Here is a 57,671-nt window from a genome sequence, read left to right as displayed (position 1 = left end):
TGGGGTATGAACCGGACGAACTGGCCGGAATGAGTTTATTCGATATCGTTCCCGAAGTTCATCAGGCCGCAATGACCGCTTATCTAAAAACTATCGGCAAAATAGGCCGGGCCAGCGGACTGATGCATACACTTACCAAAGAGGGCTCGCTGCTGATCTGGCTATTCAATAACATCCTGGAAAAAGAACTGAACGGCAACACGTATGTGATCGGCAATGCGATCGATATTACCCGGCGACATCAGCTGGAAGCCGATCTGAGTCGGACCAAAGAGATGCTGGAACAGACCAACGAGGTTGCCCGAATTGGAACCTGGGAAGTTAATTTCAGCCAGAAAACCGTACACTGGTCATCCGTAACCAAAGCGATTCATGAAGTAGCACAAGACTTTGTACCGGATTTTGATTCTGCCGTATCCTTTTTCAAGGGAAAGAACTATGATCAAATCATGGAGGCTGTCGATCGTTCGACGCGGGAAGGGATACCCTATGATATTGAATTGCAGATCGTTACGGCAAAAGGGCGAACGGTGTGGGTTCGGGCACTGGGAACCCCCGAATATGAGGATGGCAAATGCTGGCGCTTGTATGGTACGTTTCAGGATATCGACGAAAAAAAGAAAGCGGAGCAGGCGCTGATCAATGAAAAATTAAGGCTGGCCGCTTTTGTCGAAAATGCTCCGGCGGCCGTTGCCATGTTTGACCGGGACATCAAATACATCGCCGTTAGCAACCGCTGGATGGAAGAATACCAGCTATCGGGGAGCGTTCTGGGTGTGTCGCATTATGACATATTTCCCAACATCTCCGATAACTGGAAAGCCATTCATGCCCGCTGCGTTCAGGGAGCGGTGGAAAAGAACAATGAGGACATCTGGCGGCCAGCGGGCTGGGACCGGGATCAGTATCTGCGGTGGGAGGTAAGGCCCTGGTATCAGTTTGATGGCTCTATTGGCGGTATCATGATGTTTACGCAGGATATTACCGAAATCTGTTTGCAACGGGATGAACTGAAAAAAGCCAAGTTGCTGGCCGAGCAGGCCAGCCGGGCCAAATCGGAATTCCTGGCCAACATGAGCCACGAAATCAGAACCCCGCTGAATGGGGTAATCGGTTTTACGGATCTGGTACTGAAAACGTCACTTAATCCCACTCAGCAACAGTATTTATCCATTGTCAATCAATCGGCCAATGCCTTGTTGAGCATCATCAACGATATTCTGGATTTTTCCAAAATTGAAGCCGGTAAGCTGGAATTGTCCATTGAAAAAGTGGATCTCTACGAGATGAGTAGCCAGGTTGCGGATATCGTCACTTATCAGGCTCAGAACAAGGGACTTGAAGTGCTGTTGAACTTGTCCGTAAATTTGCCCCGGTTTGTCTTTATCGACTCGGTGCGCTTAAAACAGGTGCTGGTCAACCTGTTGGGTAATGCGGTGAAATTTACGGAAAAGGGAGAAATTGAACTGAAAATCACGGCCCTGAACGAGCCTGATCATGGCTATGCCGACTTTCGGTTTGAGGTGCGGGATACGGGTATTGGTATCAAACCCGAAATGCAGGAACGGATATTTGATGCGTTCTCTCAGGAAGACCCATCCACCACGAAAAAATACGGAGGAACCGGGCTTGGTCTTACCATTTCCAACAAGTTGCTGGGGTTGATGGGATGCCAGCTTCAACTGACGAGCAAACCCGGTGAAGGCAGTTGTTTCTTCTTCGAAATCAGGCTCAAAGCCGAACCGGGCAATGCCATCGTCTGGCGTGACCTGAACCTGATCAAAAATGTGCTGATTGTGGATGATAACGCCCATAACCGTCTTATTCTGCGCCAGATGTTTCAGTTTGAACAAATTGGTGTAGAGGAAGCCAGCAATGGGTTTGAGGCTCTGCAGTTGCTGGGTCAGCCTAAAAAATATGATGTGATTTTAATGGATTACCACATGCCGTATATGGATGGACTGGAAACCATTGAAAAAATCCGGACCAACTTTTTTCCTTCATCAATTGGCCAGCCTATTGTTCTCTTGCACAGCTCTTCGGATGACGAAAAAATCATCAGCGCCTGTGAGACACTGAAGGTGAATCAGCGTCTGGTAAAACCCGTCAAAGTACACGAATTGTATCAGGCTTTGGGCCGTCTGGTGCAGCATGAAGATAACCCCCTGCTCACCGTATCGGACCCGCAGACTCCCGTTGAAAATAAGCCGGTAAAAGTACTGATCGTTGAGGATAACAAGATTAATCAGTTGCTGGCTAAAGCCATCGTTAGCAGAATCGCACCAAATTCCCGGATTATTGAGGCTGTCAACGGCCTCGAAGCCGTCCAGTATTACATCCGCGAGCAACCGGATCTCATCCTGATGGATGTGCAGATGCCCCTGATGAATGGCTATGAGGCCACGCAACGGATTCGGGAAATAGAGCCGGGCAGGCGTGTTCCGGTCATTGCCCTAACGGCGGGTACCGTAAAAGGAGAACGGGAAAAGTGCCTGGAAGCCGGAATGGATGATTTTCTGACCAAGCCTATTGTGGAAGAGTCAATCAGATCCTTGTTCAACAAGTGGCTGACTGGCCCTTCGAAAACTCCCGAAACCGCCGATTCGCACTTTGATCTGGAGGTTGTTAAAGAAATGGCAGGCCATGATCCGGGATTGGTTAAAGAACTGGTGGAACTGGCTGCCGATGAACTGAAAAGATCCGAAGCCGTTCTGCTATTCCTGGCCAAAAACGCAGATTTGGCGGGATTAAATGCCACGGGCCACAAACTATACGGAACCGCCGTGAGTGCCGGCATGAAAATTCTGGCTACGAGGGCCCGGCAACTGGAGCATTTGGAACGGTTCGATCATCAAAAAGTGACCGAATTGCTGAACGGTATTCAGTCGGAAATTGAACATGTTCTGGCGTTACTGGCTGATTTGTCCTTTACCAAATCCTAAGATCTGCCGTTCCGAAAGCTGGATTTTTCAACGGGCCGTCAGCCCGCTGTGGTTGCGGTATTTTTAGTTCGAACCGCCGGAGGGGACCCGGCGGTCACTGATGGACTGGCAACGACGGTTTAAAATTTTATTACCGCAGGTCCACTACTTCGACACCGGGATATTTCATTTTGTCGAAAACAAAGTAATTGTCAGCCACCGCAACATTCGGCGTAAACTTGTCGATCGTATAGCTGGTTACCTTGCCGGTTTTGTCGGTCAGTTTCCAGCCTTTCACCTGGTTGTCTTTTTTGGTAACGGCAATTTGCACTTTAACAATTTGCGTATTTTTTTTCTCCGGCGTCAGTTCCACCACATCGACCGGCTGACCACCCTGCTTTTGCTCACCGATGTATTTGTAATTATACCCTTGCTTGTAGATGGAGTAGATCTTCGTCGGATTGAAATCACCCGCGGCTCCACCATCATAATCCTGTACGTTTACTTCGTTGGTTTCCTTGATATACGTAGACATCGTTTTGCCGTCGGTGAAGACTTCCTGACCGGCCAATTTCAGACGAAAGGCATTTTTTTTCACCGTTAAATCGCCTTTGTAATTACTGCCGTCGCCCGTATAGGTAAAAGCGGCTTTATAGGAATTCAACGCTTTGTATTTCGCACTCATGGCGTCGAGAACATCCGACGCTTTTTTATCTTTTTGCGCAACCGATGGCAGCGACAAGCCAACAATCAATGCCCCTAATAAGGCTAATTTTTTCATGTGTTTCTTCTTTTACGTAATTCCAGGTTCAATGCTAAAACAGCCCGCAAAGTTGCTGACCGTTTTGTAGGTAGACAAGAATTATGGGAAAAAGTTTAAGTTAAAAAGCAGAAAGGTGCGAAAGCAAAAAAGGAGAGAGGAAAAAGAGACTGCTTGTTGCCTTCCCGTTTTTCCTCTCTCCCTTTTGGCCCTCCGTTCAATTCATATTTTTCAGTATTTCCTCCAGCGTGCTGATGTCGTGGATGAGCACTTCGCGGGCTTTGCTGCCTTCAAAGGCGCCAACAATACCGGCGGCTTCCAACTGGTCGATGAGCCGACCGGCCCGGTTGTAGCCTAATTTCAACCGACGCTGAATGAGCGAGGTGCTTCCCTGCTGGTGGTTGACAACCAGACGGGCGGCTTCATCGAACATCGGATCCCGGTTTTCGAGGTCAACTTCGCGCTCTTCGACACTCCCGCCATCGTCACCGGCAAATTCGGGCAGATTATACGCCGAATCGTACCCGCGCTGACTGCCAACAAATTCGCAGATGTCCTCAATTTCGTTCGTGTCGACAAACGGACATTGCAACCGCACAATATCGGAGTTGGACGAAAACAGCATATCACCCATGCCAACCAGTTGTTCGGCACCGCCCGTATCCAGAATGGTCCGGGAGTCAATTTTGGACGTCACCTTGAACGACAATCGCGCCGGGAAGTTGGCTTTGATCAAACCCGTAATGACGTTCACCGAAGGGCGTTGCGTGGCCACCACCAGGTGAATCCCAATGGCTCGTGCCAGCTGGGCCAGCCGGGCAATGGGTTGCTCGACTTCCTTGCCCGCCGTCATCATCAAATCCGCCAGCTCATCGATCACCAGCACGATATACGGTAAAAATTTATGTCCTTTTTCCGGGTTTAACCGGCGCTGAATAAACTTGGCATTATACTCTTTCAGGTTCCGGCATTGCGCGTCCTTGAGCAAATTATACCGGTTGTCCATCTCAATACAGAGCGAATTCAGCGTGTTGACTACCTTCTTCGTATCGGTGATAATGGGCTCGTCGCTGTCGGGCAACTGGGCCAGGAAATGCCGCTCAAGTTTATTAAACAGCGTTAATTCCACCTTTTTGGGATCGACCAGAATAAGCTTGAGTTGCGACGGATGTTTTTTATAAATCAGCGACGTCAGCAGCACATTCAGGCCAACGGATTTCCCTTGTCCCGTCGCACCCGCCATGAGCAAGTGGGGCATTTTGGCCAGATCGGCCACGTAAATCTCGTTGGAAATGGTTTTTCCCATCACCACGGGCAACTCAAAATTGCTCTTGGTAAACTTGTCGGTAGACATGACCGAGCGCATCGCCACCATCTCCCGGTTTTTGTTCGGAACCTCGATACCGATGGTTCCCTGGCCGGGCATGGGCGCAATAATCCGAATACCGAGTGCGGCCAGACTCAACGCAATATCGTCTTCCAGACTCTTGATTTTGGAAATCCGAACCCCGGCGGCCGGAATAATCTCGTACAGCGTAACGGTCGGCCCAATGGTCGCTTTAATGCTGTCGATGGTAATGCCGTAGTTCTGGAGCGTCTCAACGATCCGGTCTTTGTTGGCCTCCAGTTCTTCCGCCGAAACCTGTGCTTTTTTGTTTTCCGGGTATTCCGTCAGCAGGTCGATCGTCGGAAACTGATACCGGGGCAAATCGAGCGTTGGATCATACAGACCGTGCAGCTTTAAGGCGTCCTCGTCCACCTCGTCGGTCGGTCCGGCGTAGGCTTCGGCAACCGGTTGAGATGGCTCTGAAGCCGGCTCGATCGGCGTCGTATCGGCAATCGTGAACGTAAGCGGTTTTTTAGCGGGAGGGCCGGAACCGTTCACCTTTTCAGGCTTCGTCTCCGTTTCGTGGCCGTTCAGCGGTTCGGGTGTGTCGACTGTTGGAGTTGGAGCCGGCACCGGTTTTTGAACCCCGTTCGTGGCCGGTTTCACGTCGATAAAGTCTTTTACATCGTCTTCATCGTCCTCTTCCAGGTCTTCCTCCTCGTTATCGTAGGAAGGTTTGGAAGCAGAAACCGGTCTTTGGGGCAACGAAAGCGACGGTAGTTTCGTGATTCCGTAGAAAAAAACCAGAAAGACAAACAACGCAAAGCCGATGATGGCAATGCCACCCCAGCCGATGAGATTATACAGCCAGACATTGACTTCGTAGCCAATACCGCCACACCAGACGCTACCCTGCCCGATGGAATCGGTTGCCAGAACAACGTAACCCGCCAGCGCACTGATCCAGGTCATGTAGAACAACACGGCTTTGGTCGTTCGGCTTAACGGCAAAAATTCGTAATTGAAGACCAGCTTGCAGCCGGATAAAAATAAAATAACCGGTATTCCCAGGGCGGCAATTCCGAACCACCGGAAAATAAATACGTGAGCAATGTAGGCACCCAGAATGCCAAGGAAGTTCCGCATTTCGGTTCCGGACTCGCGCAGGGGCGCACCCGTCACGTTGCTCAGAACGCTCTGATCCGCCTGACCCGTAAGCAGATAGGAGCAAAAAGCAACGGTTAAACCGATTGCCAGCAGGATAAGCAACCCACCTAAGGCCAACTGCGACCGCCGGTCGGCTTGCCAGGTTGGCCATTTCATCGAAACCGGCGAAGTCCGTGCTTTCGTCCGGTCGTTCCGAATTGAGTTTTGACGGTTGATGGGTTGAGTCATTTTGGTTAAACTGCTTTAAACTACCTCTTCTGCTACTACTTTGCAAATCTGTTTAGCTAACGTAGGGCCTTCGTAAATAAAACCCGTGTATACCTGTACCAAACTGGCACCGGCCCGCAGTTTTTCGAGCGCATCTTCGGCTGTCGAGATGCCTCCTACACCAATAACCGGGAACGCATGACCCGATTGTTGACAAAGATAACGAATCACTTCCGTCGAACGTTGTTTTAATGGAGCTCCGCTGACCCCACCGGCACCAATTTTTTCAACGGTTTGGGGGGCGGTTTGTAAACCGTCGCGGCTGATGGTGGTGTTGGTGGCAATAATCCCGGCGATCCGGGTTGTATGAACAATTTCGATAATGTCGTCTAACTGGCTGTTGGTCAGATCGGGCGCAATTTTAAGTAAAATAGGTTTGGAAACCGGCTTGCGGTGATTTTCATCCTGCAAACGTTGCAGTAAAGCGGTGAGAGGTTCTTTTTCTTGCAAAGCCCGCAGGCCGGGGGTGTTCGGCGAACTGACGTTGACCACAAAATAGTCGACCGTGTCGAACAGGTCATGAAAACAGGCCAGATAATCGTCCAGTGCGTTTTCGTTCGGCGTCGTTTTATTTTTGCCGATGTTGCCACCGATAATCAAGTGCTGGCCCGACTTTCGTTTCCGCAATCGGCTGGCGGCTGCTTTGGCCCCTTCATTATTGAACCCCATCCGATTGATCAGCCCCTGGTCGGCCTTCAGCCGGAAAAGCCGGGGGCGGTCGTTCCCCGATTGGGGGCGGGGCGTTACGGTACCGATTTCAATGAATCCAAAACCCAGGCACCCCAGTTCATCGACCCATTCCGCATTTTTGTCAAAACCGGCCGCCATGCCAACGGGATTTGCGAACTGAATGCCAAAAACTTCCCGTTTCAGACGTGGATCGTCAAGCGTGAAAAACTGCCGTGCGAGCCAGCGAAAACCGGGGAGGGCCAGTGAAATTTTTAAGAAAGAAGTAACGAAATGGTGAATTTGTTCAGCATCAAAACGAAAGAGGAGAGGCAGGACGACGCGCTTGTACATAGCACAAATGTACAGAACTGCGGGGATGCCTTGCAAGCCGCCAGGTGGATAATTGGCTGCCAAAAAAAATTATTTTCCGGCAGCCATCACCCCGCTGACGATCTTCCTGCGTCTGTTCAGTTAACTGCCAAATAAGTCGGACGATAAATACCGGTCGCCCCGGTCGCAAATGATGCAGACGACAACCCCTTCTTTCAACTCTTTGATGACCTCAAGGGCGGCAAAAACGGACCCTCCGCTACTCATACCGGCAAAGACGCCTTCTTCCCGGGCCAGCCGGCGGGTCATTTGGGTGGCGTCGTCCTGCGACATTTCAATGATGCGATCGACGCGACTGGGTTCAAAAATTTTGGGCAGGTATTCCTGCGGCCATTTCCGGATGCCCGGTATCTGTGAGCCTTCCAGCGGCTGACAGCCTATAATCTGAATCGAGGGGTTCTGCTCCTTCAAATACCGTGACGTTCCCATGATCGTACCGGTTGTTCCCATGGCGGAAACGAAATGAGTAATTTTACTCTGAGTATTTTCCCAGATTTCGGGCCCAGTGGTGCGATAATGGGCTAAATAGTTGTCTGGGTTGGCAAATTGATTGAGCAGAAAATAGCCCCCTTTCGAGGCCTGTTCTTCGGCATAATCGCGGGCACTTTCCATCGTTTCCATCAGAATCACTTTGGCACCGAAAGCCTGCATGGTCAGAATACGTTCGCGCGTCGAATTTTGGGGGAGAACCAGTTCAATGTCAACATTATACAACCGGGCAATCATCGCCAGTGCGATACCGGTATTGCCGCTGGTTGCTTCAATCAGTTTGATACCCGGTTTAAGATCACCCCGATCGATAGCTCCTTTGATCATACTGTAGGCGGGCCGATCCTTAACGCTTCCGCCGGGGTTGTGCCCCTCCATTTTACCATACAATTTGACTGCAGGATTTGGGTTAATGTGCTGTAATTCAATCAGTGGAGTGTTTCCAACAAAATCTAATAAGGTAGCCATGAAGATTTTAAGAAGAATAGGGTAAGTTTTGAAACTAACACGCAGGCTCTTTTCAAAGTTGCAAATGGCTCAAATGTTACTGAAACCGCCTTATGGGGCATTTCGGCGCCTGAGAAACAAATAAGATGAAAATATTTTTGCTGTTTTGATTAAATTCTTAAAAAAACATTGCTTTTATCGAATAATATGCGCCATTTTTGTAAATATCCAATATACAACGGCTACGTATATGAAATTACAAATCCATTCCACTCCCCGAAACAGTTATTCCGAGCACCAGCTACAATCCGTCACCAGACACCTGAACTTATCAGACATCGTTCTGCCTTTTTGGGGACATCGCCGGAAAATTCCGGCGTATCGAATTACGTGGCTCGAAGGGAAAGGGAATTATACGGTAGTGCATTTTAGCGACGGGTCCGAGATGATCGTGTCCTTGACGCTAAAGAAACTTGAAGGACGCCTGCCGGTGGAAATTTTTGTAAGACCCCACAAAAAGAGCGTCATCAACCTGCTGTACCTGCAGGAAATCCGGCCGGGGAAAAATATGACTCTCTGTCTGACAAATGGGTGTGAAATTGAAGTGTCGCGTCGGAAAAGCACCCATTTCATGCGACTCGTTGTTGCTTTTCAGCAGGAGTTTCTGCCATTGACGGCCAATTATGCTATTGCTTAACGTGAAAAAAGCGGTTTTGCAACCGCCTGTCTTTACTTCTTGTTTAATTTCGCGAGTTCTTCATCGCGCAGGGGACGTCGGAGAATTTTGCCCACGTTGCTTTTCGGTAACTCCGCCCGAAATTCAATGTGACGCGGTCGTTTGTAGTTGGTCAACTGCTCTTTACTATACGTAAGAATGTCGTCTGCCGTAAGATCGGGATTTTTCTTTACCACAAAAATTTTGACAGCCTCCGTCGATTTTTCGTCCGGGACGCCAATACACGCCACCTCCAGCACGCCCGGACATTGGGCAATGACATCTTCGATTTCATTGGGATAAACATTGAATCCCGATACCAGAATCATGTCTTTCTTCCGGTCCACAATCCGGAAAAAACCGTCTTCGTCCATCACCCCGATATCGCCGGTTTTGAACCATTCGCCCTCCATGACGCGCGCCGTTTCGTCGGGCCGGTTGTAATAACCCGGAAAAACCTGCGGCCCTTTCGCCCAGACTTCCCCCGGCATGCCCATCGGAGCTTCAATTCCGTCTTCCTGCATGATTTTCAGTTCCGTACTCGGCAGCGGCAGGCCGATGGTTCCGAGCCGGGCCGTACCGTCGCACGGATTTGACGAGAGAATCGGCGACGTTTCCGAAAGTCCGTAGCCTTCCGCGATGGTGTTGCCGCTCAACTTTTTCCAGCGTTCGGCCACCGCAGTTTGCAGCGCCATTCCACCCGCCGACGAAATCCGGAGGTGGCTGAAATCGACTTCCGTAATCCGCGGGTGATTTACCAAACCGTTATAAAGCGTATTTAACCCCACAAACATGTTGAATTTGTATTTCTTCATCTCGTCGATGAACGCATTCATGTCGCGCGGATTGGTAATGAGCACGTTCAGACAGCCGCTCTTGAGCGCCAGCATTGCGTTGACCGTCAGGGCATAAATGTGATACAGGGGCAGCGGAGTGATCATGATACACTGGGATACCTTCATGCGGTCGATTTGCATCCAGTAGCTGCCAGCTTCCGTGTTGGCAATAATATTCCGGTGGGTCAATACGGCCCCTTTCGATACGCCGGTTGTGCCCCCGGTATACTGCACAAACGCCATGTCCGAACCGACAACGCCCACTTTCTGCAACGGCTGGCGGCTTCCGCGACGTAAGGCTTCACTGAGCGAGACGGCTTGCGGCAGGTGATAGGCCGGAATCAGCTTTTTAACGTATTTCACTACGGCATTGACAATCAGCTTTTTTGGAAAGCCCAGTAAGTCGCCAACCTGCGTAATGATGACGTGTTTTAGATCGGTTTGATCGATGATCTTCTCCAGATTGGCGGCAAAATTGGCCAGAATAATAATGGCTTTGGCACCAGAATCCTTGAACTGGTGCTGCATTTCCCGGGGCGTATACAACGGATTTGTATTGACAACCACCAGACCCGCCCGAAGAATACCGAAAATAGCGACCGGATATTGCAATAGATTCGGCATTTGAATCACAACGCGATCGCCTTTCTGCAACTTGAGCACGTTTTGCAGGTACGAAGCAAAATGACCGGAAAGCGTATAAATCTCCTGAAACGTCAGCTGCTTATCCATGTTGGCATAAGCCGGTGAGCTGGCAAATCGCTGACAACCTTCATCGATCAGGTCGATCAGGGATGAATAGGCATCGGGATTTATTTCAGCAGGAACCCCTTCGGGATAATGTTTCAGCCAGGGGTACGATTTCGCTGTTAACGGATTCTCCATGGGTTTAGAATGTTTTTTGTAAAAATAAGACAAAACTTGGAACCGCCTATGTACCCACGGACTTTAGTCCGTGTTTCGTATTTTCAGGAACGATGGAAGTGGCACTTTGTTGGGTTTGCCCGGTGACGGATCAAGAGCGCGCGACAAAGATAGAAGCCCCGAAGGTGATCGGCCAGCCGGAGTGGATAACTGGCGGTATGGAGTAGATAACTACCAATAAAAGGCAGGTAGAAGGGGTCACGGGCTCAAGCTTGCGCGGCTTGAGCCCGTGACCAGGGGAAGTTTAAAACGCCACGGCTTTTAGTCGCAAACCCGCATCTTCCGGCAAACCAAACAGCAAATTCATATTCTGAACGGCGTGGCCCGATGCTCCTTTGGTCAGGTTATCGATCACACTGCTAATCAGCAGTTGCCCGTCGTGTTTTTCCAGATGAATGAGACATTTATTGGTATTGACAACCTGCTTTACATCCACCGGCATGTCGCTGATGTGTGTGAACGGGTGACTTTGGTAGTAGTGGTCGAAAAGCTGGCGGGCATCGTCCAGGCTCCCGGCATAGGGCATGTACACATTCGCCATAATGCCGCGGGTAAAGTCGCCCCGGTATGGCACAAAATGGATGGGCTGATCGAAACCGGGTTGTAAAGCGTTCAGACTCTGGCGGATCTCGGTCAGGTGTTGATGCGTGAAGGCTTTATAAATCGAAACGTTGTTGTTCCGCCAGGTAAAATGCGTCGTCGGACTTAACGATTGCCCCGCGCCGGTCGAACCGGTAATGGCGCTAACCTGCACCGCATCGGTGAGCAATCCGGCCTGAGCCAGTGGCAGCAGTGCCAGTTGAATGCTGGAGGCAAAACAACCGGGATTGGCAATTTTAGAAGCTGTTTTAATCCGGTCGCGTTGCAGTTCGGGCAAACCGTATACAAACCCGTTCGACTCGTCGCGGAAATCGGTGCTGAGGTCGATCACTTTCAACGTGTCCGGTATTGGGTTTTCCGCCAGAAACTTCGCCGATTCGCCGTGGCCGGAGCAGAGAAAAATCACCGAAAGCCCGGTCTGGCTGACCAGCTCGCGGCTATCTTCGCCGGAAAATTTCAAATCCGTATCGCCCAGTAAATCCGTATGCGTGTTATAAACCGGTTTTCCGGCCTGGCTTTTGCTGTGAACAAAGGCGATTTCTGCGTGGGGATGATTGATGAGAATACGCAGCAATTCGCCACCCGTGTAGCCCGCTCCGCCGATAATCCCGATTCTGATTTTAGTCATAATTTCTGATAGAGCCTGATATGCTCACTGGTGAAACGTTCCCACGAGAACAATTGTGCCCGCTGGAGCGCCTTGGTTGCTAATTCTTTCCGTAAACCGGCCGACCGAACCACCGTCAGCATGGCCTGAGCCAGCGCATCGGTGTCAGTTGGCGAAACCTGAATAGCCGCATCGCCGACCACTTCCGGCAACGAGGATACGTTGGATGTAATGACCGGCAAACCGCACTGCATGGCTTCCAAAGGCGGTAGGCCAAACCCCTCGAACAAGGACGGGTAAATAAAGGCCAGCGCGCCGGAATAAACAGCCGCCAGATCGTCGTCGGGCACAAAACCGGTGAAAATCAACCGCGATCGAATGCTTTCCTTTTTCGCGATTTCATTCAGCACCTGATCCATTTTCCAGCCTTTCGTGCCGACCAGAACCAGCTTTACGTCCGGCGGCAACGACCCGCTTTCGGCCAGCTGGACAAAACAGCGGATGAGGTGATCGAGGTTTTTGCGCGGTTCGAGCGTTGCCAGACTGAGCAGATACGGCTCGTCGCCCAGACCGAAGCGTTGCTGAGTTGCCCTGATTTGCGCCGGATCGGTTACGGGATAAAACAAAGCCGGTGAAGCCGCCAGATGAATGGGCGTTACGCGGGCGGGATCAAAACCGGTAAACTGGCAAAAATCCACTTTCGTCGCTTCCGAAACCGTAACGACATGGGCGTCTTTGGGCAGCGTCTGGATCGCATCTTTGACTGCCCGCTCACCCGCCGGAAACCACTCGGGGTGGTGAATCGGAATCAAATCGTGCACCGTCAGCACCTTACGAATGTGCGGCATCCGTCCAATGTCGTCCGGAATGGCAAAGAAAGGCGAATGATAAATGGCTCCATTCGGGATCAAGTCGGCCGAAAACCGGGCCTGTTCCTTATTTAACGCTTTTTGGGTTCGGTAAAAAACCTGCCGAATGATCTTCGACGGCAAACTCTGGGGCGCAAACGGGTCGAGCAAGGCATTTTCGAATTTCGCCCGGCGCTGTTCGCCCGGGCGATTGATCAGGGGCGGAGCCTGTGCGCCAAAGGTTTCCCGCGCATACCGCATCGTTTCGGCCTGATGCGTTGGCGCGGCCAGTGAAAGCCGTACCTTGTCCGACTCAAAAAGTCCTTTTACCAATTGCTCGGCTACGCGACTCACCCCGGTTTTGGCCTGGTGATGGTAAAAGCCAATACCCGGAAGGCTGGCGTCGATGATTACGTTCAATCGCTTTGAATGATGAACGATGAACGATGAATGATGAACGATGAAATTAAGGAGTTATGCTCGCGTGCAGAGCCATTTAATTCATCGTTCATCATTCATCATTCATCATTTATTGACACTTTCCTTCACTTTTCCATAAATCATTAACTGATTCGACATCACTTTCGAGAAGCCGCGGACATCGTCGCCGGTCCAGGCATTGTTCATCTCGCCGTAGCTGCCGAAGGTGGACGACATCAGGTCGAACGGCGATTCGATGCCCAGCACCTGGAAGCGATACGGAGCCAGCAGAACGTGCACTTTGCCCGTAACGTGGGTTTGCGTATCGGTCAGGAACGTCTCGATGTTCCGCATAACCGGGTCCAGAAACTGGCCTTCGTGGAGCATCGTACCGTACCAGTTGGCCAGTTGATCTTTCCAGTACTGTTGCCATTTGGTCAGCACGTGCTTCTCGATGGCGTGGTGGGCTTTCAGAATGATCAACGGAGCGGGTGCTTCAAAACCAACCCGGCCCTTGATCCCGATGATGGTATCGCCCACGTGAATATCGCGGCCAATGCCGAACGGCCCGGCCAGCGCCGTCAGTTGCTGAATGGCCTGAACCGGATCGCCAACAGGTTCGGCGCCGATTCCCTGTAGTTCACCGGCTTCAAAATGCAGCGTAATTTGCTCCGGTTCGGTTTTGGTCACCTGCGTTGGCCAGGCCGATTCGGGTAGAAAACCGTTGGACGTCAGCGTTTCGCGGCCACCGACCGACGTTCCCCACAACCCTTTGTTGATGGAATAGGCGGCTTTGTGCCATTCCTGTTCCACGCCTTTCGCTTTCAGATAGTCGATTTCGGCTTCGCGCGAAAGCCGCAAATCGCGGATGGGCGTGATGATTTCGGCATCCGGTGCAATGATCCGAAACGCCATATCAAACCGTACCTGATCGTTGCCCGCGCCCGTACTCCCGTGCGCAATGGCGTTGGCACCAATCGATTTGGCGTATTCGGCAACGGCGATGGCCTGAAAGATCCGCTCGGCGCTTACGCTCAGGGGATACGTATTGTTTTTCAGGACATTCCCATACACCAGGTATTTCAAACATTGCTGGTAGTAATCGTCGGTTTTGGCGATGGCAATATGGTGCTTCACGCCCAGCGAATACGCCCGGTCCTCGATGGTTTTCAAATCGGCCTCCGAAAAGCCGCCGGTATCGACCAGCACGGAGTAGATTTCATACCCCAGATCTTCGGCAAGGTATTTAACACAAAACGAGGTGTCGAGACCTCCACTAAACGCAAGAACTACTTTTTTCTGTTGTGACATCACGATGGACTGTGGGACGTATAGAAATAAAAATGATGATCTGACGGAATCTGAGTCCGTTTGGATTCCTGCGAATCGGAACCAGGGCACAAAACTAAAAAATCCCTTCCAGCCAACCGCCGAAAGGGACTTAAAATCACTTGAATACCTTTACAATGACTTTATTACCCGACGGTTTCCAGCTCACGTTCGGGTTTCCTCGTCCGGGGACGATCCTGAAAACGCATCAGAATGCGCTGCTTGATGCGCATCCAGCGTTCATACAGCTTCGATTCTTTCAGAAAATTCCACCCTTCGGTCTTTTCTTCCGTTTTTTTGTGCTGCTCAGGATTATACAGCATGCCCGTACAAAGGCAGTGTTTCCGGTTGGTCCGGGTCAGAATATCGTAATTGACACAGCTCGAACACCCTTTCCAGAACGCATCATCGGCCGGTAGCTCGCTGAACGTCACGGGTTCGTAGCCCAGGTCCGAATTTATTTTCATTACCGCCAGGCTCGTCGTCAATCCGATGATTTTGGCGTCGGGGTATTTCGTGCGCGAAAGCTTGAAGGCTTCGTTTTTGATGCGCGTGGCGATCCCGCTCTTGCGGTAATCGGAATGCACAATCAGGCCCGAATTGGCAACAAACTTCCCGTGTTGCCAGGTTTCGATGTAGCAGAAACCCACCCATTCCCCGGTTTTGGTGGTGGCCACGATCGCTTTACCTTCGAGCATTTTTTCCATCAGGTACAAAGGGGAGCGTTTGGCAATCCCTGTTCCCCGTGCCTTGGCGCTCTCCTCCATTTCTTTGCAGATCGTCTCGGCCAGTTGAAGGTGGTTTTCATCGGCCACCTGAACTATATAAGTATCGTTGTTTACTTCTGAAATCATCGTCGTTTGATCGAATGAATGCACCCTTGTCCGGCGAAAAACCGGTTGGATCTTGTGATCAAAAAGTTTGTTGATAAATAAAAACTAGAAAGGGCTGAACCGCAGGAGCGGATGCTCACCGCATAGGCAAGCAATTAGGTCGGGTCCTTTCGGACCTGAACCGAAATGGCGTTGTGTGGTAGAAAGTCGGTATATAGACGAGTGTTGCCATTTAGTGTGATTGCCAAAAGCGGGACAATGATAAAAGAATTGTTCCGATTGTGCAATAAAATAACGATAATTTTGCAGAAACGTTCAGTAATCGGTTCATTTTTTACAAACCAATATTTTTATATATTTGTTGGAGAACCTTCGCGAATCTCCATGTATCGTCTGTCTTCTGATGACCTGATTTATGGCTACATCAATGGTATCTTTCCGATGGCCGACACGGACAATACACTGTATTGGTATTCCCCGGATCCGCGCGCGATCATCCCCTTAGACACCTATCAACCGGCAAAATCACTGCGGCCTATCCTGAATAAGAAATTATTCGAGATTCGTATTAATGCTGATTTTGAGCAGGTTATGCGCATGTGCGCCCTGCCCCGTTCCGAAAATGACGGCACCTGGATTTCCGAAGAAATTATCGCAGCCTATGTGGATTTGCACCAGATGGGCATGGCCCACAGCGTCGAAACGTATATCGATAATCAGTTGGTGGGCGGCCTGTACGGCGTTGCACTGGGGGCGGTTTTTTTTGGCGAATCCATGTTTTATCAGGTGCCCAATGCCTCAAAAGTGGCGTTCCATTACCTGATCGAAATCTTGCGAAAACAACAATTTGAACTACTGGATACCCAGTTTATCAACGATAATGTCCGGCGTTTTGGGGCCATTGAAATTCCCCGACCGGAATACATGAAATTATTGAAGCAGACGCTTCAGAAAAAAGCCAGTTTTGCCGGGCCAGCGCAGCCCCACCCCTTCATCAATCAGCCCGATTAAGTCATTCCGTTTTCTTTATGTATTTTCGCACCTTCTTTCACTTCATCGCGAAAAAGGCTTTCATGTTATTTTTTTAATCACCGTTCAAGCGTGTCTGTTTTAGTTATTAAATTCGGTACAGCGTCGATCACCCAGCCGGATGGGTCGCTGAATGAAGCCGTTATTGCCGACATTGCCCGGCAGGTGGCCGAATTGCGCCAGTCGTACCGCATCGTGCTGGTGTCGTCGGGAGCCGTGGGAGCCGGAAAAGGGCTGATCGAAGGCTATCGGGGCGAAATGGCCCAGCGAAAAGCCGCGGCCGCCGTGGGTAATCTGCTCCTACTGAATGTCTACAACCGGTTTTTTTCCGAATACAACATTCCCATTGCGCAGACCCTTTGCGAACGGCATCATTTTGCCGACCGCCAGCAATTTCTGCAACTGAAAGAAACCGTGCAGGAATTGTGGAAAAATGGTATTATTCCCATCGCCAACGAAAATGATGTGGTGAGCGACCGCGAGCTGAAGTTTTCGGATAACGACGAACTGGCCACGCTGATGGCCGTTGGTTTCGGCGCTTCGACGCTGATGCTTTGCACGTCGGTAGGCGGTTTGCTAGACAGCGAAGGGCACATCATTCCAACGGTTGACCGGGTCGATGAATCCATCTTTGGGACGGTTCGGGACGAAAAATCGGCTTTGGGCCTGGGCGGCATGGCTTCCAAACTGACCTTCGCCAAACTGGCAACCCGCATGGGCATCCGGGTGAACATTTTCGGGCTGAAACAACCCGACGGGATTTTGCGGGCGTTGCGGGGCGAAACCGGCACGGCTTTTAAACCGCAGGTCAGTACGCCCTCGTCGCGGCAGCGCTGGCTGGGGAGCGGAAGTCTGACGGCGGGCATTTTACGCGTCGATGCCGGAGCGGTGGCGGCTCTGGGCCGGCGGAACAGTTTGCTGGCCGTCGGTGTTCGAACGGTAGAAGGCGAATTTGCGGCTGGCGAGGTTGTCGAGATTTGTGATGAAACCGGCTCGACGGTGGCCGTCGCCCGCGCCCGCCTGTCGTCGGCACAGTTGTTGACACAGCTCAATCAGCAAAATGTTGAAGTGGCAAATGCCAATGATATTGTACTTTTGTGAAAATACCGGATGCTATGAATACAGTAACTCCTCTTCTTCAGGAAACGAAGTTTGCTTCCGCTGCGGTTCGGCGCTTGTCCGACGGGCAGAAAACCGCTTTGCTCAATCGGTTGGCGGATGTGGTTTTTGAAAACAAAGAAACCATATTGGCTGAAAATCAGAAAGATCTGGATGCCATGCCGGATACGGATCCGAAAAAAGACCGGCTGTTGCTGAACGAAAAACGGATTTGTGAGCTGGCGGAAAGCCTGCGCGTGGTGGCCGAATTGCCCGATCCGAGCGGCAAGGTTTTACTGGAAAGAACCATCGAACAGGGGCTGCAACTCCGCAAGCTTGCCGTTCCGCTGGGCGTCGTGGGTGTTATCTACGAGTCGCGGCCTAACGTCACGCTGGATGTGGCTTCATTGTGTCTGCGGTCGGGCAATGCCTGTGTGTTGAAAGGAGGGAAGGAAGCGCATCATTCCAATCTGGCCATTGTGGGTCTGATTCATCAGGTGCTGGCTGAATTTGGTGTGCCGGAAGCCGCCGTTTCGCTGATGCCACCCGATCGGGCCGTGGTTAACGAATTGCTGACGGCCACGCGGTATGTCGATATCATTATTCCGCGCGGGTCGGATTCGCTGATTCAGTATGTCCGGCAAAATTCGCTGGTACCCACGATCGAAACCGGTGCAGGCGTTTGTCATACGTACGTTGAACGGACGGCTGATCTGGAAAAAGCGCGGGAGATTGTCATTAACGCCAAAGTGTCGCGTCCGTCGGTTTGTAACTCGCTGGATGGCGTGCTGGTCGACCAGGCCATTGCCGACGCGTTTCTGCCCATGCTGGTCGAGGGTTTCACGAAATGGAACGTGGAAGTTTTTGCGGACGAAGATGCGTATCGTATCCTGGAATCAGCGGGTTATCCGGATCTTCAGCCCGCCCAGCTGAGTGATTTTGGCCGGGAGTTTCTGGATTACAAGTGTGCTGTCAAAGTAGTTGGCGGTTTGGAAGATGCCTTGTCGCACATCCAAACGTATTCGTCGCGCCATTCCGAAGCGATTCTTTCCCAGGATCCGGCGGCAATCGACCGGTTTCTGAATGAAGTCGATGCCGCTGCCGTTTACGCCAATGCCTCGACCCGCTTCACCGATGGTGGCGTGTTTGGCCTGGGGGCCGAAATCGGCATTTCAACCCAGAAACTTCACGCGCGGGGGCCGTTTGCGCTCGAAAAATTAGTAACTGAAAAGTGGGTGGTCGTGGGTGATGGCCAGGTGCGCTGGTAAGCTGAAACTGTTTTTCAACCGAAAAGGGATTGGATTCATTTTTAATGAATTTCTAATCAAAGTACAATATAATCAGTGAATCAATGCCGTAACTTGCAACGTAGTCATCGTAACGTAAAAAATGATCGGATTTAGGGAGTCTTTGCTGTTGATGCTCTCGACACCTCTGTATGTGCTCATCATCGGCGCAGAGATGTTACTGAGTTATTATCAACACCGGTCTTACTATTCAGTAAAAGGGATTCTTCAGAATTGCTACCTGACCGTGCTCAATATGGGCCTTGATTTGCTGGTTCGGGGCTTTTATGTAGGGGTCCTGGTTTGGGTGTATCAATACCGCCTTACGGAAATAACGACGCCGTGGCTCTATTGGCTGACGCTCCTGATTCTGGAGGATTTTGCCTTCTACTGGCTGCACCGCGTCGATCATTTCTGCCGTTTATTCTGGGCCGTTCACGTCACGCACCATTCCTCGGAGGAATTTAACCTGACCGTTGGCTTCCGCTCCTCCGTTCTGCAACCTCTCTACCGGTTTGTGTATTTCGTACCGATTGCGCTGCTGGGCTTTCGGGCTGAGGACATTGTCTTTATGTATTCTGCGACGCAGATTTACGGGATTATCGTTCATACGCAATACGTTGGCCGTCTTGGCTTTCTGGAATGGTTTCTGGTCACGCCCTCGCACCACCGGGTTCACCACGCTTCCAATGTCCGTTACCTCGACCGCAACATGGGCATGATGCTCATTATCTGGGATCGTTTGTTTGGCACTTTCGCCGAAGAAGCCCCCGAAGACCCCGTCCGCTACGGCCTGACCACTAACATTACGGATCACTCGCCGGGGAATCTGGTTTTCCACGAATGGAAAAAGCTGGTCGCGGATCTTCGTATACCGGGTCCGTTCGGCCAGAAGATCAAATACCTGCTGGCTCCTCCCGGCTGGAGCCACGACGGCCGAAGCCAGACCGCCGACGAGATGCGCCAGGAATTAGGAATTGGCGTAGAAACTGATTCAGAAATAGAACTACAGATGGTCGGTGAATTGCAAAATTTACCGGAAATACCAGGTGCGGGAAACCGCCAGCCGATTCCTGCCGAATCGTCCTTAAAGTGACAAAATAGAACCGCTGTCGTCTACTAATCGAACGATAGCTCCTGTTCTTAATGTCACACTCCAAAACCAAGATTTGGATTCATGCGGTTTTCTCTACGAAAAACCGTCAGCCACTGATTCGAAAATCCGTTCGGGATCTGCTTTACCAACACATTCGTCAGCAAATAGTCGACTGCGGTTGTTTTACCGATTGTATCAATGGGGTGGAAGATCATGTCCATATCCTGTTTCTTTTGAATCCGCAAGTGGCGGTTTCGGATGTGGTCAAGCAGATCAAAGGCAGCAGTTCCCACGAAATCAACCGCTTGAATCTGATTCCGGAAAAATTCGCGTGGCAAACCGGATACGGTGCCTTTTCCGTCAGTGAATCACAAGTTGAGCGCGTACGGCAATACATTGTCAATCAGCAACAGCATCACCAGAAAATGACGTTTACCGAGGAATACCGGCGGTTTATGAAACAATACGGTTTTTTGGTGGACGACGAGGGCGAGGTTGGAAACCGTTTTAACGGTTTTGGCCGGTGGGAGAGACCCGGACACGAAACCCACGGTTCAAACCGTGGGCTGGTATTAACCTGTCGTTATCACCAGCCCACGGTTTAATATTTTTTATCGGCGAGAATTGTAATGGATTTGAGCCGGTATTGTCATCAGCCCACGGTTTAAACCGTGGGGCTCGGCGAATGAATTTTCCACCGGCCAAAACCGTTTCAACGGTTTCCCGATCCGGCCAGCTCTGCGGCCAAAAACTTCCCGGTATAGCTCCCTTTCACCTTGGCAACCTTCTCCGGCGTTCCTTCGGCGATGACATAACCGCCTTTGTTACCACCCTCCGGGCCCATGTCGATGATGTGGTCAGAAACTTTGATAACGTCCAGGTTGTGTTCGATGATCAGAACCGTATTTCCCTTGTCCGCCAGCTTGTTCAGCACGTCCAGTAAATGAGCAATGTCCTGAAAATGAAGCCCGGTGGTAGGTTCATCGAGAATATACATGGTTTTGCCGGTATCTTTCTTCGACAGTTCTTCCGCTAGTTTTACCCGTTGCGCTTCCCCGCCCGAGAGCGTCGTTGCGTGTTGCCCAAGCGTGATATATCCCAAACCGACATCGTTCAGCGTTTGCACTTTTCGCAGAATTTTCGGCTGGCTGGCAAAGAAGTCCAGCGACTGTTCGACGGTCATATCCAGCACGTCGGCAATGGATTTCCCTTTGAAGCGCACTTCCAGCGTTTCGCGGTTGAAGCGTTTGCCTTTGCAGGTTTCGCACATGACGTGAACGTCGGGCAAAAACTCCATTTCAATTTTCTTCATCCCCGCACCTTCGCACTCTTCACAGCGTCCGCCTTTGACGTTGAACGAAAACCGCCCCGGTTTGTACCCCCGGATTTTGGCTTCGGGCAGTTCGGCAAACAAACTGCGAATGTCGGAAAACATACCGGTATACGTCGCCGGGTTCGAACGGGGTGTTCGGCCAATCGGCGACTGGTCCACCTCGATCACTTTATCCAGCTGTTCCAGCCCTTCGACGGATTTGAATGGCAACGCTTCGCGTTTCGACTTATAGAAATGCTTGTTCAAGACAGGAAACAGCGTCTCGTGGATCAGCGACGACTTGCCGCTGCCCGATACCCCCGTGATGCAAACCATCTGGCCGAGCGGCAATTTCATGGTTACATTCTTCAGGTTGTGGCCAGTCGCCCCTTTGATAACCAGTTGAAAGCCATTGCCTTTCCGGCGTTCTTTCGGCACTTCGATGGCCCGCCGACCGCTCAGGTAAGCCGCCGTCGTGCTGCCGTTTTTCAGGAATTGCTCCGGTGTTCCGGCGCCAACGACCTGACCGCCGTGTCGGCCTGCGCCCGGACCAATGTCCAGAATATAATCCGACTCGAGCATCATATCCTTGTCGTGCTCGACCACCAGAACCGTATTGCCCAGATCGCGCAGGTTTTTCAGCGAATCGATCAGTTTGACGTTGTCGCGCTGGTGCAAACCGATGCTGGGTTCGTCCATAATATACAGAACTCCAACGAGTTGCGTGCCAATTTGCGTGGCCAGCCGGATGCGTTGGGCTTCTCCGCCGGAAAGCGTCCGCAGCGGCCGGTCGAGCATCAGGTAATCCAGACCGATGTCCAACAGGAAGCCAATCCGTTTGCGGATTTCTTTCAGAATCTCCTTGGCAATCACGTTTTGCCGGTTGGACAGGCGGCTTTCTACATCCGTCATCCAGACCGCCAGTTCCGAAATATCCATCCGGGCCAGTTCGGAGATATTTTTGTTATCCAGCCGAAAGTACAGCGACTCCTTTTTCAACCGGGCTCCTTCGCATTCCGGGCAGGTTTTAATCACCGTAAAATCCTTCAGCCAGTCCTGAATTTTGTCGGAACGGCCCGACGAATCCGCCGTTTCCTGCTGGCGTTTCAGGAAGGTGATGACCCCCTCGAATTTGAAGTTGTAATAATCTTCGCCCGGATGTTTTTTCGACGGCATGGTCGATTCGTCTTCGGTGCCGTACAGGAGTGCGTGCAACAGATCAGGCGGGTATTTTTCGACGGGCGTGGTCAGACTAAGTTTGTATTTTTTCAGGATTACCTCGATCTCCCGGAAAAACCAGAGTTCGCGGTATTCACCCAGCGGAGCAATAGCACCGCGGCTGATACTGAGCGATTTGTCGGGAATAACCGATTCTTCCGTAATTTCTTCAATGACCCCCAACCCGTTACAAACCGGGCAGGCTCCGTACGGCGAATTGAACGAAAACGTATTGGGCGACGGCTCATCGTAGCTGATGCCGGATTCCGGATCCATCAGGTTTTGGGAAAAATAGGTCAGATTATTTTTCTCATCCAGAATCTGCATGGCCCCTTTTCCCTGCTTCAAAGCGGTTTGCACCGACTGGCTCAGGCGGTATCGGTCGTCCGGTTTGGGAACAATCCGGTCGATCACGATCTCCACATCGTGAACTTTATACCGGTCGAGCTGCATCTTCGGCACAATGTCCTGCACCTCGCCATCGACGCGGACTTTAGCGTAGCCCAACTTGGCAATCTGAACAAAAAGTTCGCGGTAATGCCCTTTGCGCCCCCGTACGATGGGGGCCAGCAGGGTCAGTTTTTTCCCGGCGTAATGCGTCAGAATGGTGTCGATGATCTGATCCTGCGATTGTCGCTCCATTTTCCGACCCGTTACGTACGAAAACGCTTCCCCGGCGCGGGCATACAGCAGCCGCAGAAAGTCGTAGATTTCGGTGGTCGTACCCACCGTGGAACGGGGATTTTTGGAAGTCGTTTTTTGCTCGATGGAAATGACCGGGCTCAAGCCGTTGATTTTATCGACATCGGGCCGTTCCATGTTGCCAATAAACGAGCGGGCGTAGGCCGAAAAACTTTCCATATACCGGCGCTGTCCCTCGGCATAAATCGTATCGAACGCCAGCGACGATTTGCCACTGCCGCTAATGCCGGTTACCACCACCAGTTTGTTGCGGGGAATGGTAACGTCAATATTTTTCAGGTTGTGTTCGCGGGCACCCAATACCTCAATCTGTTCGTAGCCCGTCAGGTCAATGTCTGTAAGCCCGGTGTTCCGGGTAGTAGCGTTGTTTTCTGTCACGTTGTGATGGCCTTATTCTTAAATCTAACAGAAAATTGGGAGATGAAGTTTCGGACCGGTAAAAGTAAACGGAGTGGTCACACCTCTACGATCAAACCTTCCGACGCCGGATAGCCGGTGCAGGTCAGCACCCAGCCGTTTTGCAGGTCGCGTTCTGTTAACACATCGTTGATGGTCATGTGAACTTTGCCCGTTTTCAGCCGGGCCGCGCAGCTCGAACACCGCCCGCCTTTGCAGCTGTACGGCAACTGAATACCGTGATCCAGAGCCGCTTGCAGAATCGATTTATAAGCCGGTACGTCGATGTCGTATTCCGTTCCGCGGTAGCGCACCAGCATCCGGTGATCGCGGGCCAGCTCCGGCGGTGGTGTTCTGGTAACGGTTTCGATTACAAAATTTTCTTTCTTGATGTGATCCCGTCGAATGCCCGTATACACCAGCGTAAACTGCACCATCCGCATAAAATCAAACGGCCCGCAAATGTACCAGAGAGCCTGGTTTCGTTCGAGTTTTACCAGTTCCGGCAGCATTTTTTCCAGCAGCCAGTTATTCAATCGACCCCGCCGGATGTGGCCCGCTTTCGGCCCGTTGTCCGATGGTTGACTGAGCAGATGAATCAGGTGAAACCGGTCCGGAAACTGGTTTCGCAACGCTTCCAGTTGCTGGTAGAAAATGATAGTCCGTTCGCTGGTGTTGCAGTCCAGCAGCGTAACCTGGCTCTTCGGTTCTTCGTGCAGGGCTTGTTTCAAAATACCGAATAAGGGCGAAATACCGCTTCCGGCACCAATCAGAACAATATCGCGTTGGGCGTCAGGATCGGTTTCCAGCGTAAACCGACCGGTCGGCGGCAAACTCGTGAGCGTATCACCCACCCGCAGATGATCGAGCAGGAAGCGGGAAATTTCTCCGTTCTCGACCCGTTTTATGGTCAGACTTAGGGGGTCTTCACCCGGCGTTGAACTCAGTGAATACGACCGCCGGATTTCGTGGCCGGGCGACGCTTCGCCGGGGTGATGGAACAAAAGCGTCAGAAACTGGCCCGCACGATAGTGAACCGGTCGCCCGTCGGCAGGCTGCAAAATAAGCGTTTTTGTATCGTACGTTTCCGGAATTATTTCGGATACCAGAAGATGGATCAATTCACCGTTCATGCGAGCTTGTTATCTTTGTACTAGGGTCTGCAAACTTTCCGTTATAGTTAGCGAACTTTGCATTTCGGAAACCGTTAACGTTTTTATTTCTGTCTAACTAATGGACCATGACTTCCAGCGGTTTTTACCCCGGAGGGGTTCTCTGTTAACAGAATATAGTATAGCCAAATGCTTTAAGCCCCAGCGGGGCGTTCTGGCGCATATAGTACGCCCCGCTGGGGCTTAAAGCATTTGGTAATTGGTTTTTGCTATTAACAGAGAACCCCTGCGGGGTAAAAACCGCTATAATTTGCGTTAATTTAGGGTTACGGTGCAAAGTTCGTCAACCAGATCGGAAAGAGCACCAAGTTTTGAAGTTGAACCACACATGCATGAATAAATTTACGTTGTTGAGTATCGTTTTGGGTGTCGTTGGAATGGTAACACTTGGAGCGTCGGGAATTGATCAACGAACCCGCCAGCAAAAGGCTGTTGCCGACACCCTGATTGAAATCCGGAAGGATACGTTGATTGAAAAGTATCTGAAAGACAGCCTTTACAAAGCTATTTTTCAGCGCGACACCACGATGCGCATCGACTCGGCAGCCCTTCGCGCTCAGGCCGACAGCCACAAGGTGGCACTGCCGGAAGTGGTAACGGGCGAGCTGAATGGCCTCGCGGTTTGTGCCGGATCACCGGTTTCGGTGCCCTATACATCGTCGGGAGGGCGGTTTTCGCCTGATAATAAGTTTGTTCTGCAACTGGTCGATGCCAGCGGAAAAGCAATCAACCTGGGCGAACCCACCAAAGCCGGGCCATTCGGCAACGGGACGCTGGCCGGTGTTATTCCAGTTACAACCGCTGCCGGAAGTCGCTACAGTTTGCGGGTGGCATCCACTAATCCGGTGGTCAACGGCACCCCGCAACTCCTCCGGGTGCTGCCCGTACCGGGTGCCCGCATCGAACTGGCCGACGGCAGCAACGCCGTAACGGTTTTGCCGGGCCAGCCCGCCACGTTTCGCGTCGCCCTGAGTGGACACGGCCCGTGGTCGTTTATGCTGTCGGACGGAACCCGTGTGCAAAATACCATGACCACGCCCTACGAGGTCACGGTAACGCCCGATAAACCAACGGTTTATAAAGTGGTGAACGTTAGTGGCCCCTGCGGAAGCGGAACGGTTTCGGGAGAAATCATCGTCAATGTGAATGAGAACCCGAATCCGGAGATTGCCCTGAAAGCACCCAATGGCGGCTTCCGGATTTGTACCGGAACACCGTTTCAGGTCGCTTTTACGGCCACCGGTAAATACCAGACCGGTAACGGTTTTCTGGTCCAGTTGGCCGACTCGACAGACAACTGGACGACCATTTCCGGTTCGGGGGCTGCCAGTCCGCTGGTGGCGCGATTGCCTTACGGAATTTCGCCCAAAGGGGCCTATAAAATCCGCGTCGTGGCTACGCTTCCCGCCATCAGCAGTAACGCCGAAAACCTGATTGTGGCGGCTCAGGCGGTGGCGGTTTTGCGAAAAGATACGGTGAAAATTGAAGAAGGTAAACCGGCGGATCTGACCGTCGATTTCGGTGGCGGTGGACCGTGGTTCATTCTGTTAACCGATGGAACGTACGAAAACAACATCGCCAAAAGTCCGCATACGATCCGTGTCACGCCGAACAATCCGACGGCTTACGCCATTACGTCGGCGGGTGGTGCCTGTGGTGTGGGGGAGTTTAGCGGGCGGGCGTTTGTGAAGGTTAACATTCCGCCATCGACCATTACAACCGGAAATCTGTCAGCCCGGACGATCTGCCACGGCGCGGAAGTGACGGTTCCGTTCACAACGGCGGGGCGGTTTTATGCCAACAATAAATACATTGTGCAGGTGGCCGATACCAGCGGGCGGTTTGTCAATCTGGCCACAACCTACAAGGACGGCGTTCTGAAAGCCGTGATCAGTCCGACCTATTTGAAAGATACGTTAAATACCGTCCGGCTGCGGGTGGCTTCAACCAGCCCGGCGGTAACCGGTTCCGAAACGACGATTAAAATCCTGGCACCGAACGTCAGCCAGGCTATTGTGGCGGGCGAGGGAACGATCCGGCCCGGTCAGACTTCCAAAGTTCGTGTGGCCTTCAAGAACGGACTGCCACCCTGGTCGTTTGTACTCTCCGACGGCACCCAGGTCAACGGCACCTTCCTCAATCCGTACGTGCTGACGGTGGCCCCCACCAGTTCGACGGAGTACACCATTACGTCGCTAAGCAGTTCGTGTGGTGCCGGAATACCGACGGGCAAAGCGCTGGTAACGGTGGAGCGGAATTAAATTAGCCCCCGGTTAAAACCGGGGGTTCGCCATGCAATTTAATCGTTGCCATTCCGGAAGTTTTTTTCAGCCATTCCGATTGAAGCCGGAGTATAACCCAATCATTTTCAGGGTTATCATTTTATTTCGACATTTTGCTTGCATGTGTCTACGGAACTTTCGTAGATTTACGAAAAAATCGTAGATAGTGGCTAAACTAACGGCGCAGGAAGAAGAAGCCATGCTTGTCATCTGGAAAAGCAAAGGCGGTTTTGTCAAAGATTTTCTGGATCAGCTGCCGGAGCCGCGTCCGCCCTACACCACGCTGGCTTCCACGATCCGGAATCTGGAACGGAAGGGATTTCTGAAAAGCGAAAAACTGGGCAATACGTATCGTTATGAACCGCTCATCGACGAGGAAGAGTATAAGAAGCGCTTCATGAGCGGATTTGTCAGCGATTATTTCAGGAATTCCTTCAAAGAGCTGGTGGCGTTTTTTGCAACCGAAAAACAGATTAGCGCCGATGAATTGAAGGAGATTATTGACATGATTGAAAAACGGAAACCGGATTGACATGCCCCCTCTATCGATTTATCTGCTACAGGCCAACACCGCATTGTTGCTGTTCTTTTTGGGGTATCGAATCGGGCTTCGTCGGTTGACGTTTTTCGTCTTAAACCGCCTGTTTCTGCTTTTTGGTCTGGTTTTCTCGGTCGTCTATCCGCTAATTGACTTCCCGATCGTAGCCAAAAGCAACGCAACCGTGATCGGGCCGATTCAGCGGGCGATGGATTGGGAGGTGCTGGCAGCTATTCCGGAGCAAACCGCTTTGCAGGGTAGCTGGCATCTCGTGCTGATCGTGTTCTGGGCGGGAGTTGGCATCATGGCTTTGCGGCTGGCGGTGCAGTTGGGGTCGTTGTATCACCTCCACCGGAAAGCGCAGCCGACTTCGTATAAGGGCTTCCGGTTTCGGGCGGTCCGCGACGATTTCAATCCGTTTTCGTTCTGGCAAACCATTTATCTGAACCCGGCCCGGCATGCGAACGAAGAACTCGTTCCGATTCTTCAACATGAGCAAATCCATGTGGCCGAATGGCACACGCTGGATGTTTTGCTGGCCGAATGGAGCACGGTATTTTTCTGGTTCAATCCGGCGAGTTGGTTGATTCGGCAAGCCATTAAAGAAAATCTGGAGTTTCGGGTCGATCAGCGCATGCTGGAAACGGGTCTGGATTCCAAAAACTATCAGTACATGCTGGTGCGGGTTGGTGGATTAAAGGCGGCTTTGGGCATAAATTTCACGACGCTAACGATCAAAAAACGAATTGGAATGATGAACCGGGAGCCGTCGTCGCGAAAACGTATCGCCAGTTATAGCCTGTTACCCGTGATTCTGCTGGTGCTTATTCTGCCCAAAACGACCCGTGAAACCGGAGTCCGGTTGGGTACTGCCAAAACCGCCTTTGGCAACTTTTTAATTGACCGGCAAAGCCCGCTGGCCGTAGTTGATACGCCCAATGGAACGGCCAATCTGGTCAGGGAAATACGGCTCAAAAGCAGAAAAGCCGGGAAAGTCCCGCCGACCGAACTGATTCTTTTTTCGAAAAACAGCGCCGGCAGAGGCATGGATGTATACGTAAAACTGGATGGCGACCAGATTGAACAGGCGAAAATTTTGGCGCTGGCTCCCCCTGATTTTATCCCAAACGAACGCGCTGAAAAACCGCTTGGGAATATAAAATAAACGCGTTTCGTCCTCTCTAACTTCTTCAAATTTTACGGCTCACTCGCATGAAATCATGGATTTCCAGTACCCTTTTTGTGCCTTTTTTTCTGGCAATGGCATCCGCGATGCCCGTTTTTGCACAACCCGGAACCGTCTCGGCGGAGCAGGTATTGAGCAAGGTTTCAGACCAATTGAGCCACCGGAAAGTGCTGCATTACCAGTATTGGCGGGAGCTAAATTACGCTTCGGAGGGCATTCATCAGAAGATGGATGGGATTTGTTACCTGGATTTTAGCTGGGCCGATCCGGCCGTGGGCTTTCGGTATCAGTTTAGCAATTCGGATGTGCTGGCGGTTTTCAATGGCTCCGAGAAGTTCGAATGTGACCGGAAAAATAAGACGCTGAGAGTGAACAGTAAACCGGAACGCCGGAATTTTGCGTCGCTTTCTTTCTTCTATGATTCTCCGGTAACGTTCCGCAATGCGTTGCCGGTGATTCTGGCGGACCCGTCAATTCCTAAAACCGTGCTGGATACGCTGGTGGATAAGAAATCGTTTTATGCCGTTTCCTTCGCCCTGAAGCAGAAAGTGATCGATTATTTGGGGACCTACCGCCCGATTACGGCGGACCGGTCGATTCGCTATCGTCTGTTAATCGACAAGGCGACTCATCTGCCCGTTGAAGTCATTCAGTCGAACAGCAGCAACCAGGATTTTACGAAAACCAGCTTTCAGTACCTCGATGAAACGGCGTCACCGGCCGATTCTTCCTGGTTTTACTCCAGTTACCAGACCGATTTCAACCTGGTAAATCCGGAAGACGAAAAGCTTCAACTGATTCAGGCGGATCAAACCGCGCCGGATTGGAAACTGCCGGTTTTTAATACCAACACAGAAATTGCCCTGAATCAGTTGAAGGGGAAGGTGGTTTTGCTGGAATTCTGGATTCGGAATTGTGGCTATTGTGTGACAGCCGTGCCAAAATTGAACGCCCTGTTTGACCACTATAAAAACACGAACTTCCAGTTGCTGGGCATCAATCCGCACGATTCGCCGGAAATTGTTGCGGTATTTAAACAGAAAATCCAGCCCCGTTATCCGCTTTTGTACCATGCTCAGGACATGGCAAAACGCTATGGAGTTGGCATTTTTCCCGTGGTGGTGTTGCTTGATAAAACCGGCAAAGTGATCTATTCGGGTGAATTTGTACCAGATAAAATCACTTTGCTGATTGACAAAAACCTGTAATATGCTGAAAATAGCGTTCTTTCGTAGTTTGCTATATATTGCTTTTTACTTAGTAAAGCAGAATCAAGCAGTCATTATGAAATGTCAGGTCGTAACTTACCGCTTTCATGCTGTGCAACAACTGTTTTCACGGGATATAAGTCAGGTTGAAGTTGATTATCAACATTACCCGAGCCGCAGCCTGAGGTAGACTATTCCCCAGCCGCGTCCTGATCCACCCAGACATAACCATTCGGGTGCGTTTGCATAATGCTCGCCGGAAAATCTTCCGTTACGGGGCCTTCGAGGGCGGTTTTAATCACCGGCGCTTTCTTGCTGCCGCTGGCAATCAGAATGGCTTCCCGCGCGTCCATCAATTGTTGTAAACCGGTTGTAACGCCCAGCGTCAGCGGAGTCGGTGTAGAAAAATACTTCTGCCCGACCGTAATGGTCGTTTCGGCCAGTTCGGAAACGTGGGCTTTCAGGGTAAACGGCGTGCCCGGCTCGTTCAAGGCGATGTGGCCGTTCAGACCGACGCCCACCAGAATGAGATCAAAACCGCCCCGCTCGTCCACAAACCGCGTCATGTCTTCACATTCCGCTTCCAGATCGTCAGCTTTGGCGTCGAAAAGGCGGTATTGGCCGGGCTGGATGTTGAGCGGCCCGAAGAGTTCGCGCTGGAGGTAATTTGCGCAGCTGCCTTCACTTTCCGGTCCCAAACCGACCCACTCGTCCAGCCCCACGAATGTGCAGCGGTCGACGCTGGTTTCGCCATTTTTTACCAGTTGAACGAGCGCACGGTAGGTGCCAACGGGTGTGTCGCCGGACGCGGCACAGATTAAAGCATCGGGTTTGCGGTTTAGCAGGTCGGCAATGTGCCGGGCTGTATGGCGGGAAAGCGTTTCGTAGTCGGCGAAAATCTGAAAATTCATAATCGGGTTTAGCAGTTAAGCCGCTAAAATACGGCGAAGCTGCTTATTTCTCTGCAAAGGGCTAAAAATCTATTTCCGGAATTCAATAAGCCGGATGACTGACCTGTTCAGGCATCAAACTCGCCGGACTACGGAAACGCATACACATTCTCAAATCGAAAACCGGGTTGGGCTAAACCGCCAGCAGCGTCCGCAAATCGGCCACCTGATTCCGGTGTCGGTCGATATGAAACCGCAGAAACGCAAACCGCTGCCCGATATCCAGCGGTCCCGAAATCGGGTGCGGATGAATGATGGCTTCAAAATCTTCGTCGGCCAACTCGTGGCTGAGTTTCGTCAACGGCTGCTGCAAACTCTCCAGCGCGGCCAGCCAGAAGGCCACCGAGCCGCCCATGCGGGGCGCGGCAATGGGCGGTACGACTTCTTTCGGTTGCCAGGTTCGTTCAATGATTTCTTCGATCGAGCGTCCCCGGTGAATAAGCTCGCCCTGGTAAACGGGCGGTTTTCCGTCCCGTTTGGCCTGCAAAATTTTCCACATGCCCCAAATTCCACCGTGTTCGGCCCAATACAAATGCTCGGTATTTTCCACGGCGCTCCAGGTGTCCGCATCGGGTTTCCAATGCGCCTGTTCTTCTGTAAGCTGTTGAACGTAAGCGATGTAGCGGTTTCGGGCGTCCGCTACCGACTGGAGAAGTTGATCAAGAAACATCCGGTTTTAGGGTTTACAAGTGCAGGTCGGCGAAATTAAGAAAACCGCAGCGGTTTTAGTCGTTACTTCAATTCGTGCAGGTACAAATAAATCGCTTTCAATTCGTCCTCGGTATACACGGTGGCGAAATACTTCCAGGGCATAAAATCGTTGATCACGCGCCCATCCGGGGTGTTGCCCGTCCGGATGGCGGTAACAAACTGGTCCGACGTCCATTTTCCAACGTTGCCCGTTTGAGTCAGGTCCGCAATAGGCGGTTCGCCGGGACTGTGGCCGGGGCCACCTTTGAAACTGGCCCCGTGGCAACCGGTACAGGTAACGGCCAGGTATTTTCCGTACTCGGCATCCACCGCGGCCGGTACGTTTTCGGCGGGCTGGGCCTCGTGGTCGATGACTTCTGCCGGAAAAAGCGGTAAGTCTCCGGTAAAGGCTAAAAACCGCCCCAGCGGTTTCACTTCTTTGGCCGGATGCCTTTTATCGACGGGTGGCTGACGCTTCAGGTAATAAATCAACGCGCCCAAATCCCGGTTCGACAGCGGGGCGCTGACTTCCGGTGACGGCATGAACCACAACGTTTTGTGGTCTTTTCCCAAACCGTGCCGCAAAGCGCGAACCCAGTCCTGATCAGTATACGAAATCCCGCCTTTTCCGGTGGTCAGGTTGGACGAGTACAAAATACCAATCGGTGTGCTTGCGTCGAAGAACGCTTTGCCACCGAAATCGGCATCGTGGCATTCCGCGCAACCCCGGATGCCCGCAATGTGCTTGCCCAAAGCGTAGGAAGCGGAATCGGTGGGAATAGTTAGCGGCTGCAAGTTGACGTCATACACTTTGTTGGCCCGCGATTCGGTTTGGAAATAAACAAAGGCATAAAAAGCAAGCAGTAAAACGATGACACTGCCTGCTACAATGCCGACCCATTTCAGGACTTTTCGGAGCATACTATTTTCGTTTAGAGGAAATTAAATGAACGGTGAACCGTGCCGCTTCCTGAACTTTCGGGTCCGTCGGCTTTACTTCCCAAAAGTTAAAGGGTTATCAGTCCGTTACTTCTAAGAATTGAGTGAAAGGTGATAAGCGCTTGGCGAATTGAGTATTCGGTAAGAAAACGGGATGGGATAGGAACACGGATCAGGCGGATTGAACGGATTTGCACAGATTAAAATTAAGATCAGTTATTTGTCCGTTCCATCCGCCTGATCCGTGTTCCTATCTAATTTTCCGGCATCAAGCGTGCTGAAGGTCAATCAATTCCAGGAATAGACGGGCGGCTGGTTCGATCAGGTCGTCGTTGAAATCGTAGTCGTCGTTGTGCAAAGCCGGGGAGGTTTCGCCCGCACCGATGCCAAACATCGCGCCTTTGTAGTGTTGCGTAAAAAGGCCAAAATCTTCGCCCCATTTGAACGGCTCCTGTTTTTCGGTAAACACATACCCAAGTTTCAGAGCACTGGTTCTGACTTGCTCAAACGCATCGGCGTGGTTCTGGCTGGCAAAAAAAACTTCGGTAATGGCGGTTGTGATGTAGATACCGGTTCCCGCGCTCAGATCGGCTAGCAGGCTGAGGAGTTGATTGGTCAACCGTTCCATAGTCTGGCTCGTGCGGGTTCGGAGCGTCAGGTGAACCTCGCCGTATCCCGCCGATACCCCATACGATTTTTCGCCCATTGTGGTATAAACCGGGGTGATCAAAGCAAAATCCTCCGATCGACTGTCCGGGTTAACTAGTTGCCCACTTTTCAGGGTAAAATCCGCCATCAGATAAGCCGGATTAATGCCTTTTTCGGGTTCCGCCGAATGCGAAACTTTGCCCGTAAACGTCACAATCAGAGTTTGAACGGATGACGTAAACGGGCCAGGTTTGCAGACAATGGTTCCCGGACTAAAACCGGGCAGGTTGTGCAACGCAAAAACCCGGTCGGGGCGGATGTTGGCAAAGGCAGGATCGTCCAGAACGGCCCGGGCACCTTCTCCGGTTTCTTCGGCGGGTTGAAAAAGCAGATAAACCCGGCCTTTCAGCGACGGTTTTTCGGCTAGATGAGCCGCCAGCCGGACCAGAATGGCCGCGTGTCCGTCGTGTCCGCACTTGTGCGAAACGCCTTCCGTGCGGGATTTGTGCGCAAAATCATTGACTTCCTGAATCGGTAGCGCATCGATATCCGCCCGGATCAGGGTAACCGGCCCGGTCTGCTCGTGGCCGTATTGCAGCAGCAACCCGGTTTTTCCCACGTCGAGCAACCTGACCGGAGCAAACGGGCTGACAACGGTTTTTATCCGTTTGCGGGTTTCAAATTCCTGGCCGGATAGTTCCGGAAAACGGTGCAGTTCGCGTCTGAAGTCAATAAAAGGCGTTGACATGGAAATCGGTTAAATGGGTTTAGCGCAAAAACCAGCGCATTAAAAGTAGGGAAAGCGGCTGAAAATTTCCAACAATTCTGGCCGTATTGGAACGAACTCCCCATCCTATTTGTACTTCTGTTTAGATTTATTCTAAATAATTGTCAATGGAAACCAAATCAAGCCACCAGCCCCCCGGAAGACCCGTGCGGCAGATTCTGCTCGAAATGCTGCAAGTCGTCGCTTTTACCGACGTAACCCCACACATGCGACGGGTTCTGTTTGTGGCAAAAGACCTGATTGGAACGCCCGGTCTGACGCCCGGTATACACCTGAAAGTTTTGATTCCTCAGCCGGGGCAGCTCAAACCGGTGTTCCCCACCATCGGCGAAGGCGGTCGGCCCATTCCGCCACCCGAACACGAACGCCCGACGGTGCGAACCTACACCTTACGTCATTTTGATGCGGAAACGGGTGAACTGTCCATTGATTTCATTCTTCACGGCGATGAAGGCCCTGCGTCGGCCTGGGCCACGAATGTGCGAGTGGGCGATTACCTGGGCGTTGCGCTGCGGCCCGGAATGCCGTATCGGGAAGCGCAGTGGTATCTGCTGGCGGGCGACCAGACGGCCTTACCGGCCATTAGCGCCATTCTGGAACGCTTGCCCGCTTCGGCCCGGGGGCTGGCCTTGATCGAAATCCCGGACGCAGGCGAGGAGCAAGTTCTTGATTTTGAAGCCGGTATTGAACTCCGCTGGCTGCATCGAAACGGCGTTGAAGCCGGAAAAGGTACAGTTTTACAGGACGCCATTCGTTCGGCGGACTTGCCGGATGGCCGTTCGGAAAGCCGCTTTGTGTGGGTAGCTACGGAATCGTCGGCGGCCAAAGAAATCCGCACCTATTTGCGCACAACGTACCAACTGGCCAACCATGAGTTACACGCGGTGGCCTACTGGAAACTCGGTATGGACGAAGAAACGTACCACGAATTACGTCATCAGGAAGCGGATGAATAGATTTGCGGTAACTTACCGTCCTAATTTTAAAATAGCCATGATTCAGTTCAAGCGGTTAGATCATATCCTTATTTCGATTCCGGAAGGAAAAAAAGAAGAAGCCCGGGCGTTTTACGGCACAGTGCTGGACCTGGACGAAGTTCCGGGCGAGCACCCCGGTGGCGCCCTGTGGTTTTCGATCGCCGATATTCAGTTGCACCTCCGCGAAGAAGCCGCCGGTCCGTATTCCAAACGGCACCCGGCTTTTGAAATTACGAATCTGGATGAAGCCAAACAGCAACTGGAAAGCCACGGCATCGAACTTACGTATTCCTCCGAGATTGACGGACGGCAACGATTCTTCTTCCACGACCCGTTCGATAACCGAATCGAATTGCTGCAATTTGTTGATTGATAGCCTGCTGGGCAGTTTTGCAGGAAGCGGAAAGAAAGCCGAATGCGGTTTTCTTTCTTTCCGTTAAACCCCTATTTTTACTATCGAAAAGATAGCAGGCTCCTAACGGATACCGGTATTTTAAACAGCGAACAAACGACCATGGTCAGGCAGAAGGAAACCATCGTGCATACCAAAAGTGCCTGCGCCCGCAGTTTGGCCGGTGTTCGGGATGCGCTTTATGTGCTCAATGGCAAGTGGAAGTTGCCCATCATTATTGCTTTGTCAGAAGGTCCTTTGCGCTTCAAGGACCTGCAACGGCGGGTGGAAGGCATTACGCCCAAATTGCTCTCGAAAGAGTTGAAGGAGCTCGAACAAAATGAGTTCGTCGTGCGTCATGTTTATCCCCAAATACCAGTTTTGATCGAATACGAACTGACCGAATACAGCAATTCACTGGACGACATCATCGAGGCCATGGCAGACTGGGGTTTGCAACACCGGGCGCGGATTCAGTCCCGGTGAGGAAATACGGTTTCAGAATTCAGTCGTCAGAACTGAAAGTAAATGAACGAGTTACTGCTTTTCTGCGTCAGAATTAGCAAAATCACCATACCGGTCCAGATCAGACTGAGCAGCCACCACGGCATTCGGGAGCCTAATTTCACCAGCGACGAATGGCGCATGAACCAGTGACAGGAAATCAGGATCACCGTCACCGTGCCGACTTTCAGAATGTCGAGCGACGTGAGCAGGGCCGCGCCGTTGGGAATCACACCAAACATCGACAACAGAATCCGCATGGCGCTACCGAAATCGGGGGCGCGGAAAAACACCCAGGTGATGTCGACCAGAAAAAGCGTTAACAGCGCCAGACCGAACTTGCCCACTCGTCCATTCCACGAAACCGGAATGATCGAAGCCTGCGCGATGGACCCGGTTAAGACGTTGTCGGACTGATTGGTGCCGGCAAAACTCCGCTGCCGTTTACCGGACCAGTCCCGGATCAGCCGTTCGGCGCACAGAAAAATCCCGTGCAAACCGCCCCAGACCACGAAATTCCAGGAAGCGCCGTGCCACAAGCCACCCAGCAACATGGTGATCATCAGGTTAATATACGTCCGAACATTGCCTTTGCGGTTTCCACCCAGCGGAATATAGAGGTAATCGCGCAGCCAGGTTGAGAGCGTAATGTGCCAGCGACGCCAGAAGTCAGAAAAACCGATGGCAGCATAAGGATACCGGAAATTGTCGGGCAGGACGAAGCCCAGGCAGAGGGAAATGCCGATGGCGCAGGTCGAATAGCCCGCAAAATCGCAGAAGATCTGCCCCGAAAAGGCCATTACGCCCACCCAGGCATCCAGCGGCTGCACCGGGAAAGGAACGCCAAAAACCGTATCGGCCGAGTCGGCCAGCAGCGTATCGGCAACGACCACTTTCATGAACAGGCCGAGCGAAAGCAGAAAAAGCCCCCACGTCATCTGTTGGCTCGTCGCGCGGTGCGGCACTTTAAACTGCGGAATCAAATCTTCGGGCCGGACAATCGGCCCGGCAACCAGGTGCGGAAAGAACGTCACAAACAGCGCGAAATTCAGGAAGGACGGCTCCGGTTCGGCTTTCCGGCGATACACATCCAGCGTATAGGAAAGGGTTACGAAGGTGTAAAATGAAATGCCGACGGGTAGGATTATATCGGGTTTGGCCGCCTGAAACGCAATGCCGACCGACGACAGTAAAGCCGTAAAGTTTTCCAGCAGAAAACCGCCGTATTTGAAATAACTCAACATACCCAGATTCAGCAACAGGCTGACGGTGAGCAGCAATTTTCGGGGGGCGGATCGCTGTTCGCGGGAAATTAGCCGGGCCATGTAAAAATCCACGACCGTCGAAAGCCAGAGCAGCAGAATAAATGGCGGATTCCAGAGGGCATAGAACAAGTAGCTGGCCAGCAGCAGGTTAATCTTCTTTGCTTTCCACGGCAGTGGCAGGTTGTGCAGCACCAGGAGCAGAACGAAGAAGAGGGCGAAACTGTAGGAGTTGAAAACCATGATCGTTTTTAGCTAGTTGTGGACAGAACGTGAAGCCGTTGCCAGCGGTGTTTTGGCCGCGCGTATCCGGATGGGCCAGCCGGTTTTCTGTTGCAGAATCGGGATAAAATCCTGCGTGAACGTAACCGCATCTTTCGGGGCCAGGTGCGACCATTCCGGGCAGCGGTATTTGGATAATGCCGGGTAATCTTCAAAATAAATGCCCGGCGTGTTCGTATGCGCCAGCAGCCGATCCCAATACTGTTCCCGCGGATGGCTCTTTTTTTCGATTTCGCGGAACACACCGTCCGAAGGCATCCGAACAAAAACCACCTTGCCGCCCCGCGCCCGAATCTGATCCACCGACTTTTTAACGGAGTTCAGGATGGCCGTCAGCAGAAAGGGAGGCAGGCTCTGTTTGGGGCTGTGGGCACCAATGTCCATCCAAACCGCCTTTACTTTATTCTGAATGGCGGTATCGGCCACCATGGCGTCCGTCATGATTTCCTGCCGGTCGAATTTGGTCACCGAAAATTCGCGGGGAAACTTCGGCCCACCCCAGGTGCCCGGCCGGGGCGGAATGGGCAAGTCCGTGAGCAACGGCCGAAGCGCCAACCGTTCTTCATCCAGAAAATAAAGCCAGGGTTCCAGCACCCGGTTGATGTGGAAGCTAAGTTGCTGGGAAAGCGACCATTTGGGGTAAAAATTAACCCGCTTGGTGGCTTCCCGCTCCGGAAAAGAGCCGTCGGGCGTAAAGAAAAGGCCTTCGGTAACGCCAATAATCAACGTTCCCTTGAAATTTTCGTCGTTCGCTAGGTCCGTCAGCAACGGCCGGGGCGCGGTTCCCGCCAGGGCCAGCTGCACCGGTTTTTCACCGGTTACACTTTCCCAGGTATCCAGATCCAGATCGAACTTGACGCGCGATGAACCAATAATTACCGGTCGCGACGGGCTGCTCTGGTAAATCTCTTTCCGGGTGTGCGCCCACAAACTCTCGTCGTCGTTGAAGGAAAGCCCGAGGTGCTGACTGCGGCAATACAGTTCCCAGCCAACGACGAATGTCAGAACACAAACCAGTGTCAGAACGCTTGCTTTTTGAAGAGGTGTCATTTGTTTATAGGTTATTGTATTGTATATCAGCGAGTTTGGGATAATTTACAAAAAGGCGAATTTGAAATAGGCGTATTATTTATTAATTGGTCGAACATTGGGTATTTCTACCTGATTTTGCTTCCCGGCAGTGCTCTAACGATGCGGTTTTGACCTTTTTGCGGTTTTTTAGCCCGCCCAATAGCCCATCTGATTTTCTTTCCGTAGTTATCTGGAACAATCGACTGATGATGGGAAATTCTACGGGTTATTTTCGGGAAATACGAACGGGCGCTCTGCTAACCACCGCCCTTTTTGCGCTTTTCCTGTATTACAACTGGCACTTGCCGACCGCCGAACTTTTGCTGGACAGCCCGTATTTCATCGGTTTGTATTTCCTGACCTTCACCATTGGCCAGCCGGAAGTGGCCGGGCAGCTCAAACGGAACGCCAGCGTCAGCCTGGAACGCGCCGTTTTGGTGCCGGTTTTGCTGCTAGTGATTCTCTATTCGTATGTAGGATTTCACGGCCATTCGCCCTTCAAAGGCTCAGCCGCCTTGTTTTTCTTTTACCTGTTATTTCCGGCACTCGGTTTTTGGGCGTATCAAAAAGCCGCTCGGCCCATTCAGTGGACGGACTTCGGCTTTTATTTTCTCTTCTTGATTCCGGCCACCTCCATTTCCGTCGGGACAAAGACCAATTTGCCGTTCAACGGCGCGGGGTTCAGCAATGTGCTGCGGTTTGTGCTGATTCTGACGGCCGTCTACAGTTTCGGCACCATCCGGAATCTGCCCGAGATTGGCTTTTTCCCGATGTTCAAAGGGAAGTATCTTAAAACCGCGATCGGGGTTTGGCTGGCTTTCATTGCGCTAACCGGGGTGATCGCGTATGCCAGCGGTTTTCTCAAAACCAGCGGCTACGAACCCCTCTCAGTCGTCCTCATTCCCCTCGCCATTGGCGAAATGATCCGGATTTTTTTCGGCACGGCTTTATTTGAAGAACTTTTCCTGCGGGGAATTTTGCAAAACATGCTGGCCCGGAAAATAACGGAATCCGGCGTCTGGAAAACCTACTGGACGTGGGGATTTGCCGTATTCCTGCTGCTTTCGCTGCTCACCGGTTATCTGATGCATCCGGCTTTGCTGTGGGTGCCGGTTCTGATTACGGTGGTGCTGTTTCTGGCTGCCTATGTTATCGAAAAAAAGCAACTCGACCGGCATGGCCCATACACCGCGCTGGCGATCACGAGTGTGTTTTTTGGTCTGGTCCATTTCCACGCGGGCTCGCTGGTTTTTGTGGGTTTGGCCAGTATCGCGGGCTGGGGCTACGGTTACACGTATATCAAAACGAAAAATGTCTTTTATGCCGCGCTGGTTCACACGCTCGTCAATTCGTCGGAGTTCTTATTTCATCTGGAAACCTTGAAATGAAAGAGACAGCTCGAAGCTATTTTGTAATATATTTTCCAAAATTAGTAACATCGTAACGGACAAGGACAACAACTTTCAACTATTCATTTTATTTTTGGGTATCCGCCCCGCTGGGCGGTCAATAGCTCTAACCCCGTGAAACAAAACCGTTTAGGTCCAAAACCCAGGTTGTGGTTAAAAATCCTGTTGCTTGGTTTGGTGCTGGCTGCGTCCGTGTTTAATGTATACCGGACCAACCGCCCGCGGCAGCCGGTTAGTTTGCTGGAATTGTCAACGCTGAGCCTGCTCTCGGAATACGACGACTATTAGCGGTCGCCGTAAAAGCTGGATTTACCGGAAATGGTATTTTAAAAATAGTTCTTTCTTTAGATAGACTGCTAGATAACCACCGTATTTTTGATGTAGAAATACCATGGAAGAAGTAGGCCGGCCAGCTACCAGGGTGACTGTTGTTCAACAGTACGTCTTTTTTATACTCTTAGCGATCACGTTTTTATCCGCACTTTTCTTTAAGCCTTTTCTGAAATTTACAGACCTTTCTTTTATTAATGTAAAAGCTCATTTTTTTTACATCGTTCCACCCGTATTTATCATCCTCGTTTCTGTTTATTTATTTCTTGGTAGGTATACACTTAGTTTTAATTGGATTGATTTTTTACTGATCGCCTACGCTTGCTACAGTTTGTTGAACTATAATTTGCTTGGGTTTGGGTATAATGAAAATCTGGCATCTTTTACGTTATCCATTCTGTCCATTCTACTCCTGAAGCAGTTTTATACTCCTAAATCGTTCGGGGTACACCCACTATACGGCTGCTTCTTTTTGTTACTTCTCTTCGGCTTCTATGAAGTAGTATACGGTGAGTTGCAGATTTTTGGCTACCGATCCAGCCATCATAAATTATTCAGCATTACCGGTACTTTCCATAATCCGGGACCTTATGCGATTTTTCTAAGCCCTATTTTCGTCGTTTCACTGGCCATCCTTCTGTTTCCTCCATCGTATTCACTTTTAAGTAAACTATTGACTATTGCAAGCTGGTTTTCGGTGGTTGGTATCAGTATTATTCTTCCGGCAACCCAATCCCGAACGGCCTGGGTTGGAACCTTAATCGGCGCAGTATTTGTCTTAGTCGTAAAATTTAAAAAAGAAATTTCGTTTCACTATTTCCGAATAAAATCCGTTTATCGGGTTGGCGTATTGCTGACGATTATTTTTGGGTTACTGGCGGGGGCCTACCTGCTTTATCAATACAAACCGGCGTCGGCCGAGGGCCGGGCGCTGGTCTGGCGCGAAGGGGCTGGATTGTTCCGGAAACATGCTTTGTGGGGATTGGGGTTTGAACAATTCAAAGCCAATTTCGGGAATATACAAAGTGCGTTTATGGAAAAGCATTTAAATGATCTATCACTGATTGAACGGGCCGATTATGTGCCTTACGCCTTTAATGATTTTCTGCAGATCATACTTGAAAATGGCCTTATAGGGCTTGGTATTTTTAGTGCGTTTCTCGTTTTAACACTCAGGAAAGGGGTTAAGCAACTGCACACTGCGTCAGCCTTTCTGATTGGATCAATGGGTGCTTTGCTGACACTTATTGTCGCCGGGTTTTTCTCTTATCCATTCGAAGTTCCGGTTATTTGGGTTTTATTCCTGTTTTTTATCAGCGTGGTATCGTATCCGCCCATGGGAGAGACGCTAAGCATACCGGGCCGGATAGGGATTGTAAAAATTCTCTGTCTACTCACGATTGCGTTGATGGTCATGGTTCTTAAAAGCGAAATTCATTTAATTAAAGCCAAAACAGACTGGAAAAAAGCGAGGGATTTATTATCGGGCCACTCGTTCAATAAATCGGCAGAACTCTATCGGACTGTTCTCCAGGAATTGCCCGACACGCCGGAAGTTATGCTCGGTTACGGGAAGGCTTTGTACATGACCGGTGATTTTGCCCAAAGTGCAACGATACTTGAAAAGGCATCAACCCGAACCGCTGACCCCGTATTGTATACCAATCTGGGCAATGTCTATTTAAAGTTGGATAAGTATGATTTATCAGAAAAATCGTATAAAAAAGCGATTTCCATCATTCCTAATAAACTCTATCCCCGGTATTTACTGGCAATGATGTATCTGAAAACCGGGGATTCGGTTAAAGCCAGACAAACGGCTTTTTATATTGTAAACATGCCGGTTTCGATTCCCTCTCCGGCTTCCAGGCAAATTACTTTTGAAATGAAGAACCTTCTGGTTAAAACTGAAAAATCACGCTAAATCATACCGGTTTTTATGAAACGACTTCTTGCCATTCCAGTTCTGCTGAGCGGTTTTTTTCTGTTTTCCTGTACGACCGACAACGAAAAGAAAGAGAAACTGCTGAACGCTATCCTGACACATTATCAGGCGCCGGCCGACAGCCTACAGCGCCGGGCCGCGGCCTTTCTGGTCGGGCATATGGACGGCCTTTCGACCGGCGAATCCGAAACGGAAGATCTTGGAAAGGTAGATGCTGATTACCTCATTAACAACATCGATCTGGCTTTTAAAGCCGCTGCGGACCAATTGAAAGAAGGCTCGCTAACGTTCACCGATTTTTGCGAATACGTCTTGCCGTATCGTTTGGCGAATGAGCCGCTAACCCCCTGGCGTGAGCAGTGTATCAAAGAGTTTAGCACCCTGCGTGATACGTTTCGCCAGGCGGAAGACCCGAATATGGCAATTTGCAAGAAAATAAATATCGATTTCTTCAATCAGTTTAAATACAGCATGAAGGCGCAACCGGCGAAGTATTTATCGTGGGGGCAACTGGCGAAGAATAAAGAGGGTGATTGCTGGACCATGACCAGTACCATCAGTTATCCCCTGCGCGCCCTGGGTGTGGCGGTTACGACGGATTTTGCGCCCATGTGGGGCAACAGCAACGGCGGCCCCCATGCCTGGAATGCCATGGTAACATCGAAGCACGACTGGGCCAAATTCATGGGTTGCGAACGGTATCCGGCATTTCCTGCCGACTTTGACCCGCTGGGAATCTATCACGAACAGCGACGACCGGCTAAAGTTTTTCGAAAAACGTATTCAATTAATAAAGCAACGCTACCCCATTTGCTGAACGACGAGGACGATATCCCGTATAATCTGTTGTTTGACCGGGTGATCGATGTGACGGATTTATACGTGCCAACGAGCACGATTGACATAAACCTGACTGGTGCTTCCGAGGTGGAAATGGCCTATCTGGCTACGTTTTCCAACGGAGAATGGATTCCGGTTTATTGGTCCAAACCCGTAAACAACCACTGCCGGTTTCAGAAGATGGCAACAGGACTGGTGTATTTGCCCTGCACCTATGAGGGCGGAAAGGGAGTGACTGCGCTCGACAGTCCTTTTTATATCGACGAAGCAACGGGCGAAAAAGTCGTGTGTCAACCCGATTCGAAGCAGAAAACCGCGGTTCCGGTTCAGCTAACCCGGTCAAAAATAACCGAAGAAGGGGCCGTTTATTCGCTGGGTTTGTCAGGAATTGCCCTTTTCCAGACCATGGATAGTGTTTGTCTGGGTTTAAAACGCAGCGAGCCGATAGCCGACAAAACATACCGGCTTTTCTACTGGCAGAACGGCTGGCAGATGACAGGTGAACAAAAGAAGCTGGCCAACCGGCCGTTGCAGTTCGAAAACATTCCGGCCGGTGCCCTTTACCGGCTATTACCGGACGACCCGAAAAATACGGAGCGAATTTTTACCGTTGCCAATAACCGCCAGCTTTGGTGGTAATTGACATTAACGTTCCGTCGGCCCGGGCTGATCCGGTTATTAATAATCGGCCCGGGCCGACGGAGTTAAAAAGCCATTCCTGCGTTTTTATAGGTGTAAACGCGGACGATCAGGCTCCCAACTGGTGCTGGAAACTGGCGTGATCCCAGTCGATGGCCACCGCTGTAATTCTGTCGTCTTCGTTGAAGCGGAAGATGAAAATGTGATCGCTGTTAAAACGCAGGCCTTTGCTGGTAATACCGGCAAAATCAGCGGTTTGAGTGCCGAACAGAGCCACGTTGCAAATGATTTTATCGCCGTCGGCGGTTACTTTATCGACGGTATTGTCGATGTCCGGGAAAGCGCCGATGACCCCCGTCCAGAAGTTTCGGCCCAGTTCGCCGATGGTGCCTTGCGGATCGGGGCCGAGCGGCATGAGCCAGAATTCGCCGTTTGGGTCGAACAGGGCCATCATCCGCTCAATATCGCGTTCCTGATACGCTGAGAAAAATTCAATGCTTGTGCCTTTCCGGGTCAGGTCGGTCAATGATTCGATTTGTGTAGTTTTCATGACATTTGGTTGGATAAATGATGCATCAAAATTACCTGACACGGCCCGGGCCTTATTGTACAAATGCGACATTTTGCGAAGACCAAAAACCGCCTTTTAGGATCTTAAAAAATTAGCCAGCTCCACATTGTTCCGAATATAAGCCGAAGGATTACGACCCGTAAAACCGGTAAACTCGCGGATAAAATGCGACTGATCGTAATAACCGGACCGGTAAATGAGATCGTGCCAATCGTTCACATTCCAGTGCTCGCCGGCCAATTGGGCACACAGATAACTGATGCGCCGGATGCGGGCGTAATATTTCGGACTGACCCCCACTTTTTGCAGAAATTTTCGTTCAAACTGCCGCCGACAGACGTACAGTTCATCCATTAACGCATTGATGTTGACGATGCCGCGCTGATCGACAATCCGGTTAGCAATATAATCCGTGCGGTCGGTTACGGCATTGGTGCGCGCCATCTGGCTGCTCAGAAATGCTTCCAGGATCCGGACTTTTCCGATGGCATCGCCGGACCCGGCCAGGCGTTCCTGCATGGTCTGGATGCGGTCGCCCAGGACGGCCGTTAGGTCGACGCGTTCATCCGTGAATTCATACATCGGTAATCCAAACAGGCTGTTCAGTCCCGCCGGGCGAAATACCGCTCCAATCATGCCAATCTGTCCCTGCAACTGGAGTTGATAGCTGCTCGTCGACTGCCCGCTCAGGAAGGAAACCGGCACTAGTTTGGTGCCGGTTTTCGGCGTTTGGAGCCGATACGGATCGCCATAATTGAAAACCAGCGAGCCATATCCGTTCGGGGGCGACTCGACGGTTATGGGCTGGAGCAACGACTGCGCGTTCTCCCAAACGAAGTAGCACTCGACAAACGGGCGCAGATGGGGAGCGGGTTGGTACTTCTGGTACAGCATGATACGAACAGGGGATCGTAGCAAGTTAGTGCTTTTTACCAGAAGATACTCAACCATTTAGCGAACGGCAGGGCGCGAATTACTTCCGTTCCGGCACCAGCAACAGCTTGATAAAGTTCTTGCCAAAATACTGATTGGCGGCCTGTTTCGTGCTTTCCGGCGTCACCTGTTTCAGAAACTCTGCTTCGTGCAGGATTTCGTTCGGGTCGTCCTGGTTGAAATACTGGTTGGAAAGATACCCCAGCCAGAAGTTGTTCTGCTTCAACTGAACTTCCGTTTCGCGCCGGGTTTCGGCCTTGAATTTGTCGATATCTTTGGCATCGGCACCGTTCTGCTTCAGCTTTTCAATTTCAGCCAGCGTCCGGGCAATCAGTTTATCGACGTTCTCGGGAGCGCAACTGAACCCAATGCGGAAGGTGTACCGCTGCGCCGGAATTTTGGAGTAGGCCCCGTTGACGCCCACGCCGTACACCCCGCTTTCTTCCTCCCGGAGCGTTTCGGTCAGTTTAATTTCCAGCACTTCGGCCAGCGCGTCGACTTGCGTGGTGTTTTCGGAATTCCAGACAAAATCACCGCTGAAGACCAGCTGAACCGTGCTTCGCGGTTCCAGCCCTTTGGTAACAGACTTCTCGATTTTTCCGGCCGGAATCCGGATGCCCAGGTCGCGGTATTTTTCCTTGCGATTGATAGCCGGTAAGCTTCCCAAATACTTTTCAATCAACGGTTTAATGTCTTTTTCCTTGAAATTTCCGACAAAGAAGAAGGTGAAATCGCTGGCGTCGGCAAAGCGGTCTTTGTAAATGGCCGTGGCCCGATCCACATCAACCCTGTCGAGATTGGCGGGTGTCATCGGCAAACGGCGGTAATTATAATTGCCCAATACCGCCTGAACCGTGTCCTGGAAAACCTTCTGGGGCGTCGGGGTCGCCATCTGATTTTGCAGAAAACTTTTCTGATTGGATAGAAATCCCTTGATCACTTCCGTGTCCTTCCGAGGGGCTGTAAAGTAGGCATACACCAGTTGCAGCGCCGTTTCCAGGTCGTCGGGTGTGGTGCTGCCGCTGATGCCTTCGGTAGTTTCGCCAATGTAAGGCGTTACGTTCACGGTTTTTCCGGTCAGGTACTTACCGAGCTGAATCTGACTATATTCGCCGATTCCGCTCATTTGCGTCAGCGTCGAAGCAAACCGTGCCGATTCAAAATCCTTATTTTCGTAGAGCGAAGTACCGCCCGGACTCGTGGCCGAAAAAATGATCTGATCGTTCTTGAAATCCGTCGGTTTCAACACCACTTTCACGCCGTTGCGGAGCGTCCATTCGGTGACGTTGATGTCGCGAATTTCCTTCTCAGCCGTTACGGGCGCTCCAACGGGTAGCGTCGGCAAAAGCGGTTTGTCCAGCGTTTTGTCGACATAGGCCGTTACGTTTTTACCGGCGTTATCGATCAGCGCCAGAATCTGTTTTTCGGTTGGCAGTTTAGCTTTATCCTTCTCCGGAGCCATGATGACGACGGCCCGGTTTTCGGTCGTAATGAACTGTTTCGCCAGGTTATTGACGTCGCCGACGGTAATCCCGCTGAGGTATTTTTTCAGAAAATCATTGTAAAACGAAATGCTGACCGGGATGTCGCCTTTCAGGAAGTTCTCGACGTATTCACTGACGTAACTCGACGAGCGGGTTTTGTCCCGTTCCCGGTAGATGCGATCGACGGCTTTCTGGTACTGTTTTTTGGCCCGATCCAGTTCCGTTTCCGTAAATCCAAAGCGGTCGACGCGGGCATTTTCGTCCAGAATGGCCGTGACGGCCCGCGGAACATTGCCGTCTTTGGCAATGACGTAGGAGCTGAACGCATCCTGATCGCCCAGAAAACCGCCGTAATTGCTGTATCCGGCCAGAAACGGCGGGTCGGCCTGCTGCGTGAGTTCATTGATCCGGTTTCCGATCATGGAATTGAACAGAACCCGCTTGATGGCTTCCCGGACATCGTACAGGGTTTTCTCCTTGATTTCGGGCCGTTTGTACATAATCTGCACCATCGTATTCGGCTGTTCGGGATCGGTCACGATGGCAATCTTGGTGTCTTTGTGGGGCGGAACCGGGTATTCCAGACGCGGTTTCGGGTTGGTTGCCGCCGGAATGCGCCCGAATTTTTCCTTGATAATACCTTCTACCTGAGCCACATCGAAATCGCCAACGGCCACCACCGCCATCAGATCCGGGCGGTACCAGTCTTTATAAAACCGCTGCAAGGCTTCGGGTTTGAAGGTCTTGATGATGTCGTCTTTGCCAATCGGTAACCGGCTGGCGTAGCGGGAGTTGTTGAGAATCAGCGGAAAATACTTTTCGCGCATCCGCTGACCGGCCCCGCGTCCCGACCGGGCTTCTTCCAGAATGACTCCGCGTTCCTTGTCGATTTCGGCCGGGTCCATCGTCACGTTGTGCGCCCAGTCTTCCAGAATCTGGAACGACCGCTCAAAAATCCGCGCCGAGTCGGTTGGCACGGGCAGTTGGTAAATCGTCTCGTCGAAACCGGTCGACGCGTTCAGGTCGGCTCCGAATCGCACGCCCGACGATTGCAGGAAACTCACCAGTTCATTCTTGGGAAAATTCCTGGTGCCGTTGAACGCCATGTGTTCCATGAAGTGCGCCAGGCCCTGCTGGTCGTCCGTTTCCAGAATCGACCCGGCGTTGATCGCCAGCCGCAGTTCCGCCCGGTTTTTGGGTTCGGCATTTTTGCGGATGTAGTAGGTAATCCCGTTCGGAAGTTTTCCCACTTTGACGTCCGGATCGAACGGAATGGGCTGCTTCAGTTCGGCAGGAATTCCCGCGGCAACGGCGGCTTTTGAGGGAACTGCGGCTTTTTTGGTGCCGGTTTTGACGGGTTGCTGGGCATTCGCACCGCCTACCAACAGAGAAATGGCAAGGCCGGTTGCAAGAATCTTGTTCATCGTATCGATCGTGAAAACACGGCGTGTAGCGTGTCTGCTGTGTTAACTCAAAAGTAGCGGCATTATTTATACTTTAATAATGATTTTTTTCTGGTACATCCAACCTAAAATCCCGAACCAGATCAGCACAAACGTCAGCGCCCCGGCCAGCGACGCGTTGTACGGGCTTTCGAAATACGGCACGAAAAACGTCTGGTACAGCCATTCCTTCGCACCCGTTTCCGACCCGTCAGGTTGTTGAATTTTAATTAGGTTCAGAATGCGCGGAATCAGTCCGGAGAGGAAGAAAACCGTAATGGCATTGACGCCAAAGGCAACGAGCGGTTTGGTCCATCGTTTATACCCCTGCACGTCGATCAGCCAGTAGCACAACGCCAGCCCCTGCAACGCCAGACCGGAGGTCAGCAACACGAACGAACTGGTCCAGAGGGATTTATTGATCGGGAAAAAGCCGTTCCAGACATAGGCACCCAGCAGCGACAGACAACCCGCCACGAACAACCAAACTGCTTTTTCGGCTTCCGGTCGGCCGGACTTGAGGAGTGTTCCGGCCAGAATGCCGGACAAACCGGTTGCAATGGCGGGCAGGGTGCTCAAAATTCCTTCCGGGTCCCAGATTTTCGAGGTTTTCCATAAATGGCCGCCCAGCAAGGTCCGGTCGAGCCAAGCGCCGAGGTTGGTTTCGGGTTCCAGGTTGGCCGGGCCAAAATCCGGTACGGGAACAAACGCCATCAGGAGCCAGTAGCCAACGAGTAAAATCCCGATCAGCCAGCCCTGCGTCCGGGTGTCGGTTTTGACGTAAATGAGCGAACAGGCCAGGTACACCAGCGCAATCCGCTGCAAAACGCCCGGAATCCGGACGGTGGTAAAATCAAATTTCGGGAACAGGTTCAGAAACAAACCCAGACTGAACAGAATCAAACTCCGCTTCACAATTTTCCCGACCAGACCCGGTTTTTCCTTATTCTGCAAGGCGTACGAAATCGAGACGCCGACGATGAACAGGAAAAACGGAAAAATCAGGTCTGTGGGTGTCCAGCCGTGCCAGTGTGCATGACCCAGCGGGGCATAGATGTGGCTCCAGTCGCCGGGGTTATTGACCAGAATCATGGCCGCAACGGTGATGCCCCGGAAAGTGTCGAGGGACAGAAGCCGGGAAGTACCCAAGGACTGGCTGGAGGTTCGGTTTAGTTCGTGAGAACTCTTCGTTTGTTGCATGAGTAGTAGAATTGTAAAGCCCCCGGTTTAAACCGGGGGAAAGCATGAAACGCATCTGAAATATACGAACCGTTTTAACGGTTTCAGCATCCCGCAACCGTTAAAACGGTTTGCTATCAACGGATACCGCCGACCTTCAACCCCGGTTTAAACCGGGGGCTGGCAACAACCGTATGAGCCGTCAACCGACGATTTATAAAAAAATAGGCCCCAACATTTTCTGATGGGGCCTATTTGGAAGGCAAAAATCAAGTCAATAAATCCGGTTAAAAATGCCAGCGCACAAACGCTTCCATGGCTTCGTATTCGGCCAGGCCCAACTGGTTGTAGAGCCCCGCCGTGGCGCGGTTGCGCTCCTCGGCCCGTTGCCAGAACTCCCGCGAGTCGGTGCCCTGATACACCACGCCGTCTTTCTGCGACTGGTGTTTGAAAATACCGAGCCGCTTGCGCATCACCTGGTCGGGCGACATCGGAACCGCCATTTCAATTTCGTGAATGTCCCACTCGGCCCAGGCCCCGCGGTAGAGCCACACCCAGCAATCCTGCATAAACTCCTCGTTCTTCAACCGGCGAACGGCTTCCATGATGGCGTCGAGGCAAACCTTGTGCGTTCCGTGCGGATCGGCCAGATCACCGGCGGCATAAATCTGGTGCGGTTTTACCTGCCTGATGACGTCCATCACCACCTGAATGTCGGCTTCGCCCAAGGCGCTCTTTTCGACTTTGCCGGTTTCGTAGAACGGCATGTTCAGAAAATGAGCATTCTCAACGGGGATTCCAACAAACCGGCAGGTCGATTTGGCCTCGCCTTTCCGGATCAACCCTTTGATATACCGCACTTCCACCGAGTCCATTTCGCTGTCTTTCTTCTCGCGTAACGACTCGGCAGCATCGCGGAAAATCTGCGTGGCTTCGGGGCTGTCGATGCCGAATTTTTCGTTGAAATCCACCACGTAATCCGCAAACCGCAGGGCTTCGTCATCGGCCACAGCAATGTTTCCGGAAGTCTGGTAGCCCACGTGAACTTCGTGGCCCTGATCGACCAGCCGCTGGAACGTGCCGCCCATCGAAATGATGTCGTCGTCGGGATGGGGACTAAAAATCAGGCAGCGTTTGCTGGCGGGAAGGGCGCGTTCGGGGCGCTTGGTATCGTCGGCATTCGGTTTGCCACCCGGCCAGCCCGTAATCGTATGTTGAAGTTGATTGAAAACGTCGATGTTCAGATCGTATGCCTGTCCTACCTGCGCCAGCAAGTCGCTCATCCCGTTGTCGTTATAATCTTTGTTGGTCAGTTTTAAAACCGGTTTTCCCAGTGTCCGCGACAGGTACGTGACGGCTTTCTTGATCATCTGGTTGGTCCATTCCACCGTATCGACCAGCCAGGGCGTTTGCATCCGGGTCAGGTCCGACGCAGCGGCCTGGTCGATCACAAACAGCGCGTTGGGATGCGTTTGCAGGTACGAAGCCGGGATCGATTCCGTCACGGTTCCTTCCAGAGCGGCCCGGATGACCGGCGCTTTGCGTTCACCCCAGGCCAGTAGAACCACCCGTCGGGCGCTCAAAATAGGGGCAACCCCCATCGTAATGGCCTTTTTCGGTGTTTTAGCCAAACTGCCAAAGTCCATGGCCGCAGCCGCCCGCGTCGAATGATCGAGCATCATCAGGCGGGTGTGCGAATTGATCAGCGAACCCGGTTCGTTAAACCCGATGTGACCGTTGCCACCAATCCCCAGCAGTTGAAAATCCAGCCCACCGTACGATTGCATTTTTTCTTCGTAGGCCCGGCTGAACTCGGCGACTTTGTTGACCGGAACCGTTCCGTCGGGAATAAAATAATTACCTTCCGGAATATCGACGTGGTCGAACAGTTGCTCCTTCATGAACCGCACGTAGCTTTGCAGCGAATTTGGCTCCATCGGATAATATTCATCCAGGTTGAACGTCACCACGTTGCGGAAGCTCAGGCCTTCTTCGCGGTGTTGCCGGATCAGCTCGGCATACACCGTTTTGGGCGACGAGCCAGTGGCTAACCCCAAGACACACAGCTTCCCCTGTTGCTGCTTTTCGCGAATGAGATCGGCAATTTCGTGGGCGACGGCGCGGGACGCATCTTTCGCATCGGCGTAGATGTGCGTGGGTATTTTTTCGTACGTGATGGCCGATTGGACCGGCTCACCCGGTTTACGACCCGACGCATTTTCGACAATGGAAGGTTCAGAAATCATAACGGAATGGTAAATTGTGGTTCGTGCGGTGCGGCAAAATTCGTCATATTGATCCGTAACACCAATGAAAATATTTTAAATTTTTTTAAGAATGCCCGAATACCTTCTAAAGTAAGGGATCGGTCCGTATTCTGATTTATATTGGTACTGTTTTTCCGTCAATTCTTACTACTCGTTTCCCGTCCATGTCGTTCTCCCGCCGAAACTTTTTGCAAATCCTCACCGCTGCCGCGGCCACCACGGCTTTTCGTCCACCGGTTACCGCCGTCAAACCGCCCCGGCTCAAACCCGGTGATACCGTTGCGCTGGTGGGTCCGGCGGCCCCGGCTTTTACGCACGAAACCGTTCAGGTCGCCGTGGAATCGTTGCAGGCGCTGGGGTTCAAAACCATTATTGCCAAACACGTTTTCGACCGCTACGGCTACCTCGCCGGAACCGACGCCGACCGGGCGGCCGACCTCAACGCGCTGTTTGCCGACCCCAGCGTAAACGCCATCATGGCCATGCACGGCGGCTGGGGGTGCGCCCGGTTGTTGCCGCTGCTCGACTACAGCGTGATTCGCCGGAATCCGAAAATCCTGGTCGGCTACAGCGACATTACCGCCTTGTTACTGGGGATTTACGCGCAAACCGGACTGGTGACGATGCACGGCCCGGTGGGGTCGGCCACGTTCAATCCGTTCACGGTGAACTATTTCCGTCAGACGCTGATGGACGGCCAGGCGGTTTTGATGGAAAATCCGCACGATAAAGGCGATTTGCTGGCGCAGGTGAAAGACCGGGTGGCTACGCTCCACCCCGGCAAAGCCCGCGGGCGGCTTTTGGGCGGAAATCTGACGGTTTTGAGCCACCTGATGGGGTCCCGATACCTGCCCGACTGGAAAGACAGCATTTTGTTTCTGGAAGACATTGGCGAAGACGTTTACCGGATGGACCGCATGATTACACAACTCAAACTGGCGGGCGTTCTGGATCAGATTGGCGGTTTCGTTTTCGGGAAATGCACCGACTGCGAGCCCGGCAAAGGGTACGGTTCGCTGACGCTGGAAGACGTTTTCCGCGATCATATTATTCCATTGAAAAAACCGGCCTACTCGGGGGCCATGATCGGCCACATTACGCACAAATTCACCGTTCCACTGGGCATCGAAGCCGAACTGGATGCCGACGCCGGAACGATCCAGTTGCTGGAACCGGCGGTGCGCTGACCGATTGTCCACTAACGGTCAAAATTAACGTCCATTTGCGGACACAATTTAAAATTAACTTTTTATAAGTATCTGATAATCTTTGTCTTACTGGTTTGGTACGGCATTTGGGAATTGATCAGGCAGCGTACAGAAATACGGCTTATAACGTCAACGGTTTACTGAAATGTTACAGAACTACCTAAAAATTACGATCCGGACTTTCTGGAAAAACAAGCTCTTCAGTGGTCTCAACGTCGTTGGACTCGGCATTGGGATGGCAGCCGTCTGGTTGATGGGACTGTACGTCGTTGATGAACTAAGCTACGATCGTTTTCATACCAAAGCGGATCGCATTGTCCGGGTGGTGCATTATGCCCAGTGGCCGGGCGGAAACCTCAAACTGGCCCCGACCTCGGCGCCGTATGGACCCGCCCTGAAAAACGAATACCCGGAAGTTGAAAAAACCGTTCGGTTCAACACGGAAGGCGGGGGACTCATCACGTTCAATGATAAAAAAATAGAAGTCGGGAACATTTTTTTCACGGACCCGGCGGTATTTGAGGTTTTTACCTTTCCGCTTCTGTATGGCGATCCGGCTTCGGCGCTGAGTAAACCGCAAAGCATCGTTCTGACGAAGAGTGTGGCCGAAAGTCTGTTCGGGGATGCTCAAAAAGCCGTTGGAAAAGTCGTTAATTTCAGTAACAATTTTCCCAATACCGTTACGGGGGTTATGGACGATGTGCCGGCCAATTCCCATCTGCAATTCAAAGCTTTGCGCTCGCTGCCAACTAATTATACCAGTGGCTGGCAGAATTCTGAACTGTATACCTATCTGCTGCTGACCGAAGGAAGCAATTCCAAAACGCTGGAAGCCAAGCTGCCCGGTTTTTACCAGAAATACCTGAAAAAAGAACTGGGAGATGGTGTGACGTACCGCATGGAACTCCAGCCCCTGACGTCGATTCACCTCCACTCGCAGCTTGACTATGAAATCAGCCCGAATGGCAGCGCGCGCACGGTGTCCATTTTTGCGGTCGTGGCGGCCCTGATTCTGCTGATTGCCTGCATCAATTACGTGAATTTATATACGGCCCGCGCCCTGAAACGGACCCGCGAAGTTGGCGTTCGGAAAGCCATCGGGTCGTTTCGGCAGCAACTCATCGGGCAATTTCTGACCGAGTCGATGCTCATGACGTTCCTGGCGGGTCTGGTCAGTACCGTCGTGGTGGTGGTGGCCTTGCCTTTTTTCAACCAACTGGCCGATAAAGCGCTGTCAATCCCTGATCTATCGACTACGGTCGTGGTGGTTACCCTGCTGTCGCTCGTGCTTGGTGCGGTGAGCGGTCTCTATCCCGCGTTGATGCTGTCGGGTTTCCGGCCGATAGCGGCTTTGCGGGGGCAGTCTGGCGGCCAATCGGGCAGCAGCTTTCTGAAGCAGTCGCTGGTGGTGTTCCAGTTTGTGGCCACGATTGCGCTGATTGCCTGTTCGGGCCTGGTGTACCGGCAAATGGAGTTTGTGATGCACAAGGATTTAGGATTTAACAAAGAACAGGTGCTCACATTTCACATTGACAGCCAGGAAACCCGCCAGCGCATCGAGGCCCTCAAAGAAGCTCTGCTGCGAAGCCCGTTGATTGAGAGCGCGTCGGCCGCCAGCAATCCGATTGGCAACAACAACATCGGCGGTAACGGCATGTTCTTTGAGCAAAACGGCGCGATTTCAGCCAGTACGCAGGTGGTGCAGAAGTTTTCGGTCGATCCCGACTATCTCAAGACCCTGGAGATCAAACTACTGAGCGGACGAAACTTCTCCGAATCGTTCAAAAGCGATTTGGCAGGTGCGGTATTGGTCAATGAGACCCTGGTGAAGCAACTTGGCTGGAAAGAGCCCATCGGCAAGCGAGTGAAATACTACATCGATCAGGAAAAGCACACGGCCGAAGCCCGCGTGGTGGGTGTTGTCCGGGATTTTCATACCTATTCTCTTCAGCATAAAATCGAGCCACTGGTGTTGCAGATGCCTGCCCCGCTGGACAAAGACAATGTATACGTTCGGATTCAGCCCACAAAAGTAACCGAAGCACTGGCCCACATCCGGTCGGTTTATCAAACGTTCGATCCGGCCAATACGCTTGATTTTCATTTTCTGGATGAAAACTTTTCACAGCAATACAAAGCAGAACAGAAGCAGGGTCAGATCCTGCTGACCTTTACGGTTCTGGCGGTATTGATTGCCTGTCTGGGCCTGTTTGGTTTGACGGCCTTTGCCGCCGAGCAACGCACCAAAGAAATCGGCGTTCGGAAAGTACTCGGCGCGTCGGTGGCCAGCATTGTGATGTTGCTATCGAAAGATTTTATGAAACTGGTGTTCATCGCCATCGTCATTGCTTCTCCCATTGCCTGGTATGCGATGAGTCAATGGCTGCAAAACTTTGAATACAAGCTTGATCCGGCCTGGTGGGTATTCGCCCTGGCGGGAATGTTGGCCATTGCCATTGCTTTCCTGACCGTGTGTTTCCAGAGTGTAAAAGCGGCCCTGACCAACCCGGTGGAAAGTCTGCGGAGTGAGTAATAACTTGATAACCTGATTAACGCGGATTTCGGATTTGCCCCGGAGGGGCTCCCTGTTGATAGAAAACCGGTGCCGAACAAGCGATAAGCTCCGGAGGAGCGTCCTGAATAGTCAATCGCTAAAATTCTGGTAACAGAAAGCTCCTCTGGAGCCTCATTAACCATAATTCACGGTAGTTACGACCCGGAAAAGCCCGGGAGCAGTCAAAGCCCGACCGGAAACACGGATCGGGCTTTTTGTGATTGCACACCGATCATTCTCCCATGAGAACGCGGAAAAGTGCGGATTTTTTCTAATTTTTGTAGTAGAATTCAGTACATTACCTTTTTTCAACTCTTTATAAGGAGTCGAAAACCCTGAAACCTGAACCTTTTCGTATGAAACCTCAACTCCTGGTGGTTGGTGGGTTGGCCGTGGTGGTAGCTCTTACCCTTTCTTCGTTCCTCGGAATCTTCGAGGATAAAGTGGATTTTAATACCCAAATCAAGCCCCTTCTCAACAAAAATTGCATTGCCTGCCACGGGGGCGTCAAAAAAGCGTCGAATTATAGCTTGCTGTTTAAGAACGAAGCATTGGCACCGGGGAAATCCGGAAAATTAGCCATTATACCGGGCGACGCCGACAACAGTGAACTGATCCGCCGGTTGACGCTCACCGACCACGACGAACGCATGCCGCTGGAAGCGCCCCCTTTGAAACCGGAAGAAATCGAGACGCTGCGGAAATGGATCGATCAGGGTGCCGAATGGGGTGATCACTGGGCGTATCAATCGGTTGAAAAACCGGAAGTGCCGAAAATCGGAACGTTCTGGTCGCGGTTGGGCGTCGTTGAAAATGACGAATTGAACTGGGCGAAAAACGAAATCGACCATTTTATTCTCGATAAACTCAAAACAGAAAACCTGAAACCATCGCCCGAAGCGGACAAAGCGACGCTGATTCGCCGGGTTTCGCTCGATCTGACGGGTTTGCCGCCGACGGAAAAAGAAGTGGCGGATTTTGTGGCCGACACCTCGCCCAATGCCTACGAAAAGGTGGTGGACCGGCTGCTGGCGTCTCCGGCCTACGGTGAACGCTGGACGGGCATGTGGCTCGATCTGGCCCGGTATGCCGATACGAAAGGCTACGAACGCGACCCGGGCCGGACCATCTGGCGGTATCGCGACTGGCTCATCGAAGCCTTTAACCAGGACAAATCGTTCGACCAGTTCACGGTGGAACAACTGGCGGGCGATTTGCTGCCGAACCCGACGGATGACCAACTGGTTGCGACCGGTTTTCACCGCAACACGATGACCAACGACGAAGGCGGTACGCAGGATGAAGAGTTTCGCGTGGCGGCCGTCATGGACCGGGTCAATACGACCTGGGACGTCTGGCAGGGAACCACCTTCGGCTGCGTGCAATGCCATACGCATCCGTATGACCCGTTTGTCAACGAAGAATATTACAAATACATGGCGTTCTTCAACAACTCCCGCGACGAGGACGTAACGACCGAAACGCCGACCTTGCGGTTTTATCAGAAAGAAGATTCGCTGAAGGTTCAGGAATTACATACCTGGTTGAAAGGCCACCTCAAACAACCCCGGCAGGTTCAGGACGTGATGAAATTTGTCCGGATTACCGAACCCAAGATCAACTCCCACGACTTCGACAAATACGTGAAGGCGTCGCTGCTGGATGCCAAGTATTTCGTGATGCAGGACGGCGGCTCCGGCCGGATCAAAAACGTTGACCTGACGGGTAAAAACCGGTTGATCATGGCCTGGGGAACGAAGGGTAAAAATGCCATTCTGACGCTGCGCCGGGATAGTCTGACCGGCCCGGTTCTGCTGACAGCTCCCACACCGGCCAGCCGGGATAGCACCATGATTTTCCCGTTGCCCAACATAGCGGGCCACCATGATCTGTATGTGACGGCGACCAGTCCGGAGACACCCAAAGAGTGGATTCAAATCAAGTGGGTATCTTTCCAGGCGGCCCTGCCGGGGCAACCCGCAACGGCCTTGGGTGAAATGGATTTGAAGCTGGCCCAAATTCTGAATACCCGGCCCGAATCGACGCCCATTATGTTTGAAGGAACCGGCGATCTGGCCCGCAAAACGTACGTTTTTCAGCGCGGGAACTGGCTGGTGAAAGGTAAGGAAGTGAAGCCCGATGTGCCGAAATCCTTGCCGCCGATGGCGAAGGAATTGCCCAAAAACCGCCTGGGCCTGGCGAAATGGATGGTGAGTCGCGAACATCCGCTCACGGCGCGGGTGGCCGTCAACCGGTTTTGGGAGCAGTTGTTCGGAACCGGTATTGTGGAAACCGTC

Annotated in this window: 43 protein-coding genes (2 of these 43 cut by a window edge); 21 read left to right on the top strand and 22 right to left on the bottom strand. The window is 51.8% G+C overall.

All coding sequences use genetic code 11. The features are described 5' to 3' along the window. On the top strand, positions 1-2,942 hold the 3' portion of the coding sequence (locus tag EHT87_RS30740) for a response regulator (protein ID WP_124910641.1). 958 nt of this gene lie to the left of the window's left edge; 2,942 of the gene's 3,900 nt are visible here — the last part of the coding sequence; its start codon lies off the left edge, out of view; it ends in the stop codon at positions 2,940-2,942. Between the two features lie 130 nt (positions 2,943-3,072). Here the strand turns inward: EHT87_RS30740 and lolA1 are convergent, their stop codons facing one another. The 4 genes from lolA1 to cysM all read right to left on the bottom strand — a co-directional run bounded on the left by lolA1 (position 3,073) and on the right by cysM (position 8,458). After that, complete coding sequence (gene lolA1, locus EHT87_RS30735; RefSeq protein WP_124910640.1) at positions 3,073-3,702, bottom strand: outer membrane lipoprotein periplasmic chaperone LolA1; 630 nt, start codon at positions 3,700-3,702, stop codon at positions 3,073-3,075. Between the two features lie 196 nt (positions 3,703-3,898). Next, positions 3,899-6,403 (bottom strand): FtsK/SpoIIIE family DNA translocase, encoded by a 2,505-nt coding sequence (locus EHT87_RS30730; protein ID WP_124910639.1) that lies wholly within the window; start codon positions 6,401-6,403, stop codon positions 3,899-3,901. Between the two features lie 15 nt (positions 6,404-6,418). Next, positions 6,419-7,462, bottom strand: coding sequence for a quinone-dependent dihydroorotate dehydrogenase (locus EHT87_RS30725; protein WP_124910638.1), 1,044 nt, complete (start codon positions 7,460-7,462; stop codon positions 6,419-6,421). Positions 7,463-7,582: 120 nt separating this feature from the next. Then, entirely contained in the window at positions 7,583-8,458 is an 876-nt protein-coding gene (gene cysM, locus EHT87_RS30720; RefSeq protein ID WP_124910637.1) for a cysteine synthase CysM, read from the bottom strand. A 229-nt stretch (positions 8,459-8,687) separates the two neighbouring features. On the opposite strand from cysM, the gene EHT87_RS30715 reads away from it, so the two are divergent. Next, on the top strand, positions 8,688-9,134 hold the full coding sequence (locus EHT87_RS30715) for a LytR/AlgR family response regulator transcription factor (RefSeq protein WP_124910636.1): 447 nt from the start codon (positions 8,688-8,690) through the stop codon (positions 9,132-9,134). Positions 9,135-9,166: 32 nt separating this feature from the next. Here the strand turns inward: EHT87_RS30715 and EHT87_RS30710 are convergent, their stop codons facing one another. The 5 genes from EHT87_RS30710 to EHT87_RS30690 all read right to left on the bottom strand — a co-directional run bounded on the left by EHT87_RS30710 (position 9,167) and on the right by EHT87_RS30690 (position 15,570). Continuing rightward, positions 9,167-10,873 (bottom strand): AMP-binding protein, encoded by a 1,707-nt coding sequence (locus EHT87_RS30710; RefSeq protein WP_124910635.1) that lies wholly within the window; start codon positions 10,871-10,873, stop codon positions 9,167-9,169. A 283-nt stretch (positions 10,874-11,156) separates the two neighbouring features. Further along, positions 11,157-12,140 (bottom strand): N-acetyl-gamma-glutamyl-phosphate reductase, encoded by a 984-nt coding sequence (argC, locus tag EHT87_RS30705; RefSeq protein ID WP_124910634.1) that lies wholly within the window; start codon positions 12,138-12,140, stop codon positions 11,157-11,159. Further along, positions 12,137-13,387: a glycosyltransferase family 4 protein gene (locus EHT87_RS30700; protein ID WP_124910633.1), complete on the bottom strand. Its 1,251-nt coding sequence runs from the start codon at positions 13,385-13,387 to the stop codon at positions 12,137-12,139. The genes argC and EHT87_RS30700 overlap by 4 nt, the downstream gene beginning before the upstream one ends. Before the next feature lie 105 nt (positions 13,388-13,492). Then, a complete protein-coding gene (locus tag EHT87_RS30695) occupies positions 13,493-14,698 on the bottom strand; it encodes an argininosuccinate synthase (protein ID WP_124910632.1) in 1,206 nt (401 codons plus the stop codon). Positions 14,699-14,862: 164 nt separating this feature from the next. Beyond that, complete coding sequence (locus tag EHT87_RS30690) at positions 14,863-15,570, bottom strand: GNAT family N-acetyltransferase (protein WP_124910631.1); 708 nt, start codon at positions 15,568-15,570, stop codon at positions 14,863-14,865. A gap of 363 nt (positions 15,571-15,933) precedes the next feature. On the opposite strand from EHT87_RS30690, the gene aat reads away from it, so the two are divergent. The 5 genes from aat (at position 15,934) to tnpA (ending at position 20,663) form a co-directional block, all read left to right on the top strand. Continuing rightward, the gene (aat, locus tag EHT87_RS30685) at positions 15,934-16,560 is read left to right on the top strand and encodes a leucyl/phenylalanyl-tRNA--protein transferase (RefSeq protein WP_124910630.1); all 627 of its coding nucleotides are present in this window, start codon (positions 15,934-15,936) and stop codon (positions 16,558-16,560) included. A gap of 90 nt (positions 16,561-16,650) precedes the next feature. Then, a complete protein-coding gene (gene proB, locus EHT87_RS30680; RefSeq protein WP_124910629.1) occupies positions 16,651-17,679 on the top strand; it encodes a glutamate 5-kinase in 1,029 nt (342 codons plus the stop codon). Positions 17,680-17,693: 14 nt separating this feature from the next. Further along, positions 17,694-18,944 (top strand): glutamate-5-semialdehyde dehydrogenase, encoded by a 1,251-nt coding sequence (locus tag EHT87_RS30675; RefSeq protein ID WP_124910628.1) that lies wholly within the window; start codon positions 17,694-17,696, stop codon positions 18,942-18,944. 121 nt (positions 18,945-19,065) lie between these two features. Next, a complete protein-coding gene (locus tag EHT87_RS30670) occupies positions 19,066-20,058 on the top strand; it encodes a sterol desaturase family protein (RefSeq protein WP_124910627.1) in 993 nt (330 codons plus the stop codon). A 50-nt stretch (positions 20,059-20,108) separates the two neighbouring features. After that, entirely contained in the window at positions 20,109-20,663 is a 555-nt protein-coding gene (gene tnpA, locus EHT87_RS30665) for an IS200/IS605 family transposase (protein WP_229321502.1), read from the top strand. 107 nt (positions 20,664-20,770) lie between these two features. Here tnpA and uvrA read toward each other — a convergent pair whose 3' ends face one another. Next, entirely contained in the window at positions 20,771-23,668 is a 2,898-nt protein-coding gene (gene uvrA, locus EHT87_RS30660) for an excinuclease ABC subunit UvrA (RefSeq protein ID WP_124910626.1), read from the bottom strand. A 77-nt stretch (positions 23,669-23,745) separates the two neighbouring features. Beyond that, the gene (locus tag EHT87_RS30655; protein ID WP_124910625.1) at positions 23,746-24,819 is read right to left on the bottom strand and encodes a 2Fe-2S iron-sulfur cluster-binding protein; all 1,074 of its coding nucleotides are present in this window, start codon (positions 24,817-24,819) and stop codon (positions 23,746-23,748) included. A gap of 371 nt (positions 24,820-25,190) precedes the next feature. Between EHT87_RS30655 and EHT87_RS30650 the strand changes: the two genes are divergently transcribed. The 4 genes from EHT87_RS30650 (at position 25,191) to EHT87_RS30635 (ending at position 30,072) form a co-directional block, all read left to right on the top strand. Then, positions 25,191-27,119, top strand: coding sequence for a hypothetical protein (locus EHT87_RS30650; RefSeq protein ID WP_124910624.1), 1,929 nt, complete (start codon positions 25,191-25,193; stop codon positions 27,117-27,119). Positions 27,120-27,306: 187 nt separating this feature from the next. Next, the gene (locus EHT87_RS30645; protein ID WP_124910623.1) at positions 27,307-27,672 is read left to right on the top strand and encodes a BlaI/MecI/CopY family transcriptional regulator; all 366 of its coding nucleotides are present in this window, start codon (positions 27,307-27,309) and stop codon (positions 27,670-27,672) included. A 1-nt stretch (position 27,673) separates the two neighbouring features. Beyond that, positions 27,674-28,843 carry a M56 family metallopeptidase gene (locus EHT87_RS30640; RefSeq protein ID WP_124910622.1) on the top strand — a complete coding sequence of 390 codons (1,170 nt, stop codon included), beginning with the start codon at positions 27,674-27,676 and terminating at the stop codon, positions 28,841-28,843. A 47-nt stretch (positions 28,844-28,890) separates the two neighbouring features. Next, complete coding sequence (locus EHT87_RS30635) at positions 28,891-30,072, top strand: TlpA family protein disulfide reductase (RefSeq protein ID WP_124910621.1); 1,182 nt, start codon at positions 28,891-28,893, stop codon at positions 30,070-30,072. A 191-nt stretch (positions 30,073-30,263) separates the two neighbouring features. Here the strand turns inward: EHT87_RS30635 and EHT87_RS30630 are convergent, their stop codons facing one another. The 4 genes from EHT87_RS30630 to EHT87_RS30615 form a co-directional block, all read right to left on the bottom strand. Beyond that, positions 30,264-30,983: a glucosamine-6-phosphate deaminase gene (locus EHT87_RS30630; protein WP_124910620.1), complete on the bottom strand. Its 720-nt coding sequence runs from the start codon at positions 30,981-30,983 to the stop codon at positions 30,264-30,266. Positions 30,984-31,155: 172 nt separating this feature from the next. Next, complete coding sequence (locus tag EHT87_RS30625; protein WP_124910619.1) at positions 31,156-31,692, bottom strand: DinB family protein; 537 nt, start codon at positions 31,690-31,692, stop codon at positions 31,156-31,158. Positions 31,693-31,754: 62 nt separating this feature from the next. Beyond that, complete coding sequence (locus tag EHT87_RS30620; protein ID WP_124910618.1) at positions 31,755-32,633, bottom strand: c-type cytochrome; 879 nt, start codon at positions 32,631-32,633, stop codon at positions 31,755-31,757. Between the two features lie 286 nt (positions 32,634-32,919). After that, positions 32,920-34,047, bottom strand: a complete 1,128-nt coding sequence (locus EHT87_RS30615; RefSeq protein WP_229321500.1) for an amidohydrolase — start codon at positions 34,045-34,047, stop codon at positions 32,920-32,922. Between the two features lie 146 nt (positions 34,048-34,193). Between EHT87_RS30615 and EHT87_RS30610 the strand changes: the two genes are divergently transcribed. From EHT87_RS30610 to EHT87_RS30600, 3 genes are all read left to right on the top strand, one after another. Further along, positions 34,194-35,042: a siderophore-interacting protein gene (locus tag EHT87_RS30610; protein ID WP_124910616.1), complete on the top strand. Its 849-nt coding sequence runs from the start codon at positions 34,194-34,196 to the stop codon at positions 35,040-35,042. Positions 35,043-35,079: 37 nt separating this feature from the next. Beyond that, positions 35,080-35,436 (top strand): VOC family protein, encoded by a 357-nt coding sequence (locus EHT87_RS30605; RefSeq protein WP_124910615.1) that lies wholly within the window; start codon positions 35,080-35,082, stop codon positions 35,434-35,436. Between the two features lie 141 nt (positions 35,437-35,577). Next, on the top strand, positions 35,578-35,940 hold the full coding sequence (locus tag EHT87_RS30600; RefSeq protein WP_124910614.1) for a winged helix-turn-helix transcriptional regulator: 363 nt from the start codon (positions 35,578-35,580) through the stop codon (positions 35,938-35,940). Positions 35,941-35,966: 26 nt separating this feature from the next. On the opposite strand, the gene EHT87_RS30595 is transcribed toward EHT87_RS30600, so the two are convergent. Continuing rightward, positions 35,967-37,463, bottom strand: a complete 1,497-nt coding sequence (locus EHT87_RS30595; RefSeq protein WP_124910613.1) for an MBOAT family O-acyltransferase — start codon at positions 37,461-37,463, stop codon at positions 35,967-35,969. Positions 37,464-37,475: 12 nt separating this feature from the next. After that, complete coding sequence (locus EHT87_RS30590; RefSeq protein WP_124910612.1) at positions 37,476-38,552, bottom strand: hypothetical protein; 1,077 nt, start codon at positions 38,550-38,552, stop codon at positions 37,476-37,478. Positions 38,553-38,779: 227 nt separating this feature from the next. Between EHT87_RS30590 and EHT87_RS30585 the strand changes: the two genes are divergently transcribed. From EHT87_RS30585 to EHT87_RS30575, 4 genes are all read left to right on the top strand, one after another. Beyond that, positions 38,780-39,961 carry a CPBP family intramembrane glutamic endopeptidase gene (locus EHT87_RS30585; RefSeq protein WP_124910611.1) on the top strand — a complete coding sequence of 394 codons (1,182 nt, stop codon included), beginning with the start codon at positions 38,780-38,782 and terminating at the stop codon, positions 39,959-39,961. Between the two features lie 135 nt (positions 39,962-40,096). Continuing rightward, the gene (locus tag EHT87_RS31485) at positions 40,097-40,270 is read left to right on the top strand and encodes a hypothetical protein (protein WP_185716395.1); all 174 of its coding nucleotides are present in this window, start codon (positions 40,097-40,099) and stop codon (positions 40,268-40,270) included. 103 nt (positions 40,271-40,373) lie between these two features. Next, positions 40,374-42,236: an O-antigen ligase family protein gene (locus EHT87_RS30580; protein WP_124910610.1), complete on the top strand. Its 1,863-nt coding sequence runs from the start codon at positions 40,374-40,376 to the stop codon at positions 42,234-42,236. A 15-nt stretch (positions 42,237-42,251) separates the two neighbouring features. Continuing rightward, a complete protein-coding gene (locus EHT87_RS30575) occupies positions 42,252-43,736 on the top strand; it encodes a transglutaminase domain-containing protein (protein WP_124910609.1) in 1,485 nt (494 codons plus the stop codon). A gap of 109 nt (positions 43,737-43,845) precedes the next feature. Here the strand turns inward: EHT87_RS30575 and EHT87_RS30570 are convergent, their stop codons facing one another. The 5 genes from EHT87_RS30570 to nagB form a co-directional block, all read right to left on the bottom strand. After that, positions 43,846-44,286 (bottom strand): ester cyclase, encoded by a 441-nt coding sequence (locus EHT87_RS30570; protein WP_124910608.1) that lies wholly within the window; start codon positions 44,284-44,286, stop codon positions 43,846-43,848. 96 nt (positions 44,287-44,382) lie between these two features. Then, on the bottom strand, positions 44,383-45,201 hold the full coding sequence (locus EHT87_RS30565; RefSeq protein ID WP_124910607.1) for a DUF6597 domain-containing transcriptional factor: 819 nt from the start codon (positions 45,199-45,201) through the stop codon (positions 44,383-44,385). 79 nt (positions 45,202-45,280) lie between these two features. Beyond that, positions 45,281-48,148: a M16 family metallopeptidase gene (locus EHT87_RS30560; protein WP_124910606.1), complete on the bottom strand. Its 2,868-nt coding sequence runs from the start codon at positions 48,146-48,148 to the stop codon at positions 45,281-45,283. Positions 48,149-48,214: 66 nt separating this feature from the next. After that, a complete protein-coding gene (locus EHT87_RS30555) occupies positions 48,215-49,366 on the bottom strand; it encodes an acyltransferase family protein (protein ID WP_124910605.1) in 1,152 nt (383 codons plus the stop codon). A gap of 266 nt (positions 49,367-49,632) precedes the next feature. Further along, positions 49,633-51,591, bottom strand: a complete 1,959-nt coding sequence (gene nagB / locus EHT87_RS30550) for a glucosamine-6-phosphate deaminase (RefSeq protein WP_124910604.1) — start codon at positions 51,589-51,591, stop codon at positions 49,633-49,635. A gap of 185 nt (positions 51,592-51,776) precedes the next feature. Here nagB and EHT87_RS30545 point away from each other — a divergent pair, with 185 nt between their 5' ends. From EHT87_RS30545 to EHT87_RS30535, 3 genes are all read left to right on the top strand, one after another. Then, positions 51,777-52,799: a S66 peptidase family protein gene (locus EHT87_RS30545; RefSeq protein WP_124910603.1), complete on the top strand. Its 1,023-nt coding sequence runs from the start codon at positions 51,777-51,779 to the stop codon at positions 52,797-52,799. Positions 52,800-52,965: 166 nt separating this feature from the next. Further along, entirely contained in the window at positions 52,966-55,353 is a 2,388-nt protein-coding gene (locus EHT87_RS30540) for an ABC transporter permease (RefSeq protein ID WP_124910602.1), read from the top strand. A 377-nt stretch (positions 55,354-55,730) separates the two neighbouring features. Further along, positions 55,731-57,671: the 5' portion of a DUF1553 domain-containing protein gene (locus tag EHT87_RS30535; RefSeq protein WP_124910601.1), read on the top strand. The gene runs 804 nt beyond the window's last position; 1,941 of the gene's 2,745 nt are visible here — the first part of the coding sequence; its start codon is at positions 55,731-55,733; the stop codon falls past the right edge of the window.

Source organism: Larkinella knui (assembly GCF_003858645.1).
Classification (GTDB): Bacteria; Bacteroidota; Bacteroidia; order Cytophagales; family Spirosomataceae; genus Larkinella; species Larkinella knui.
The sequence above is the reverse complement of the archived record's forward strand: the minus strand, read 5'-3'. Positions and strand labels throughout refer to the sequence as shown.

Bases quoted from the DNA above. Each gene is read 5' to 3' on its own strand.
- EHT87_RS30715 (WP_124910636.1), top strand. From the start codon at position 8,688: ATGAAATTACAAATCCATTCCACTCCCCGAAACAGTTATTCCGAGCAC.
- EHT87_RS30655 (WP_124910625.1), bottom strand. From the start codon at position 24,819: ATGAACGGTGAATTGATCCATCTTCTGGTATCCGAAATAATTCCGGAA.
- EHT87_RS30725 (WP_124910638.1), bottom strand. From the start codon at position 7,462: ATGTACAAGCGCGTCGTCCTGCCTCTCCTCTTTCGTTTTGATGCTGAA.
- EHT87_RS30570 (WP_124910608.1), bottom strand. From the start codon at position 44,286: ATGAAAACTACACAAATCGAATCATTGACCGACCTGACCCGGAAAGGC.
- EHT87_RS30580 (WP_124910610.1), top strand. From the start codon at position 40,374: ATGGAAGAAGTAGGCCGGCCAGCTACCAGGGTGACTGTTGTTCAACAG.
- EHT87_RS30605 (WP_124910615.1), top strand. From the start codon at position 35,080: ATGATTCAGTTCAAGCGGTTAGATCATATCCTTATTTCGATTCCGGAA.
- argC (WP_124910634.1), bottom strand. From the start codon at position 12,140: ATGACTAAAATCAGAATCGGGATTATCGGCGGAGCGGGCTACACGGGT.
- EHT87_RS30695 (WP_124910632.1), bottom strand. From the start codon at position 14,698: ATGTCACAACAGAAAAAAGTAGTTCTTGCGTTTAGTGGAGGTCTCGAC.
- EHT87_RS30595 (WP_124910613.1), bottom strand. From the start codon at position 37,463: ATGGTTTTCAACTCCTACAGTTTCGCCCTCTTCTTCGTTCTGCTCCTG.
- EHT87_RS30675 (WP_124910628.1), top strand. From the start codon at position 17,694: ATGAATACAGTAACTCCTCTTCTTCAGGAAACGAAGTTTGCTTCCGCT.
- EHT87_RS30560 (WP_124910606.1), bottom strand. From the start codon at position 48,148: ATGAACAAGATTCTTGCAACCGGCCTTGCCATTTCTCTGTTGGTAGGC.
- EHT87_RS30555 (WP_124910605.1), bottom strand. From the start codon at position 49,366: ATGCAACAAACGAAGAGTTCTCACGAACTAAACCGAACCTCCAGCCAG.
- EHT87_RS30565 (WP_124910607.1), bottom strand. From the start codon at position 45,201: ATGCTGTACCAGAAGTACCAACCCGCTCCCCATCTGCGCCCGTTTGTC.
- cysM (WP_124910637.1), bottom strand. From the start codon at position 8,458: ATGGCTACCTTATTAGATTTTGTTGGAAACACTCCACTGATTGAATTA.
- nagB (WP_124910604.1), bottom strand. From the start codon at position 51,591: ATGATTTCTGAACCTTCCATTGTCGAAAATGCGTCGGGTCGTAAACCG.
- EHT87_RS30615 (WP_229321500.1), bottom strand. From the start codon at position 34,047: ATGTCAACGCCTTTTATTGACTTCAGACGCGAACTGCACCGTTTTCCG.
- lolA1 (WP_124910640.1), bottom strand. From the start codon at position 3,702: ATGAAAAAATTAGCCTTATTAGGGGCATTGATTGTTGGCTTGTCGCTG.
- EHT87_RS30630 (WP_124910620.1), bottom strand. From the start codon at position 30,983: ATGAATTTTCAGATTTTCGCCGACTACGAAACGCTTTCCCGCCATACA.
- EHT87_RS30690 (WP_124910631.1), bottom strand. From the start codon at position 15,570: ATGATTTCAGAAGTAAACAACGATACTTATATAGTTCAGGTGGCCGAT.
- EHT87_RS30620 (WP_124910618.1), bottom strand. From the start codon at position 32,633: ATGCTCCGAAAAGTCCTGAAATGGGTCGGCATTGTAGCAGGCAGTGTC.
- EHT87_RS30600 (WP_124910614.1), top strand. From the start codon at position 35,578: ATGGTCAGGCAGAAGGAAACCATCGTGCATACCAAAAGTGCCTGCGCC.
- EHT87_RS30650 (WP_124910624.1), top strand. From the start codon at position 25,191: ATGAATAAATTTACGTTGTTGAGTATCGTTTTGGGTGTCGTTGGAATG.
- EHT87_RS30590 (WP_124910612.1), bottom strand. From the start codon at position 38,552: ATGACACCTCTTCAAAAAGCAAGCGTTCTGACACTGGTTTGTGTTCTG.
- EHT87_RS30585 (WP_124910611.1), top strand. From the start codon at position 38,780: ATGATGGGAAATTCTACGGGTTATTTTCGGGAAATACGAACGGGCGCT.
- EHT87_RS30730 (WP_124910639.1), bottom strand. From the start codon at position 6,403: ATGACTCAACCCATCAACCGTCAAAACTCAATTCGGAACGACCGGACG.
- EHT87_RS30610 (WP_124910616.1), top strand. From the start codon at position 34,194: ATGGAAACCAAATCAAGCCACCAGCCCCCCGGAAGACCCGTGCGGCAG.
- EHT87_RS30640 (WP_124910622.1), top strand. From the start codon at position 27,674: ATGCCCCCTCTATCGATTTATCTGCTACAGGCCAACACCGCATTGTTG.
- EHT87_RS30625 (WP_124910619.1), bottom strand. From the start codon at position 31,692: ATGTTTCTTGATCAACTTCTCCAGTCGGTAGCGGACGCCCGAAACCGC.
- tnpA (WP_229321502.1), top strand. From the start codon at position 20,109: ATGTCACACTCCAAAACCAAGATTTGGATTCATGCGGTTTTCTCTACG.
- EHT87_RS30635 (WP_124910621.1), top strand. From the start codon at position 28,891: ATGAAATCATGGATTTCCAGTACCCTTTTTGTGCCTTTTTTTCTGGCA.
- EHT87_RS30545 (WP_124910603.1), top strand. From the start codon at position 51,777: ATGTCGTTCTCCCGCCGAAACTTTTTGCAAATCCTCACCGCTGCCGCG.
- EHT87_RS30710 (WP_124910635.1), bottom strand. From the start codon at position 10,873: ATGGAGAATCCGTTAACAGCGAAATCGTACCCCTGGCTGAAACATTAT.
- EHT87_RS30575 (WP_124910609.1), top strand. From the start codon at position 42,252: ATGAAACGACTTCTTGCCATTCCAGTTCTGCTGAGCGGTTTTTTTCTG.
- EHT87_RS30540 (WP_124910602.1), top strand. From the start codon at position 52,966: ATGTTACAGAACTACCTAAAAATTACGATCCGGACTTTCTGGAAAAAC.
- aat (WP_124910630.1), top strand. From the start codon at position 15,934: ATGTATCGTCTGTCTTCTGATGACCTGATTTATGGCTACATCAATGGT.
- EHT87_RS30670 (WP_124910627.1), top strand. From the start codon at position 19,066: ATGATCGGATTTAGGGAGTCTTTGCTGTTGATGCTCTCGACACCTCTG.